A 45,194-nucleotide genomic window follows, 5' to 3' on the forward strand; every position below is an offset into this window, starting at 1 on the left:
ACCCCCGCGCGCCCGTCGGCCCCGGTGGCACCGCCGGCACCGTCGGCTGCGCGGCGCCCGGCTGCCGGGGGGCCCGCGCCGTACGACGACGACCCGGGTGCGCCCGAGCCGCCGCACGACCTCGCCGACGGCGACCCCTACGCGGGCATCCCGATCCCGCCGGCGGACGACCCGTACGACGACGCGCCCCCCGCGCGCGGGGGCGGCTCGGCACCGGGCGCGCGCCCCGGCGCGGGTGGCGCAGGTGCCCGCGGCGGTCCGGCCGGTGCCGGACCCGGCGAACCCGCCGAGCCGCCCGTCACGGCGCGCGTCGCCGCCGAGCGGGCGTACGCCGCGAGCCGCGGTGCGACCCGGAACGCCCCGGTCGAGGACTTCCCGTCGCCCGACGACCCCGACCTCGCGTCGTCCGGGCTCACGGGCGCGCCGCTCGTCGCCCAGCTCCTGGGCGGCACGATCATCGACGAGCAGACCGACGACCCGATGGGCTGATCCCGGCAGGCGGACGCGGGCGGGAGCTGCGCGACGACGCGAGGCCCCGTCACGCGTCGAAGTGCCTCCACCGTCCCTCCGAGACGACCTCCACCGAGCCGTCGACGACCACGACGGCCGTCTGCTCGTCGATCGCGTACGACGGGACCCCCAGGTCCGCCGCCCACCGCTCCGCGTGCGCCTGCGAGTTCTCCGGGAACGCGTCGAGGTGCGGGAAGAGCGAGAAGTCGACGACCCCGAGGCCCCGGTCGTCCTGCGCGCCGGCCCACTCGACGAAGGACCCGCCGACCCGGGGCGTCATCACCATGCTCCCGGCGCTCACGCCGACCCACACGGTGCCGGCCAGCGACGGCAGCAGGTCCGCGAGCCCCGACTCCCGCATCCAGTGGCACAGGTACGTCGCGTCGCCCCCGTCGACGAGGAGCACGTCGGCCTCGCGGACCCACGGCTCCCACCGGTCCCGGCCCACGGTCGGCAGCGCGGTGAGCTCGAGGACCCCGAGCGACGCCCACCCGAGCCCGGACAGGTGCGGGGAGCCCGGGTCGGCGGCGAGGAGCCCGCGCACGGTGCCGGGCCCGCACATCGGGTGGCCCCACTGGGCCGTCGGGACGCACAGTGCGTGGCACTCGTCGACCGGTCTGCCGAGCAGGTCGACGAGCGCCGCGTGGATGGTCGGGTTCGTCACGCCGCCCGACGTCAGGAGCATCTTCACGGTGCCTCACAGGGGTCGTGGGAGCGGGGGCCGCCTCAGTAGACCGGGGGGCGCGCGCGGACTCATCGACGCCCTGGGGGCCCGTCGGGAGGCCCGGCCGGCCGGCCCGGTCGGCGTGCTCCCGGCCCGGGGGTCGCCGGGCACGTAGGGTGGGTGTGTGTACGAGGGTGCGGTCCAGGACCTGATCGACGAGCTCGGGCGGCTGCCCGGCGTCGGTCCCAAGAGCGCGCAGCGGATCGCGTTCCACGTGCTCGCGGCCGACCCGGCCGACGTGCGGAGGCTCGTCGACGCGCTGACCGAGGTCAAGGCGCGCGTCCGGTTCTGCGAGGTCTGCGGGAACGTGTCGCAGGAGCCGCAGTGCCGCGTCTGCCGCGACCCGCGGCGCTCGCCGACCACGATCTGCGTCGTCGAGGAGCCCAAGGACGTCGTCGCGATCGAGCGCACGCGCGAGTTCCGCGGGAAGTACCACGTGCTCGGCGGCGCGATCAACCCGATCGCGGGCGTCGGCCCGGACGACCTGCGGATCAAGGACCTGCTCACGCGCCTGCAGGACGGCACGGTCACCGAGGTGATCCTCGCGATGGACCCGAACGTCGAGGGCGAGGCGACCGCCACGTACCTCGCACGGATGCTCGTGCCGATGGGCCTCACGGTGAGCCGGCTCGCGTCGGGCCTCCCGGTGGGCGGGGACCTCGAGTACGCGGACGAGGTGACCCTCGGCCGGGCGTTCGAGGGTCGACGACGGATCAGCGCGTAGGGGAGTGGCGACGATGGCGGACGAGACGACGCAGGGCCCGGCCGACGGCGGGGCCGTCGCCGGGGCGGACCTGCCCGGCGTGGACCTGAGCGGTGAGCCCGGGCGGGCGGCGGTGACCCCGCCCGCGGTCGAGGAGGACCTCGCGGACCTGCTCGGGGTCGCGCAGTCCGTCGCCGAGGAGACCCGGAGCTTCCTGACGACGATCACCGAGGTCGGCGCGGGCACGAACCCCGAGGCCGCGATCCCGCTGCTGCTGCTCGCGGTGTCGGACGTGCTCGCCGTCGGGGCGCGGCTCGGCGCGATCGTCGACGTCGTGCCGCCGGACCGCTACGAGCCGGACATCGGCCCCGACCCGGACGTCGACCCGTTGCGCGTCGCGCTCGCGAACGTGCTCGAGGGCATCGACGAGTACGCGGAGGTCGTGGACCCCGTGCTCGGCGCCGAGGTCACGGGGTCGACGCTGTCCGGCGAGCTCGTCGCGATGGCGGGTGCGCTGGTCCAGGGCCTGCGCCACCACGAGCAGGGCCAGGAGCTCGAGGCGCTGTGGTGGTGGCAGTTCTCGTACCTGTCGAGCTGGGGCGAGCGCGCGTCGAGCGTGCTGCGGGTGCTGCAGGTCGTGCTCGGGCACCTGCGGCTCGATGTCGAGGACGACGTGGCGGCCGAGGCGGAGTACGACGCGCTGCAGCCCTGACGGCGAGCAGCACCCGGACGTGCACGGGCCCGGCGCCCTCCGGGGGTGGGAGCGCCGGGCCCGCCGTCCGCGTGGCCCGCGGGCCACGCAGGTCCTCGCGGGACCCCGCGACCGTCAGGCCACGCGGGTCCCCCGGGCGAGGGTGCGCTGCGGGATCCGGAGCCGCCGCACGGCGAGCACGACGCCCGCGGCCCCGAGCAGCAGGTTCGCGGCGAGCCCCCACGGCCACACCGCGCTGTCGTCGACGTCGCGCTCGGCCACGGGCGAGACGTACGACGCGCCGCGCTCCTGACCCGTCCAGCAGTAGTCCTGCTCGGGCGCGGGCCCGGCGCGCAGCGTCCGGACGCCCTCCCGGATGCCGCCGAGCACGTCGAACCCGGTGAACGTGTCGTCCCGCTCCGCCGCGGGGGCCGCGTCCGCGACGACGACGAACGGGTTGATCGCGAGCAGCCACCACGTCCGCTCCGTGTGGCTCACGTACTGCGTCTGCGTCTCCCAGACGCACTCGGGGACCTGCGCGTCCTCCCAGTCGTAGGTGCTCGGCACGGTCCAGACGCGCACCTCCTGCGCCTGGTTCGACACCGCCGGGATCGTCAGCCCGAAGACGAGCAGGCTCAGCACGGTGAGCCCCGCGACGGCGAGGTACGTCAGCACCGCGGACCCCGCCGAGCGCGCGGTGAGCGCCGAGAAGCCGAGGCCGATGGCGCAGACGCCGGCGAGCAGCAGCGCGAGCACCACGAGGCAGACGACGACGCTCAGCACCGGGGTACCGCCCGCGGCGAGGCCGGCGACGAGGAACGGCACGCTCACGACGAGGAACGCGAGCGCCGCGGTCCACGACGCGAGCAGCTTGCCGAGCACGATCTCGGCGGGGGACAGAAGCGTGACCTGCAGGATCGCGAGGGTGCCGGCCGAGCGGTCGCCGTTGATCGCGGTCGCGCTGAGCGTCGGTGCGACGACGAGCCCGAGGAACAGCACGAAGAACACGACGAGCCCGAAGATCGCGGGCCCGAGCGGCTCCTGCTCGACGCCCGTCCCGGAGGACGTCGACGCCATCGCGGCCCAGCCGAGCGCGGTGATCGCGCCGACGACGAGGAACCACACCAGCAGCGCGACCTTCCACCGCGTCGAGCGCACGCGCTGGCGGAGCTCGAGCGTCGCGACGGTCCGCACGCCGTGCCCCGTGACGCGCCAGGTGCCCGGACCGGACGGGACGCCGGGCACGGTGGGGACGGGCGCGGGTGCGTCGGGGACGGCCGCGCCCCCGGTGGTGACGGTGCTCATCGTCGCTCCTCGTCCAACGTCAGGTAGGCCTGCTCGAGCGCCCCGCCGGCGGGTGCGAGGGACACCAGGGGGACGCCCGCGGCGACGGCGTCGCGCACGAGCCGGGCGGCGCCCTCGTCGCCGTCGACGTCGAGCAGCACGCTCCCCGGGTCGGGTGCGCCGGGCTCGGGCGGCTCGAAGCCCGTCGGCGGCTCGGCCGCGTCGTCGGGCGTCCACGCGGCGCCGACCGACGTGAGCCACGTGGTGAGCGCCGTGCGCGAGAGCGCGCGCACGCGCCACGGGCGCCGGCTGCCCGGTGCCGTGAGGACCTCGGGCGTCACGGTGCGTCCGCGCGAGAGGAACACGGCGTCGTCCACGAGCTCGTCGAGCTCCGAGAGCACGTGGCTCGACACCAGCACGGTCGTGCCGCGCTCCGCGAGCGAGCGCAGCAGGACCCGCAGGTCGACGCGGCTGCGCGGGTCGAGACCGCTCGCGGGCTCGTCGAGCAGGAGCACGTCGGGGGAGTGCACGAGCGCCCGCGCGAGCCCGAGGCGCTGCTTCTGCCCGCGGGACAGGACGCTCGCGGGCCGGTCGGCGTACTCGGTGAGGTGCACGGTCTCGAGCAGCTCGGCGGCGCGCGCGCGGGCGGGCACCGGGGGGATCCGGTACGCGGCGGCGAACGTCAGGAGCACCTCGCGCGCCGTGAGCGAGTCCCACGTGCCGAAGACGTCGGGCATCCACCCGGTGCGGGCGCGCGCCGCGACGCCGTCGGTCACGGGGTCGTGGCCGCCGACGCGCACGTGCCCCGCGTCCGGCACGAGGAGCCCGGCGAGCACGAGCAGCAGGGTCGTCTTGCCCGAGCCGTTGGGCCCGATGAGCGCCGTCACGCGCCCGGGCCGGGCCTCGAACGAGACGCCGTCGAGCGCGCGCACCGCACCGAACGCGCGGTGCACGCCGTGCACCACGACGCCCTGGTGCCCGGACGGTCCGCCCGTCCCGGGCCGTGCGGGCTGCGGCGCGGCGGGTGGGGGTGCGGCGTCTCCCGCGGTCAGCGACATGACCGTCACGCTAGGGCAGCGGCCGGGGGAGCCGGGGGCGGACGCTGTGCACATCCTGTGCGCGCCGCGGGGCGGTCCCGCGGGCGTCACCCGGACGGCCGCCACGCACCGGACCGCCGCGCGCCCGCCGCGCCCTCGTCCGCCCGGCGGTCCCGCGCACGACGCAGCCACCCGCCGCGCCCCGTCCGCCCGGCGGTCCCGCCATGCGAAACCCCGACGGTCCGTCCACCGGACCGATCTACACTCGCCCCGTCCTGTCCGGCAGCGGTGCGCCCGCCCGCACCCCGCCCCGCCGGGCGCCGCCGGCCCCCGCCGTCGACCGCCCCCGTCGACCTCCTCGGAGCACACCCCGTGGCCCTCATCGTGCAGAAGTACGGCGGCTCGTCCGTCGCCGACGCGACCAGCATCAAGCGCGTGGCGAAGCGGATCGCGGAGGCCAAGCGCGCCGGCAACGAGGTCGTCGTCGTGGTCTCCGCCATGGGGGACACGACCGACGAGCTCATCGACCTCGCGAACCAGATCACGCCGCTGCCGCCGTCGCGCGAGATGGACATCCTGCTGACCGCGGGCGAGCGCATCTCGATGTCGCTGCTCGCGATGGCGATCGCCAACCTGGGCGTCGAGGCGCAGTCGTTCACGGGGCAGCAGGCCGGGGTCATCACCGACACCGCGCACGGCAGGGCGCGCATCATCGACGTCACGCCGAGCCGCATCCGCGCGACGCTCGACGACGGGTCGGTCGCGATCGTCGCCGGGTTCCAGGGCGTCACGCAGCACACCAACGACGTCACGACGCTGGGTCGCGGCGGCTCGGACACGACTGCGGTCGCGCTCGCGGCGGCGCTCGGCGCGGACGTCTGCGAGATCTACACGGACGTCGACGGCGTGTTCAGCGCCGACCCGCGCATCGTGCCGACCGCCCGCAAGCTCGACCGGATCAGCTACGACGAGATGCTCGAGATGGCGGCGAGCGGCGCCAAGGTGCTCGTGCTGCGCTGCGTGGAGTACGCGCGCCGCTACGGGGTGCCCGTGCACGTGCGCTCGTCGTTCTCGGGCCACACCGGAACACTGGTGACGAACAGTCCCGCCGAGGGACCCGAAGGAGAAGGCCCCATGGAGCAGCCGATCATCGCGGGCGTCGCGCACGACCGCAGCGAGGCCAAGGTCACGGTCGTCGGCGTCCCCGACGTGCCGGGCAAGGCCGCGCGCATCTTCCACGTCGTCGCGGCCTCCGGCGCGAACATCGACATGATCGTGCAGAACGTCTCGGCCGCCGCGACGGGCCGCACGGACATCTCGTTCACGCTGCCGCAGTCGGACGGGGCTGCGGCGATCACGGCGCTGACCGAGCAGCAGGGCGAGATCGGCTTCGCGTCGCTGCAGTACGACGACGCGATCGGGAAGCTCTCGCTCATCGGGGCGGGCATGAAGTCGCACCCGGGCGTCTCCGCGAGGCTCTTCGAGGCGCTCTCGGACGCCGGCATCAACATCGAGATGATCTCGACCTCGGAGATCCGCATCTCCGTCGTCACGCGCGCGGAGAGCCTGGACGACGCGGTGCGCGCCGTCCACACCGCGTTCGAGCTGGACTCCACCGAGGACGAGGCCGTGGTCTACGGCGGGACGGGGCGTTGACCATGAGCGAGACCCAGGGGCACGGCCTGCGCGTCGGCGTCGTCGGCGCGACCGGGCAGGTCGGGGCCGTCATGCGGCGCCTGCTCGAGGAGCGCGACTTCCCGGTCGCCGAGATCCGCTTCTTCGCGTCGGCGCGCTCGGCCGGCACGACGCTGCCGTGGAAGGGCACCGACGTCGTCGTCGAGGACGCCGCGACGGCCGACCCGTCGGGGCTCGACATCGCGCTGTTCTCCGCCGGGGGCGCGACGTCCAAGGCGCAGGCGCCGCGCTTCGCCGCCGCGGGGGCCACGGTCATCGACAACTCGTCGGCGTGGCGCATGGACCCCGACGTGCCGCTCGTCGTCTCCGAGGTGAACCCGGCGGCGATCCGCGAGGCGCGCAAGGGCATCATCGCGAACCCGAACTGCACGACGATGGCGGCGATGCCCGTGCTGCGCGTGCTGCACGAGGAGGCGGGCCTGCAGCGGCTCGTCGTCTCGACGTACCAGGCGGTCTCGGGCAGCGGGCTCGCGGGCGCCGAGGAGCTCGACTCGCAGGTGCGCGCGGTGCAGGGCCAGGACACGGTGGCCCTCGTGCACGACGGCCGCGCGGTGACCTTCCCGGATCCGCAGAAGTACGTCGCGCCGATCGCGTTCAACGTGATCCCGCTCGCGGGCAACCTGGTCGACGACGGGTCGTACGAGACCGACGAGGAGCAGAAGCTCCGCAACGAGTCCCGCAAGATCCTCGGCCTGCCGGAGCTGCTCGTCTCGGGCACGTGCGTGCGCGTCCCGGTGTTCACGGGGCACTCGCTCTCGGTCAACGCCGAGTTCGCCCGCCCGCTCTCGCCCGAGCGCGCGCGGGAGCTGCTCGCGGACGCGCCCGGGGTGCAGCTCGCGGACGTCCCGACGCCGCAGCTCGCGGCCGGTGCGGACCCGTCGTTCGTCGGCCGCCTGCGCCAGGACCCGGGAGTGCCCGAGGGGCGCGGTCTGGCGCTGTTCCTCTCGAACGACAACCTCCGCAAGGGTGCCGCGCTCAATGCGGTGCAGGTCGCGGAGCTCGTCGCGGCGGGGCTGCGCACGGGCGTCTGACCGCCTGCACCCCCACTCTCCCGGAGGCCCGGTCCACGTGTGGACCGGGCCTTCGTGCGTCCGCGTCCGCCCGTCGGGGCAGACCCCTTGTGCCGGAAGATGGTCCTGTGGTTCATTAGTCCAGTAAAGAACCACTAGACCAGAGACGAGGGGGCGGACGCCGTGTTCGATGGCCGGGACCCCATCTACCTGCAGATCGCCGATCAGATCCGCAGCAGCATCCTCGACGGGACGCTGCAGGAGGAGGAGCAGGTCATGTCCACCACGCAGTACGCGACGACGTACCGCATCAACCCGGCGACCGCCGCGAAGGCGTTCGCCGAGCTGGTCGACGAGGGCGTTCTCTACAAGCGCCGCGGCGTCGGCATGTTCGTCGCCACGGGCGCCCGCAGCGCGCTCCAGGCCGACGGCCGCGAGCGCTTCTTCACCGAGGTCGTCGACCCCGTCGTCGACCAGGCCCACGTGCTCGGCATCGAGGTCGCGGACGTCGTCAAGCGCATCGAGGACCGCGCCGCCCGCCTCGGCTCCGACAGCGAGGCCGGCGACGTCGCCCACGGAGGTGCCCGGTGAACGGCTTCGGCGTCCAGGTCCGCGACGTCACCGTGCGCTACGGCGACGACACCGCCGTCGACCGCCTCACGGTCGACATCCCGGCCGGGGCCGTCACCGGGCTGCTCGGCCGCAACGGCTCCGGCAAGACGACGCTCCTGTCGACGCTCGCGGCGTTCCGTCGCCCCACGTCGGGCCAGGTGCTCGTCGACGGCGAGGACCCGTGGGAGAACGAGCGAGTCATGGCCGGCACGTGCCTGATCCGCGAGAGCGGCGACGTGCTCGCCGACGAGAAGCTCGCGGCGACGCTCGACTTCGTCGAGCAGGCCCGCCCGCACTTCTCCCGCGAGCTCGCCGAGCGGCTGCTCGACACCTTCGAGCTCGACCCGAAGGCCAAGCAGAGCAAGCTCTCGCGCGGCAAGAAGTCCGCGTTCGGCGCCGTCGTCGGTCTTGCGACCCGCGCCGAGCTCACGATGCTCGACGAGGTGTACCTCGGCATGGACGCCCCGTCGCGGTACGCGTTCTACGACGCGCTGCTCACCGACTACGTCGAGCACCCCCGGACGATCGTGCTCTCGAGCCACCTCATCGAGGAGATCGAGCGGCTGTTCGAGCACGTCGTCGTGATCGACCACGGCGCGCTGCTGCTGGCCGAGCCCGCCGACGAGCTCCGCACCCGGGGCCTGACCGCGACCGGACCGTCCGCCGCCGTCGAGCGGTTCGCCGTCGGGCGCACCGTGGTCGGGCGCCAGCAGCTCGGCCGCACCGCGCAGGTGACCCTCTTCGGGCCGCCGGCCGGCGACGACGACGCGCGCGCTCGTGAGCTGGGCGTCGAGCTCGGGCCCGTCGACCTGCAGGACCTGTTCGTGCACCTCACGGCCCGCACCGGTGCGGACGGCAGCGCCGCACCGGCCGACGACGACGCCACCGGGCACGGCGCGTCCCTGACCGGGACCGGCGCGACCGGCTCCGACCCGACCGTCACGGAGGTCCCGCGATGAGCACCACGACCCTCGCCCGCCCGGCCGTGCGCCGCCGGACCCCGGTGGCCCGGACGGTGCGGCACCTGCTCGCGATGCTGCTGTACCTCGCCGTGTGGTTCTGGGGCATCGCGGTCGTCGTGCTGACGCTCGCGATCGTGCTGGTCGACCGGTTCGGGGAGGTCACGACGAGCGTCGCGCAGTTCGCGCGTCAGGGCGGCATCTGGTTCCCGTTCTCGCTCACGGTCATCCTCGCGACGACGTACCTGCCCACGCACGTCGCGGCCGGGATGACGCGCCGGGCGTTCGCCACCGCCTCGCTCGTCGCGGGAGGCGTCACCGCAGCCGTGTACGCAGCGGTGCTGACGCTGCTCATCCAGGTGGAGCGCCTGGTCTACGAGCAGGCCGGCTGGACGCACTCGCTCACCGACGTCGGGCTCTCGGCGACGACGTCGGGCACCACGGTCGACCTCGGGCTGCTGTTCCTCGACTACGGGCTCATGTTCGGCAGCGGCGTCGTGTCCGGCCTGCTCGTCGGCATCGTCTACTACCGGGCCGGCGGGTGGTGGGGGACCCTCGCGCTCCCGCTGACGATCGGTCCCCTCTTCCTCGTCACCGCGCTCCTCGCGAGCGACGCCGGACCGTTCGACCTGGCCTGGGTCGTCGAGCGCCTCGGTCCCGGCGGCGACGACGTGCCCGCCCGCGTGGCGCTCTGCGTGCTGGTCCTCGCCGCGCAGGCGGTCGTGTTCCACCGCCTCACCCGGCGGGCCGCGCTCAACCCCGTCACGACCTGACGTCGCGAGCGGGCCGTCACGGCGGCCCGCCCGCACCCCCCACCTCCTCCGCACGGGACGGCGCGCCGCCGCACCCGCGGGTCCGCACACCCTCAGCACGTCCTGACGCACCGCCACGCACCACCCCGCACCGCAGGCACCCCGCCCGGTGCGCACCGCAGCACCACGCGAACCACCCCGAACCCCGGAGGGACGACATGACCGCCACACCCGTCATCCAGGTCGAGCACCTGCGCAAGTCGTACGGCTCGACGCTCGCCGTCGAGGACGTCAGCCTCACGGTCCACCGCGGCGAGATCGTCGGGATCCTCGGCCCGAACGGCGCCGGCAAGACGACGACCGTCGAGTGCCTCGCCGGGCTGCGCGACCGCGACTCCGGCCGCGTCGACGTCCTCGGCCTCGACCCCGCCCGGGACCGCGCGGTGCTCCGCGAGGTGCTCGGCATGCAGCTCCAGGAGAGCGAGCTCCCGGCCCGCATCACGGCCCGGGAGGCCGTCGAGCTCTACGCGTCGTTCTACGTGGACCCCGCGGACCCGCTCGAGCTGCTCGACGACCTCGGGCTCACCGACCGGCGCGACGCGCAGTTCCGGGCGCTCTCGGGCGGCCAGAAGCAGCGACTGTCGATCGCGCTCGCGCTCGTCGGCAACCCGCAGGTCGCGGTGCTCGACGAGCTTACGACGGGCCTCGACCCGCAGGCGCGGCGCGACACGTGGGACGTGGTCCGCAAGGTGCGCGACCGCGGCGTGACGATCCTGCTGGTCACGCACCTCATGGAGGAGGCCGAGCGGCTGTGCGACCGCATCGTCCTCATCGACGCCGGCCGGGTCGTCGCGACGGGCACCCCCGCCGAGCTCGCGGCGCAGTCGGCGGGGGAGCACGTGCTGCGGTTCCGGTCCCCGGAGCCGGGCGTCGCGGCGCTCCTCGCGGGCGTCCCGGACGTGCACTCCGTCGAGGGGCCCGACGACGGCCTCGCCTACGAGGTCCGCGGCGGCCCCGAGATCGTGCAGGACGTCATGGTCGCGCTGTCGGCCGCGGGCGTCCGCGCCCATGACGTGCGGCTCGAGCGCGGCACCCTCGAGGACGCGTTCCTCACCCTGACCGGCCAGGACCGGTCGCGCGACGCCGGCACCGGTCGTCGCTCCCGTTCCCTGCTGACCCGTTCGGAGGCCTGACATGACCGCCGCCCCGCTGACCCCGACCCCCGCGCCCGTCGCCGCGCCGCGCACCGCCACCAGCGCGCGCGTGCTGGCGCACGTGACCCGCACCGAGGCCCGCCTGTTCCTGCGCGAGCCGTCCGCCGCGTTCTTCGGGCTCGCGTTCCCCGCGGTGCTCCTCGTCGTCCTCGGCCTCTTCATGCCGTGGGCCGACCAGCCGTTCGACGAGAAGGACCCGGTCCTGTCGCAGATCACGGCCATCACCGGCTACACCCCGGTCGTGCTGGCGCTGGCGATCGCGACCGTCGGGTTCTCGACCTTCCCGACCCCCATCGCCACGTACCGCGGCAACGGCGTGCTGCGCCGGCTCGCCACGACGCCGCTGCCGAGCTCCCGCGTGCTCGCCGCGCAGGTGCTGGTCAACGTCGCGACGCTCGTCGTCGCCTCGGTCCTCGCCGTGGTCCTGGGCGTGGTGGTCCTCGGCATCTCGCTGCCGGCCGACCCGCTCGCGCTGGTCCTGGGCTTCGTGCTCGGTGCCACGTCGACCATGGCGGTCGGCTGCCTCATCGCGGCCCGGGCGCCGAACACCTCCTCGGCGAACGGCGTCGGGATGCTCCTGTACTTCGTGTCGCTGTTCTTCGCCGGTGTGTGGATGCCGCTCCCGCTCATGCCGGAGATCGTGCAGACGATCAGCCGATACACCCCCGTGGGGGCCGCGTCGCAGGCGATGGGTGCGGGCTGGTACGGCCAGCCGTTCCCGACGACGGAGCTGCTGGTCATGGCGGCGTGGACGCTCGTGGGGGTCCCGGTCGCCGCGAAGATCTTCCGCTGGTCCTGAGCGGCTCCCCGCGCGGAGCGCGGAGCGCCCCGTCCGGCGCTCACGACCCGTGCCAGGGCCCGCCGCACGACCCGCTGCACGACCCGCCGCACGACGCGCTCCACGACCCGCTCCACGACGCCCGGGCGATCCGTCGCCCGGGCGTCGTCGCGCGCCCGGGCGGACCCGCGCCGAGCACCCGCGAACGGCGAATCGTTTCACGGGGCTGTCGCCGGCGAAGGCCGGTGCCACTGTGGGCGCTGTTCGCGCGGGGCGCGTGGACCGTGCCGACGACGGCCCGGGCCGCACGGCCGCCGAGCGGACGGCCCCGGACGAGAGCCCGTGGCCGCAAGGATGTAGGAGCGCTCCCATCGACGTCGAGGGCGGGCGTGCAGGAGGCCTCCGCCGCCGCGGCGGGGGCGACACGGGCAGCACGCGCACGACCGGGACCGCAGCGACGCGGGGCCGGCGCGACGCGGGCCGCCCACCCTCCGGTCGCGCCAAGGACGGCACGGCCGGGTCGGCCCGGCGGCGGGGCCACCCGCGTTCCCGGCGCAGCGGGACCGCGTCCCGGGCGCCCTCACCGGCGCCCTCCGACGAGAGGAACTTCGCATGTCAGGACTCACCCGACGACGTGTCGCCTGGGCGGCCTCCGCCCTCGGCGCGTCGTCGCTCGTAGCCGTGTGCGGGATGCAACCCGCGCTGGCGTCACCCGCGCCCGCGGCCGCAGCACCCGCGGTCGCGCCCGCCGCGATCGAGGAGGGCGGCGAGTACCAGCAGCGCTTCCTCGAGATCTACGAGGACATCAAGGACCCGGCGAACGGCTACTTCAGCCCGCAGGGCATCCCGTACCACTCGGTCGAGACGTTCATCGTCGAGGCCCCGGACTACGGGCACGAGACCACGTCGGAGGCGTACAGCTTCTGGGTCTGGCTCGAGAGCGCCTACGGCGAGGCGACCGGCGACTGGAAGCCGCTCAACGACGCGTGGGCGACCATGGAGAAGTACATGATCCCGACCACCGCGGATCAGCCCACGAACTCGTTCTACAAGGCGTCGGCACCGGCGTCCTACGCGAGCGAGTTCAACCACCCGAGCAGCTACCCGTCGAACCTCGAGTCCGGGGTCTCGGTCGGCTCCGACCCGATCGCGTCCGAGCTGAAGTCGACGTACGGCACCGACGACGTCTACGGCATGCACTGGATCGCCGACACGGACAACGTCTACGGCTTCGGCGCCGCGCCGGGCGCAGGCTGCACCAACGGCCCCGGCCCGGGCACCTCGTACATCAACACGTTCCAGCGCGGTCCGCAGGAGTCGGTCTACGAGACCATCCCGCAGCCGTCGTGCGACGAGTTCGAGTTCGGCGGCCCCAACGGCTTCCTCGACCTGTTCACCAAGGACGCGTCGTACGCGAAGCAGTGGAAGTACACGAACGCCCCCGACGCCGACGCGCGCGCCATCGACGCGATGTACTGGGCCAACAAGTGGGCCACCGAGCAGGGCAAGGCCGCCGACATCTCGGCCAGCCTCGGCAAGGCGTCCAAGATGGGCGACTACCTGCGGTACTCGCTGTTCGACAAGTACTTCAAGAAGATCGGCTGCACCTCGAAGAGCTGCGCCGCGGGCTCCGGCAAGGACAGCGCGCACTACCTGCTCTCCTGGTACTACGCCTGGGGCGGCGCGACGGACGCCAACGCCGGCTGGGCGTGGCGCATCGGCTCGAGCCACAGCCACTTCGGCTACCAGAACCCCATGGCGGCCTGGGCCCTGTCGACCGACGCGGCGCTCAAGCCCAAGGGCGCGACGGCCGTGTCCGACTGGTCCAAGAGCCTCGAGCGCCAGCTCGAGTTCTACACGTGGCTCCAGTCGGCCGACGGCGGCATCGCCGGTGGCGCGACGAACAGCTGGGACGGCGCGTACGCCACGCCCCCGGCCGGCACGTCGACGTTCTACGGCATGGGCTACACCGAGGCGCCCGTCTACAACGACCCGCCGTCGAACAACTGGTTCGGCATGCAGGTGTGGTCGATGGAGCGCATCGCGCAGCTCTACAACGCGTCCGGCAACGCGAAGGCCAAGGCGCTGCTCGACAAGTGGGTGCCGTGGGCGCTCGCGAACACCCAGGCGAACGGCGCCGACTGGGCCGTCCCCTCGACCCTCAAGTGGACGGGTCAGCCGGACACGTGGAACCCGGCGAGCCCCGGCTCGAACGCGGGCCTGCGCGTCGAGGTCGCGAGCCAGGGCCAGGACGTCGGCGTCGCCGGCGCGCTCGCCCGCACGCTCATGTACTACGCGGCGAAGTCGGGCAGCACCGAGGCCCAGGCGGCGGCGAAGGGCCTGCTCGACTCGATCTGGTCGAACAACCGTGACGCGATCGGCGTCTCGACGACGGAGACGCGCGAGGACTTCAAGCGCCTCGACGACGTCATGACCTCGACCACGGGCGACGGCATCTACGTGCCGAACGGCTGGACCGGGACGATGCCGAACGGCGACGCCATCAAGCCGGGCGTGAGCTTCCTCGACATCCGCAGCTTCCTCAAGGACGACCCGGCGTGGCCCAAGGTCAAGGCGTACCTCGACGGCGGACCGGCCCCGACGTTCAACTACCACCGCTTCTGGGCGCAGACCGCGGTCGCGACGGCCCTGGCCGACTACGACCGTCTCTTCGGCGACGGCGGCACCGTGCCGCCCGTCGACACCGAGAAGCCGACGGTCCCGACGGCCCTGACCTCGACGGCCAAGACGGCCACGAGCGTCACCCTGGGCTGGACGGCCTCGACGGACAACGTCCGCGTGACGGGGTACGACGTGTACCGCGGCACCACGAAGGTCGGCTCGGCGACGGGCACGACCTACACCGACACGGGCCTCACGGCCGCCACGGCGTACTCGTACACCGTGCGGTCGAAGGACGCGGCGGGCAACGTCTCCGACCCCTCGACGGCGCTGAGCGTCACGACGAACGAGGGTGGCGGCACGGTCGACACGACACCGCCGTCCACACCGCTCGGCCTGGTCTCGCCGAGCAAGACCACCACGTCGGTCGCCCTGACGTGGCAGCCGTCGACGGACGACGTGGCCGTGATCGGGTACGACGTGTACCGCGGCACGACCCGGGTCGGCTCGACCACGACGACGTCCTACAGCGACACCGGGCTCACGGCGAGCACGGCGTACTCGTACACCGTGCGGGCCAAGGACGCCGCCGGGAACCTCTCGACGCCGTCCGCGGCGCTGAGCGTCACGACGAGCCCCGAGGTCACCACGGGCGCCTGCAAGGTCGTGTACACGACCAGCGACTGGAACTCCGGCTTCACGGCGTCGGTCAAGGTCACCAACACCGGCGCGGCGCTCACGAGCTGGCGGCTCGGCTTCTCGTTCGCGGGCGGCCAGAGCGTCCAGCAGGGCTGGAGCGCCGTGTGGTCGCAGAGCGGCACGGCCGTCACCGCGGCCAACGCCCCGTGGAACGGCAACCTCGCCGCGGGCGGGACGATCGACATCGGGTTCAACGGGTCGCACAACGGCTCGAACCCGAAGCCGACCGCGTTCACGCTCAACGGGGCTCCCTGCACCGTGGGCTGACGCCCGCAGCACGGAGCACCACGCACGCCCCGCAGGGTCGGTCCGCTCGTCCGGACCGGCCCTGCGGCCGTGTGCGCACGCGGCGCGGCAGCACGAGCGGGCAGCGGGCCGGTACCGGCTCACGCCAGGCGAGCCGCCCGGAGGGTGAGGTACTCGCGCTCGCGCAGGTTGGTCGCGGCGGCGGCGGCGTGCCGGTAGGCGTCGACGGCGTCGCGCGGCCGGCCGTCGAGCTCGAGCAGGTGGGCCCGGACCGCGTGCAGCCGGTGCCCGCGCTCGAGCCGCCCGGCCACACCGTCGAGCGCGGCGAGACCGCGTGCGGGTCCGTGCACCATCGCGACGGCCACGGCCCGGTGCAGCGCCACGACGGGGCTCCCGGTCAGCGCGAGCAGGCGGTCGTACAGCGCGAGGACCTGCGGCCAGTCGGTCGCCGCCGAGCTGGGCGCCTGGTCGTGCAGCGCCGCGATGCAGGCCTGGAGCGTGTGCTCGCCCGGACGCCCGGCGCGGAGCGCGTCCGTGGCGAGGCGGACGCCCTCGACGACGAGGGCCCGGTCCCACGACGAGCGGTCCTGCTCGGCGAGCGGCACGAGCTCCCCGTGCGGCCCGGACCTCGCGGGCCGGCGGGCCTCGGTGAGCAGCAGCAGCGCCAGCAGACCGGTGACCTCGGCGTCCTCGGGCACCGCCGCGTGCAGCAGCCGGGTCAGCCGGATGGCCTCGCCGGTGACGTCGACGCGCAGCAGCTCGGGCCCGGCGCTCGTTGCGTAGCCTTCGTTGAAGAGCAGGTAGAGGACGTGCCGGACGAGCGCGAGGCGCCGCGGGACGTCGTGGGGCGCGGGCATGGCGAACGGGACGTCCGACGCCCGGAGCGTCGCCTTGGCACGGCTGATGCGCTGCGCCATGGTCGCCTCCGGCACGAGGAAGGCGGCGGCGATCTCGCGCGTCGTCAGGCCGCCGACGGCGCGCAGCGTGAGCGGGACCGCCGCCGACGCGGTCAGCGCCGGGTGGCAGCACAGCAGCATGACCGTGAGCGTGTCGTCGTGCTGCTCGACGTCGTCCGGCGGGCGCTGCTCGCGCGCCGCGGCGGCCTCCTCGCGACGTCGGCGGGCCGTCACCTCGCGGTGCTCGTCGGCGAGCCGCCGCACCGCGACCCGGACGAGCCAGCCGACCGGGTTATCCGGGACGCCGTCGCGCGGCCACTGCTGCGCCGCCGCGAGCAGCGCCTCCTGCACGGCGTCCTCCGCGGCCGCGAAGTCCGCGTGCCGCCGCGCGACCGCCCCGAGGGCCTGCGGCGCGCACCGGCGCAGCAGGCCCTCGACGTCGGCCGTCACGGTCGTGGCGCCGGTCGGGCCGTCACTCGGCCGAGGGCGCGCTCATGACCTCGCGCACCTCGATCCGCTGCTGGAGCGGCCTGCCGCCCTGCGCCGGTGCCGCCGACGCCGCCGCGGCGATCTCGATCGCCCGGTCGAGGGACTCGACGTCGACGAGCCAGTAGCCCGCCAGGAGCTCCTTGCCCTCGGGGTACGGGCCGTCGACGACGACGGGCGCCCCGACGCCGTCGCTCACGACGAACTTCGCCTGGTCGGGCGACGCCAGCCCCTGGCCGTCGACGAGCTCGCCGCGCTCGACGAGCTCCGCGTGGAGCGCGGCCTGGAACGCGAAGTGCGCCTGGAGCTCCTCGGCGGTCCAGCGGTCCATCGGCTCGGTCGCGGACTCGACGCCGCCGTAGTCCATCATGATCATGTAGCGCACGGTGCGTTCCCTTCGTCGTGACGGCCCCCGGTGGTGCCGTTCGACAGGGTGTCGCATCCGGCCCGCGGTTCTCGACATGGTCCTGCGGTACGCCGGGGACGCGCACCTCGGCCGGCGCAGGCCGGTCAGGGGCCGGCGCCGATCACCGCGCCCGCCCGGTGCGGTGCGGCGCGGGGTCCGGCCGGTCGTCGCCGTCGCCGCCGCCGTCTGCGGCGGACGTGGCGGCCGTCGCGTGCAGGCCGTGGTCGATGAAGTCGAGGATCCACGCGAAGCTGTCGTCCACGGCCGTGTCGTAGCGGAAGCCGGTGGACACCTCGAGCGTGACGAAGCCGTGGAGGACGCTGCGCAGCATCCGCAGCGCGTGGACCTCCTGCTCCGGCGGCAGGTCGTACCCGCGCAGCACCGCCGCCAGCGCGCTCAGGGCGCGGCGGCTCGCGGCGACGAACGGGTCGTCGGGCCCGGTGGGACGCGCGCCGTTGATCGCGGCGTAGCGGCCGGGATGCTCCTTGACGTAGGTGCGCATCGCCTGCGCGGCCGCGGCGAGCGCCTCGCCGCCGGCCCGGCCCTGGATCGCGTCGCCCATCGCGTCGCCCAGCTCGTCGGAGGCCAGGACGGCGATGCGGTGGGCGAGGTCGGCCTGCCCGCCGACGTGCTTGTAGAGGGAGGGGGTCTTCACGCCGAGCCGCTCGGCGACCAGTCCCATGCTGAGCTGGGTGAAGCCGACCTCGTCGGCCAGGGCGGCGCCGGCCTCGGTGACGGCCGCGGGCACGAGCCCGGCCCTAGGCACGGGCGAGCGTCCGGGTGAGGAAGGGCAGGACGAGGGCGAGGAGCTCGTCGGGGGTCTGGGCGTGCGGGTAGTGCCCGGCGCCGTCGATCACGGCGAGCTGGCCGAGCCCCGAGGGCAAGTCGGCGAGGATGCGCTCGCCCTCGGCGCGGGGGTCGGCCCAGTCGGGGTCGAGGCTGCCCTCCACGACGAGGACGGGGCACGTCACGTCGGGCAGCCGTGCGCCGGCGTCCGCGGGGCTGGACTTCGCCATCGCCTGCAGCACCTTCATCCGGGCGGGCTGGCTCATCGAGGCGCGGATGCGGGCGCTCTCGTCGGGCCAGTCGGCGGGCGTGGTCGGGTAGGCGAGCTCGAGGTACGCCATCCACGACGGCACGCTCCCCAGGAGGAGGGTCCGGGCCAGGAGGGTCCCCGAGGTGCGGTATCGCTTGGTCCGCAGCAGCCCGCGGAGGTCGGTGGTCTGCGCGCGGGTGAAGGGGGCGAGCTCGACGACGCCCGCGATCAGGTCGGGCGCGTCGGCGGCGGCGATGGTCGCGGCGCCGCCGCTGATCGACTGGCCGACGAGGACGGCCCGGTCGCCCGAGGTGCCGACGAGGTGGCGTACCAGGGCGAGCAGGTCGCCGGCGATGTCGGTGCGGCTGTAGCCCGCCCACCCGTGGCTGGAGTCGCCGCAGCCGCGGATGTCGAGGTTGGCCACCCGGTAGCCGGCGGCGGCGAGCGCGGGGACCAGGAACCGGTAGGAGTGGCGGCTGTCGCCCATGCCGTGGGCGAGGACGACGAGGGGCCCCTCGCCGACGACGTCGTAGACGAGGGTGCCCTCGTCCAGGCTCAGGCTGTGGGTTGCGGGAGCGGTCATGTCGTCCTCCAGGTGGCTAACGGCTATAGCCATAAGCTAATGGCGTTAGCGACAGGAGTCAACACCCGCGCCCGGAGCTCTCCTGAGCGGGGCGGTCGACCCTGGCGGGCCCTCAGCGCGGGAGCGTCCCGTACCCCCGGGCGAGGCGGAACGTGAACCAGACCGTCTTGCCGGTGGCGGTCGGGTCGACACCCCACGCGGTGGCGGAGCTGTCGACGACGTGGAGGCCGCGGCCCGAGGTCGCGGTCGGGTGCGCCTCGCGCAGCACGGGGAGCTCGGGGCTCTGGTCGGTGACGGCGACGCTGAACGTGCCGTCGCGGTAGGCGGTGCGGACCACGACGTGACCGTCCGCCGGGCCGTGCACCACGGCGTTGGTGAGAACCTCGCTGGCGAGGAGCTCGATCACCAGGCTCTCGTCGGGCGTGGCCCAGCAGCAGGCGGCGTTGCTGGCGACCCGCCGGCGCACGTACGTGACGAGCCACGGCCCGGCCTGCGCCCCGAGGTCGAGGCCGAACCCGTCCGGGCTCGGCTGCGGCGCCGGCAGGAGCGGCGCGGTGCGCTGCGCCGGGAGGGCGCGGTCGTTGGGCACGCCGTGGGCGGGGGGCGCCGCGTGGGACGCGCGACCCGCGGGAGAGTGGGTGCGCCTGGTCGGGCGGCCGGACGCGGGGTGCACCCCGGTGCGGGTCAGCGTGTGCACGTGCTCGAGCATCTCGATCATGAGTCCCCCCGGACTTCCGCGGCGACCGGAGCCCGGGCGCCGCCACTTTGATTGACAGTTCATCTATCGGCGGGGGGTGTGGCGGCTGTAGGAGTTCTGGACGTGCGTCCGGCACGCGCCGCCGCACGCGGCGACGATGCGCCCGAGGCTCGCCCCGGGCGCATCCGCGGACCGGCGGCGAACCCCGGTCTACGGCGCCGGGACCTGCGTGGACCTGGCGTGCTCGAGCGCCCACGCGAGGGCGTGGTCCGCGACCTCCTCCCAACCGGGCTCGGCGCAGATCCAGTGCGAGCGGCCGGGGAACTCGTGGTACTCCGTGACGGCGGGGGACCTGGCGTAGTGCCTCGCGTTGGACCTGTTCACCGCCGGCGGCATGATGTGGTCCTTCTCGCCGCCGATGAACAGCAGGGGCGCCCGGTCGGCGTCGTAGTCCACCCAGGTCTCCTGCCTGCCCGGCCGGAAGTTCGCGATGAGGCCGTACGCCCAGACCCAGTTGCCCGGCGCGGGGATGGCGAACTCGCGCCAGACCGCGTCGGAGTCCTCGCGTGACAGCGTGTTCGCGAACGCGTAGTGGAACTCCTCCGGGGTGAACCCGACGGCCCGGTGGAAGTTCGCGGGGTTCTTCAGCGCCGGGAACAGCGACCTGGCCTGCGACAACGGGGTCACGCGAACGCCCTCCGTCGGCGCGGAGTCCACCACGACGGCCGCGGAGCCCAGACCGCGGGCGAGGAGCAGCTGGGTGAGCGTGCCACCGAAGGAGTGGCCCATGAGGATCGGGGGCTCGGGCAGCGCCTCGATCTGCGCGGCGAGGTGGTCGAGCGTCTCGGGCACCGTGAGCCGGGCGATCACGTCGGGGTTTCCGCGCAGCGCCTCGACCTCGACCTCGAAGCCGGGGTAGGCGGGCGCCAGGACGGTGTGGCCGGCGGCCTCGAAACGGTCCTTCCAGCCGCGCCAGCTGCGCGGGGTCATCCACAGGCCGTGCACGAGCACGATGGTCGTCATCGTCGCTTCCTCTCCCGGGGCGGTGCGGGTGTGACCGGCGGAGCGTGCGTCGGGCCCGTGTCCCGCCGGGCCCGACGGGTCCACACTGGTGTCGCGGGGGACGCCGGACGTGCGCAGGGCGGTGAGGGACCTGCTCCTGGCAGCCACAGACAAGCCGGACCGCGGCACCCCTCCCGTGACGCACGACGATGACCTCGGCCGAGCGACGCGCGTGCGGCCACGGCGGAAGGGGCGGGCGCATGGTGGTGCTGCTGGACACCCGGGCTGTCGCGTCCGCCGAGCGGCTGCCGGCGATCTCGGCGGCGCTCGAGGGCACCACCGCGCCGTGCGAGGTCCGCTACGACGACCCCCCGGAGCGTGTCTTCACGCGCATCGAGGCGTGGCGGCTGGGCGACCTCGACGTGTGGCGCAACGAGGCCTCGGGGATGCGGATGCTCCGCCAGGGCCGCCACCTCCGGGCCGACCCGGACGGCCGGGTCGCCATCGCCGTCCAGGAGGCCGGTCAGTCGCTGATCCGCTACGACGACGCCGACCCCGACGTCCGCGCGGGGACCGGAGGTCTGATCTGCGTCGACCTCACGAAGCCGTACGACTACGCGTGGCGGGGACTCGGCTCGGCGTTCTGCATCTCCGTCCCGGCGGACCAGGTCGGGCTGCCGGCACACGTCGTCCGCACCGCCTCCCGCCAGCTCAGGACCAGCCCGCTGTACGGGCTGTTCCAGCGGCACCTGCTCGGCCTGGCGCAGAGCACCGACGCCGTCGCGGGCGACCCGGCCGCCGCCGGGGTGGCCAGCGCGTCGGTCGAGCTGCTGCGCGCCCTGCTCGCGTCCGCCGCGCACGACGTCAGGTACGAACGGAGCACGACGGCGGCGACGCTCCTCGTCCAGGTGCGCGCGTACGTCCAGCAGCACCTGCGCGACGCGGACCTGACCCCCGCCACGGTCGCACGGGCCCACAACGTCTCCGAGCGGCACCTGTTCCGGATCTGTGCGGCAGCGGACTTCAGCCTGGAGCAGTGGATCATCGGCCGGCGCCTGGTCGGCGCCCACGACGAGCTCGCCCGAGCCTCGGAGGTCCTGGTCCCGATCTCCTCGATCGCCCGGCGGTGGGGGTTCCGGGACCCCGCGCACTTCACGCGCCGGTTCAAGGCGACCTACGGGCTCACCCCCCGCGACTGGCGCCGGGTCGCGCTCTCGGAGCCGGCCGCGGACGCCTGACCGGCGCCGCGGGGGTCGGCGGAGGCACGTTCGTCCGGGAGCGGCGGGAGCGGCGGGTGCGCGCCGGGTGGGGCAGCCCCCACCCGGGACGTGGGGGACCGCAGGCTGGGGCCGCGCGCACGCCGGGGCCTAGCGTCGTCCCCATGACCTCCGACGTCCCCGCGCCGACCCCGGCGCCGGCCCCACCGAGCAGCAGCGGCGTGCCCGCGGACCCGGCCTCCGAGCCGTCCGCGGCGGCCGGGCCTCCCACCGCCCCGACACCCGCACCGAGCCCCGGCGGTGCGCCCGCGGAGCCCGCCGCACACGAGGCGCCCGCCGCACACGCGGCGCCCGCCGCACCCGCCGCACACGCGGAGCCCGCCGCACCCGCCGCACCCGCGGCGCAGGGGGTGCCCGCGTACGCACGTCCGGCCCCCGCGGTGGCGGACGTGACACCGACGGCCGTGCTCACCGCCCCCGCACCGACCACCCCCGCGCCGAACGCCGGCACGCCGACCGCCAGCACGCCCGCGGCGTCCGACCGGGCCGCCACGTCCCTCGCCGCTCCGCCTGCCCCGGGCGTCCCCGCGGCAGCCCCGCCCCCCGCCCCGAACCCGTTCCCCGCCGTGAGCGTCGACGACGACCTGCGCGTCGTCGCCCCCGCGCTCACCGGCGGCCGCGCGCTGCTGCGTGCCCCGGTCAGCGCCGCGACGTGGCGCGCGGTGTCGCAGGCGACCGTCGGCGTGTGGCTCCTGCTCGCCGCGTCGATCGCGCTGGTCCTGGCCATCGGGTTCTCCGTCGCGTTCGCGGTGCTCGTGGTCGGCATCCCGCTGCTCGTGCTCACGCTGCTCGTCGCCCGGCCGCTCGCCGCGCTCGAGCGCAGCCGGCTGCGCGCCCAGCTCGGGGTGGACATCCCGGCACCCGAGTACCGCCGGGCCGCCGACGCCCGCCTGTGGCGTCGCGCCTGGGGCGTGCTCACGGACATCCGGAGCTGGGCGCACCTGGCGTACACGCTCCTGGGCCTCGGCGTCACCGGCCTGCAGGCCCTGATGATCTGGATGCTCGGCGGGTTCGCGCTCGCGGCGGTCGCCTTCCCGCTCTACGTGGCGTCCACGGACGTCCCCGTCAGCCGGGTCCCGTTCCTCGTCCTCGCCGGCCTGGTGGGCACCTGGGTGTGGCCGCTCGGGCTGCAGGCCCTCACGCTGCTGCACGTGCGTCTCGCGCGGGGCCTGCTCGGGCTGCCCCGGAGCGCCGCCGCGGTGCAGGCCGCGCGGGTCGCGGCCCAGGCGGCGCAGGACCGGGCGTCGCAGGCCGAGGTGCGGGCCGTGCAGCTGCGGGAGACCCGCACGCGCGCCGTCGGTACCGCCGAGGACGACCGTCGCCGCATCGAGCGCGACCTGCACGACGGCGCCCAGCAGCGCCTCGTCGCGCTCGGGGTCGAGCTCGGCGTCGCCAAGCGCGCCGCCGCGCAGGACCCGGTGGCCGCCGCCGCGGCGCTCGACCACGCGCACCGCGAGGTCAAGGAGACGCTCGCCGAGCTGCGGGACCTCGTGCGGGGCATCCACCCGGCCGTGCTGACCGACCGCGGGCTGGACGCCGCGCTCTCGGCGCTCGCCGCGCGGTGCACCGTCCCGGTCACGGTCGACGTGCCCGACCCGGCGTCGCTCGCCGCCGCCGGCCCGAGCGCGCAGGCGGCCGCGTACTTCGTGACCGCCGAGGCCCTGACCAACGTCGCCCGGCACTCGGGCGCCCGCACCGCGACCGTCCGCGCCACGGTGCACGACTCCGTGCTCCGCCTCGACGTCGTCGACGACGGCCGCGGTGGCGCGACCGCCCGGCCCGGCAGCGGGCTCGACGGCCTGCGCAGCCGCGTCGAGGTGCTCGACGGCACCCTGACGCTCGACAGCCCCGTCGGCGGCGGCACCCGACTCACCGTGGAGGTGCCGTGCGCATCGTGATCGCCGAGGACTCCGTCCTCCTGCTCGACGGCCTGACCCGGCTGCTCGAGGCCGAGGGCCACCAGGTCACCGGCCACAAGACCGCCGACGAGCTCGTCGCCGCGATGAGCCGCGCCGACGCCCTGCCGGACCTGCTCGTGACCGATGTCCGGATGCCGCCGTCGCACACCGACGAGGGGCTGCGCGCCGCGGTCCACCTGCGCAGCATCCACAAGCGGCTCCCGGTGCTCGTGCTCTCGCAGTACGTCGAGCAGCGCTACGCCGCCGAGCTGTTCGCCGGGGACGTGCGCGCTCTCGGCTACGTGCTGAAGGACCGCGTCGCCGACGTCGACGAGTTCCTCGACGTCGTCGGCCGGGTCGCCGGTGGCGGCACCGTGATCGACCCCGAGGTCGTCGCGCAGCTGCTCGCCCGCGGCCGGCGCGCCGGGCTCGACGCCCTCACGGCGCGCGAGCGCGACGTCCTGGGCCTCATGGCGGAGGGCCGCTCGAACGCGGCCATCGCCGAACGTCTCGTGATCGGCCTCGGCGCCGTGGAGAAGCACGTCACGTCCATCCTGACCAAGCTCGACCTCGCCCCCGACGGTGACGACCACCGCCGCGTGCTCGCGGTCCTGCGCTGGCTCGAGCACGCACCCACCGGAGGAGACCGACCATGACCACGCACCACGAGCCGATCGCGGACACCGCGGTCCTCACCCCCGAGGTCCCCGGTGCCCCGCGCACGCCCGGCGCACCGCCGCCCGGTGGCGGGCAGCCGCCCACGGCGCTGCCGCCCGCACCGTCCCCGCGCGGGCCGGGCGCCCGGGCGCTCACGTGGGCCGGGGGGATCGTCGGCGGAGGGCTGCTGGTCCTCGCGGGCTTCCAGGGCGCCGACGCGCTCGCGCAGAGCACCGCCACCGCGCAGCAGGACTTCGCGCCGGCCGCGGTCGTCGAGCTCGTCGCCGACGGCCCGGTCGAGGTCACGGTCGGTACCGGGGACGTCGAGGTCGTGGCGCGCAGCCGCTCGGGGTTCGTCGACCCCGTCTTCGGCGGGCAGCTGCGGGGCGACCGCCTCGTGGTGGAGCACCGGTGCGCGGGCCCGTGGTTCGGGAGCTGCACCGCGGGCCTCGACGTGCGGGTCCCCGAGGAGACCGAGGTGGTCGTGCGGTCCTCGTCCGGGAGCATCGTGGCGTCCGGGATCGCCGGCGACGTCGACCTGCGCTCGGGTGACGGGAGCGTCACGGTCGACGGCATCGACGGGACCGTGCTCGCGGTCTCCGGCTCCGGCGGTGTCGAGGTGCACGACGCGACGGGCGCCGTCGAGGCCCGCTCGTCGGACGGGCACGTGCGGGTCGTCGACGCGGGCGGCGACGTCCTCGCGGGCTCCGGGTCCGGTGGCATCGAGGTCGCGGGCGTGCGGGGGACGGTCGACGCGCGCACCAGCGACGGGTCGGTCGACGTGAGCGACACCGACGGCGGGGTGATGGCCCGCTCCGGCAGCGGTCGCGTCGCGGTCGCGGACGCCGGTGGCCGGGTCGAGGCGCAGAGCTCGGACGGGTCCGTCGAGGTGCTCCGCGCGGACGGCGACGCGCTCGCGGTCTCCGGCAGCGGCCAAGTCACGGTCGTCGGCGCGAAGGGCAGGGTCGAGGCCCGCTCGTCCGACGGTCAGGTCGACGTGACCGACGTCACCGGTGACGCCACGGCCGTCTCCGGCAGCGGCTCGGTCACGGTCGCGGCGGTCCGGGGGAACGTCGAGGCGTCCTCGAGCGACGGCTCCGTGACGGTGCACGGCACGGGCACCCCGGTCCGGCTCGAGATCTCCACCGCCGACGGCCGCCAGGTGGTCGAGGCCGCGACCGACCCGTCGGCGTCGCGCTCAGTGTCGATCCGCTCGGGCAGCGGCACCGTGTCCTACCTCGGGCCGCGCTGACGCGCAGGACCGCGCGGCCGCGCACCGCGGCACGACAGAGGCCCCCGACCAGCATCTGCTGGTCGGGGGCCTCTGCTCTCACCCGGTCGGGGTGGCGGGATTCGAACCCACGACCTCTTCGTCCCGAACGAAGCGCGCTACCAAGCTGCGCCACACCCCGGTTGAGCCTGCTCAGGATAGCGGAGTCGGGGGCGCAGGTCGAAACGGCCCGGGCGGCCCGCCCGTGCCCGCTCCGGCCGCCGCCGCACGGCCGCGCCCGGCGACGGTCCGGGGCCGCCCGGGCAACGCGCCGCCACCCACAGGGCGCTCACAGGGTGCCCCCTTACTCCGACTACGCGCTCCGCGGAACCCCCGCGACGCGCGGTGCATGAGGGTTGCCTCATCCGCTACGCGTCTGACACCGTGTTTCGTCGCGGCGGCTCCGGTCGTCGCTCGTTGTCGTCGACAGAGTCGTCGCCGTCCTGGACCTGAGGGGGCACAGTGGACATCACCCGTCGCACGGCGCTCGCGGTCCTGGGCGCCGGGGCCGGTGCGGTCGGCCTCGCGACGAGCGCGCACGGGCACGAGGGGGCGGCGGCGCAGCCGTCGCCCGCGGCCGGTTCCTGGTCGTCGACCGCGGTCGAGGCGACGACGCTCGCGTGGTTCGACGCCGGCTTCACCACCGAGACCCTCGCCGAGGTGCCGCGCGTCCTCGAGGTGCGGGGGCTCACGCCGGCGACACCGGAGCTCGCGGGCGTCCTCGTCTTCGACCCCCGGCTCCTCGCCCGGCGCGGCGACGTGATGCTGTCGAGCGCCGGCCGCGTGTGGACGGTCCCGGTCGCCGAGCACCGCACCGCCGACGGCGCGACGGAGCTGCGGTTCGCGCTGACGAACGCGCCCGGAGCCGAGCCGCACGACGCGCCGACGCTCGTGTCGCTGCCCCTCGTGCCGCGCGCACTGTACCCGGCGGAGAACGTCGCGGACGCCGTCCCGCTCACCCTCACCCTCACGGGCGGCGCGGGCGAGTACCGGTGGGCCGACGTGTCGACGACAGCACCGAGCGCACCCTGGGGCGCCGAGCTGGCCGCCGCGTGGACGTCGTGCGGCGTCGGCGCAGCCGGTGCGGCACGCAGCTACCGGTTCCCCGTGGGCGTCCGCGTCGCCGGCGTCGGGCCCGGTCCCGTCCCGGCGGGCACCCGGCTCACCGTCGACCTCGACGCCCGGCTCGTGGCCGCGGTGGCCGCGTCGGAGCTGCGCCTCGACGGCGCCGCGCTCGACCGCTCGGGCGCCGAGGTCACCTCGACGCGCGAGGGCGGCCTGCTGCGGACGGTCGTACGGCTGCGCGACGAGGTCCCGGCGGGCGCGGTGCTCGACGTCGCGCTCGACGTGACGCCGTCCGGCTCGACCCACGACGTCGCGGGTCTGCACTACGCGACCGTGACGCTTGCCGGCGTCGACGACGCGGCGCGACCGCAGCGCGCCACCGGCCGGTGCTCCCTGAGCGACCTCACGTCCTCGGGCACCCCGAACGCCGAGTCCGCCACCTGCGGCACGACCTGAGGGGACGGACGATGGCGGACTTCTGGGTCCAGGAGGCGCAGACCTGGGTCAACGGCACCTACGGCGCGGTCGAGGGCTACACCCCGGTCGAGGCCGACGGCGTGACGGGCTGGCGCACGGTCTTCGCGCTGACGCGCGGGCTCCAGGTCGAGCTCGGGATCACCGCGCTCTCGGACAACTTCGGGGCGACCACGACCGCGCGGTTCGTCGCTCAGGTCGGCACGCTGGCCCCGCAGAGCCCCGCGTCGAACGTCGTGCGGATCCTGCGGTGCGCGCTGTGGTGCAAGGGCTACCAGGGCGGCGACGTGCGGGACGGGGTGTTCGACGACGCGCTCGCGCTCGCGGTCGTCCGCGCCCTGCAGGACCTGGGGCTGCCCGGCACGACCCCCGCGGTCGACGTCAAGGTCATGAAGAGCCTGCTCAGCATGGACGCGTACCTCACCGTGCCGGGCGGGCGCGAGGAGGTCCGGGCGTTCCAGCAGTGGCTCAACGGGCGCTACCTGACCCGGCTCGACTTCGCGGTCGTCCCGTGCGACGGCCGCTACGCGCGCGACGTCCAGCGTGCGCTGATGCTCGGCGTGCAGTACGAGATCGGGATGGCCGACGGCGTCGCGAACGGCAACTTCGGCCCCGGCACGCAGGCGGGCCTGCGCGGGCCCGCGTACGTCGAGCCGGGCAGCGCCGACGACCGTGCGGCGTTCGTGCGGCTCTTCCAGGGCGCGCTGCTCTGCAACGGCTACGACACCCCGCTCGACGGCACGTTCGCCGCGGGGACGTCACGGGCCGTCGCGGCGTTCCAGGACTTCGTGCAGCTGACTCCGACCGGTGTCGGGGACTTCGCCACGTGGGCCTCGCTCCTCGTGAGCTCGGGCGACCCGGACCGCCCTGGCGCGGCGGCGGACACCTCGACCCCGCTCACTCCCGCCACGGCGGCCGCTGTCCACGACGCCGGCTACCGGACCGTCGGGCGGTACATGAGCGTCGCGGCGAAGCGCTACCGGCGCGCGGAGCTCGACGACGTGCTGGCCGCGGGGCTCACGACGTTCCCGATCTACCAGGAGTTCGGCAACGAGGCGAAGTACTTCACCGACGAGATCGGCTACGGCCACGGTCTGGCGGCCGCCCGCCGCGCCCGCCAGCTCGGGTTCCGGCCCGGCGCGGTGATCCACTTCGCGGTCGACTACGACGCGACGAACGACGACATCGACGCGCGCGTGATCCGCTACTTCGAGGGCGTCAACCGCGGGATCGGCGCCGCGCGCGCGGGGGAGTACCGCGTCGGCGTGTACGGCTCGCGGAACGTGTGCGCGCGGGTGTGCGCCGGCGAGCTCGCCGTCAGCGCGTTCGTCGCGGGCATGTCCCGGGGCTGGAGCGGCAACCTCGGCTTCCCGCTGCCGCCGCAGTGGGCGTACGACCAGGTCCAGACCCTCACGGTGGGTGCCGGGGCGGGCGTCGTGACGATCGACAAGGTCATCCGCTCCCCGCGCGCCGAGCCGGTCGGCGCCGACGGGATCGTCGAGACCCCGCGCGGCAGCGACGACGCGGGTTTCCACCCGATGTTCTGGTCGCTGACCCAGCTCCGCTTCGAGGCCGAGGTCGCGCTCCGCGGGGCGTCCGACGAGGCCCGCGCCCAGGCCGACGACCTCGTGCTGCACCACGCGCAGACGGGGCGGTACGCGACCGCCGCGTGGGCCGCGTCGACGCCGCTCGCGGAGACGCGGCTCCCGGACCCCGCAGCAGCCGAGCTCGCGGCCGCGCGCACCCGGTTCCTGGCGACCCCACCGCCCGCCGCGAACCCCGCGGACTACGACGGCGACCTCGCGCACCTCGCCGCGAGCGCGCGCGCGTGGTCGATCGCGGGCTTCGCCGAGGACCCCGCGGCCGTGGGCCGGGGCGACCTCGGCAGCTGGGCCCTCGACCTCGTCGCCCTCTGGACCGAGTACGCCGCGGCGCGCGAGTCCGGCCGTGAGCCGCGCGGAGGTGCCCAGGCCTGGCTCACCGACCGCATCGGCACCGGGACGGGCGCGCTCACCCGCGCCGACCTCGTCGCGGACGTCGACGCGTACCTCGTCTCGCGGGCCCGGGAGGCGGACCCGTCGCGGGGTGTCGCCGACGCCGTGCGCGAGGTCCTCGTGCGGTCCGCGCAGGACCCGACGTGGCGCTTCGCGCAGTTCGTCGACGCGCGCTTCGGCGGCCGGCACGTGACCGCCCGCAGCGCCGTCGCGGCGCTCGTCGACCCCCGGACCCCGTGGCGCGAGGGTCCGGTCGCGCAGTTCTCGGGCACCCGGCGGCCCGGCGAGCGCAGCGCCGCGGTCACGAGCCGCCGCGAGCTCGGCGGCGAGGCCCGGGCGGTCGCGCAGGCGTTCGTGACCGTGCTGTGGCGGCTCGCGGGGCGCCCGCAGAGCTGAGCCGTGCCGGGCCGCGCCCGGGCGGGTTCCCGAGCGTCCGGGAGACAGGCGCGCCGCGCACCACGCGGCGCCGGCGCCGGGTCCGCCGCGGAGGGGCCGCCGCGGAGGGGGCGTCAGCGCGCGACGAGCGTCAGCAGCGTCGCCTCGGGGCGGCACGCGAAGCGGACAGGGGCGTACGGCGAGGTCCCCAGTCCCGCGGAGACGTGCAGCCAGGTGGAGCCGTCGCCGCCCGAGCGGTCCGGTCGCGCGCCCGGCCAGCCGTGCAGGCCCTTCGCGCGGCCACGGTCGAGGTCGCAGTTGGTCACGAGAGCGCCGTAGAACGGCACCGCGAGCTGCCCACCGTGCGTGTGCCCGGCGATCACGAGGTCCGCGTCGTCGGCGTGCATCGCGTCGAGCACCCGGCGGTACGGGGCGTGCGTGACGCCGAGGTGCAGGTCGACGGGGGTGTCCCCGGTACGCGCGTCGTCCGTGCCGCCGGCCTCGGGGACGCGGTCGCGGTCGAGGTGGGCGTCGTCGACCCCGACGAGCGAGATCCGCCGCCCGGCCACGTCGAGCACGTCACGCCGGTTCGTCAGGTCCTTCCACCCGGCCCCGCGGAACCGTGCGGCGAGCTCGCGCCAGGGCAGCTCCGACGGGGTGCGCCGGCGCGTGCCGCGTGAGTCCGGCAGGAGATAGCGCGCAGGGTTCTTCGGGACCGGGGCCACGTAGTCGTTCGAGCCCATCACGAACGCCCCGGGCTTCGCGAGGTGCGGCTCGAGGGCGTGCAGCAGCGGTCCCATCGCGCCGAGGTGCGCCCAGTTGTCCCCCGTGTCGATCACGAGGTCGGGGTCGAGCGATGCGAGGTCGCGCACCCAGTCGACCTTGCGGCGCTGCCCGGGCACGAGGTGCAGGTCTGCGAGGTGCAGCACCCGCAGCGGCGCCTCGCCCGCGGGCAGGACCGGGACGGTCACCTCGCGCAGGGTGTACCAGCGCACCTCGACGAGCGACGCCCAGGCGAGCGCGCCCACGCCACCGAGCGCGAGCCCGCCGAGGGCCCGCGCCGTGCCGGACGCCATCAGGGCTGACCGGGGTTGGGCTGCCCGTTGCCGCCGCCGTTGCCCGGCCGGCCGGGCTGGTTGCCGCCCTGGTTCCCGCCCTGGTTCCCGCCGCCCTGGGGCGCCTGCCCGCTCGACACCGTGAGCGTGATCGTCGCGCCGGACGCCGCCTCACCGCTCGGTGACTGGCCCGCGACGCGTCCTGCGGCCTGCGAGGAGGGGACCGGCGCGCCGTCGACGCTCACCCGGAAGCCTGCCGACTCCAGGCGCCGCGTGGCCTCACCGACGTCCCAGCCCACGACGCTCGGCACGCCGATCCGCTTGCCGTACAGCTCGTCGTTGGACGCGCCCGTGAAGCCGGGGACCTCGATGCCCTCGAGCGTCCGCACCATGTACCGCTTCCAGGTCGGGGCGGCGACGGTCGAGCCGAACATGTACCGGACGTAGTCGCCGTTCACGGTGATGTCCTGGACGGGGATGAACCCTTTGCTGTACCCGACCCACACGGCGGCCGCGCGCAGCCGCGTGTAGCCCACGAACCACGTGTTCTCGTTGCGGCTCGTCGTGCCGGTCTTCCCGGCGGACGGGAACGGCGGCTCGCCGACGCTCTTGGCGGTGCCGCTCCAGACGTTGCTCAGCGCGAAGTTCACGGCGTTCGCGATGCGCTCGTCGAGCACCCGGCGGCAGCTCGCGGCGGGGACGGGGAGCTCCGCACCGTTCGCGTCCTGCACGCTCGTGATCGCGATCGGTGCGCAGTAGGTGCCGCCCGAGGCGAAGGTGGCGAACGCGGACGCCATCGTGAGCGGCGCGACGGAGTCGGTGCCGAGGACGTTCGCGGGCACGACGGTGGGGTCGCCGCCCGTCCCGGTGTGCACGCCGAGCTCCTTCGCGGACTGCATGATCCCGCAGAGGTCGACGTCCTTGGCCATCGCGATGTAGCCGGAGTTGACCGAGTTCTTCGTCGCGTCGAGGACCGACATCACGTGCCGCGAGTTGTTCTCGGCGTTGCCGAACTTGTACGTCGGCGGGGTCGAGCCGCGGAAGTTCACGCACGACGAGTTGAACTCGGTCATCGGGTACTCGAGCGGCTGCGCGTTGACCGACTCGTTGAGGCTGTGCCCCTCCTTGAGCCACTGCACGAGCGTGAAGGGCTTGAACGTCGAGCCGGGCGCGAAACCGGCGGAACCGCCGTAGGCCTGGTCGGTGTTGTAGTTGACGGCCGTCTGGCGCGCCCCCTCCTCGGCGCCGCCCGCGGGGGAGTAGACCCGGTTCTGGGCCATCGCCTTGATCTGGCCCGTGCCCGGCTCCACGACGGAGATGGCGGAGGCGACGCCCGACGGGTCGTCCACCGGGATGCCGGCCTTGACCTCCTCGTCGGCGATCGCCTGCTCGCGGGGGTCGAGCGTCGTGCGGATGGTCAGGCCCCCGCGGTAGAGCAGCTCCTTGCGCTCCGGCTCGGTCGCGCCGAACGCCGGGTCGTTGATGATGACCTTGGTGACGTAGTCGCAGAAGTAGCCGGCGCCGGCGACGACGTCGCTCGCCGCCGCGCACGTGAGCTTGGTGGGCTGCACGCGGAGCGTCGACTCGATCGGCGTCGCGATGCCCGCGTCGTGCTCCTCCTGCGTGATGAGCTTCTGGTCGAGCATGAGCCCCAGGACGGTCGCGCGGCGGTTCGTCGCGGCGCCCGGGTTCTTGACCGGGTCCCACTTGGTCGGCGCCTGCGTGATCCCGGCGATCGTCGCGGCCTCGAGGTAGTTCAGCTCGGCTGCGGGCTTGCTGAAGTAGTACTGCGAGGCCGTCTCGACGCCGTAGATCGCGATGCCGAACTGCGCGATGTTCAGGTAGTTCTCGAGGATCTGGTCCTTCGGCATGCTCTTCTCGAGGGCGATGGCCAGCTTCGCCTCGCGGAGCTTGCGGCTGATGCCCTCGGCGCCCTCCGCGGTCCGGGCCGCCTCGAGGGCCGCGCGGTCGTCCTCACGCTTGGCCTTCTCGATGAGCACGTTCTTCACGTACTGCTGCGTGAGGGTCGACGCGCCCTCCTTCTGGTCGCTCAGGAGCGTCTTGACCGTCGCGCGCGCCATGCCCGTCGGGTCGATGCCGCCGTGCTCGTAGAACCGCTTGTCCTCGACGGCCAGCACCGCCTGGCGCATGATCGGCGAGACCTGGTCGCGCCCGACCACGATGCGGTTCTCGTCGTAGAAGGTCGCGAGCACCGAGCCGTCCGCGGCGTACATGGTCGACTTCTCCGAGAGCGGGCGCTGCTCGCCGAGCTCGGACGGCAGGTCGTCGAACGCGGTCACGGTGAGGTCGGTCGCGCCGTTGGTGACGGCGACCGCCGGCAGGATGAGCCCGGCGGCCAGCAGGCCCCCGACGCCGGCCATGAGGACGAACGCGAGGAGCAGCGCGAGCGCCTGGAACGCGTTGACCTGACGGCCGCGCACAGAGGTAGCCATGATCCGTAGGGTACGTGAGGCCGCCGGCGCCGGGACGTAACGACCGTCACGCCCGCCCCCGTCTCCACGTCACCTGCACACCACCTCCGCCGCTTCTCCAGCGCGTACCGGGCGTACCGGACCCTCGGCGTGAGGCCGGGACGCCGGCCAATAGCCCTGGACGGGGCAAATCGGGTGAAAACGGCAGAAGATGACCCGATCGGAGGACTGTGGGGCGGTGCCACCAGGCACTACGTTCCCCGCAGGGCGCTCAAGCGCTACGGGGCGCCGGATCGACCGGCGGAGGTCGACGAGAGGTATCTGCGTGGCGACGATGCTGCAGGACGCGCACTGGGTGGCTGGGGCCGCGTGCGGCGTCGGCAAGGTGTCCCCGGACGCGCTGTTCGTCGAGGGGGCCGCCCAGCGGGAGGCGAGGTCGGTGTGCACCGGGTGCCCGGTGCGGCTCGAGTGCCTCGCGGACGCGCTCGACAACCGGATGGACTTCGGCGTCTGGGGCGGCATGACCGAGCGCGAGCGGCGGGCGCTGCTGCGGCGGCGGCCCGAGGTCCGGTCGTGGCGCGCGGAGCTCGTCGGCACCGGGGAGCCGGTCGGGGCCGCCCGCTAGGGTGTGGCCCATGGCCACCACGTGGGAGTACGCGACCATCCCCCTGATCATCCACGCCACGAAGGCGATCCTCGACCAGTGGGGCGCCGACGGCTGGGAGCTCGTCCAGGTGATCCAGGGGCCCGACGCGGGCCTCGTGGCGTACCTCAAGCGACCCACGGGCGCGTGATGGGGGCCACCGAGCGGCTCGCCGAGCTCGGCCTCGAGCTCCCGCCGGTCGCGGCGCCCGTCGCGTCGTACACGCCGGCCGTCCGGACGGGGCAGTACGTCTACACGTCCGGGCAGCTGCCCTTCGTCGACGGCGCTCTGCCCCGGACCGGCAAGGTGGGCACGGGCGAGGGTCTCGTGGACCCGGCCGACGCCGCGCAGCTCGCGCGCACGGCGGCGCTCAACGCGCTCGCCGCGGTCGCCTCGGTCGCCGGGGGCCTCGACAACGTCGCGCGGATCGTGAAGGTCGTGGGCTTCGTCGCGAGCGACCCGGCGTTCACCGGGCAGCCTGCGGTGATCAACGGCGCGAGCGACCTGCTCCGGGACGTCCTCGGGGACGCAGGCGTGCACGCGCGCTCCGCGGTGGGCGTGGCGGTCCTGCCGCTCGACTCGCCCGTCGAGGTCGAGGTCGTCGCCGAGATCGCCTGACCGCGCCGAACCCGCACCGACGAGGGCCCCGACCGCACGTGCGGTCGGGGCCCTCGTCGCTGCGTGGGACGTGCGGGTCAGCGCGCGCGGCGCTCCAGGCGGTCCACGTCGAGGAGCACGACCGCGCGGCCCTCGCGGCGCACCCAGCCGCGCGCGGCGAAGTCGGCCAGCGCCTTGTTGACGGTCTCGCGGGAGGCGCCCACGAGCTGGGCGAGCTCCTCCTGCGTCAGGTCGTGCGCGACGCGGATGCCCTCGTCCACCGTCTCGCCGAACCGCGTCGCGAGGTCCAGCAGCGCCTTGGCGACCCGGCCGGGCACGTCGGAGAACACCAGGTCGGCGAGCGCCTCGTTGGTACGCCGGAGCCGGTGCGCGAGAGCCTTGAGCAGGTGCATCGCGACGGTCGGGTTCGCCTCGAGCCACGCGATGAGCGCCGAGTGGGCGAGCTCGAGCAGCCGCGCGTCGGCGACGACCGTGGCGGTCGCGGTGCGCGGGCCCGGGTCGAACAGCGACAGCTCGCCGAACATCTCGCCCGGCCCCTGCACGGACAGCAGGTTCTCCCGGCCGTCGCTCGAGCGCCGACCGAGCTTGATCTTCCCCGACGTGATCACGAAGAGCCGGTCACCGCGCTCGCCCTCGTGGAAGAGCACGTCACCCCGGCTGACCTCGATCGGGGACATCGACGCGATCAGTGCACGGGCCGCCTCGGGGTCCATGTTCACGAACAACGGGGCCGACAGTACGACGTCGTCCTCCACGCTGGACCTCCACCCGCTCCGCCGGACACTGCTGCCAGGGGACAGTCTGCCGCATCAGCCCCGGTCAGGGCGGACGAGGGTCCGGGCGGGCGGCGTGGCGGGCTCCTCGGCGAGGTGCTCGACGAAGCGGTCGGTCGCCGCCGCGAACGCCGAGTCCACCTCCGCCTGGTACCGCGCGAGCCGGCCGTCGAGGTCGCGCAGCGCCTCGAGCTGGTGCACCTCGGCCATCGGTAGCCCGGCGCGCAGCGAGCGGAGCAGCTCGACGTGGCGGGGCACGTCGGTGTCGGGGCCGGCCGGCAGGAGGGTCTCGCCGTCGACGCCGAGCGGCTCGGGGACCGTGATGACCGCGATCGCGACGTCGAGGCGGGCCCGGACGAGCCGGCGCCAGTGCGCCACGCGGCGCCGCTCGGCGTTGAGGGCCGCACGGTGGTCGCTCAGCCGGTCGGCCAGGGAGGTCTCGACCACCACCGACATGCGTCCGCTCCCGTCTCCTGCGCCGCCACGTGCCGGCGGTTCACCCGGTAGTTCGACGCGGGAGGGGCCGGACTTGAGGTCCACGGCCGTCCGGGCAGGTCACGATCACCCGGCGGGCCCAACGAGGACCACGCGGACGCCCCGCCCCGTAGGCTGCCCGTGTGACGACGCGCCGGTGGAACACCGAGACCCACCTGGCGCGCGTGCGCCGGGCCCGGCGCGTCAACCGGGTGCTCGCGCTGCGGTACCCGGACGCGCACTGCGAGCTCGACTTCACGACGCCGCTCGAGCTGCTGGTCGCGACCGTGCTGTCCGCGCAGACCACGGACGTGCGCGTCAACCAGGTCACCCCCGAGCTGTTCTCGCGGTACCCGGACGCCGCGGCGTACGCGTCGGCGAACCGCGAGGACCTCCAGGACGTGCTGCGCCCGACCGGGTTCTTCCGCGCCAAGGCCGACGCGGTCATCGGCATCGGGCAGGCGCTCGTCGAACGGTTCGGCGGCGAGGTCCCGGGCCGGCTCGAGGACCTGGTGACGCTCCCGGGCGTCGGCCGCAAGACGGCGAACGTCGTGCTCGGCAACGCGTTCGGCGTCCCGGGGATCACGGTCGACACGCACGTCGGCCGGCTCGCCCGGCGCCTGGGCTGGACGGAGTCGGAGGACCCCGTCAAGGTCGAGCAGGAGCTCGGCGAGCTCGTCGAGAAGCGCGAGTGGACCATGGCGTCGCACCGGCTGATCTTCCACGGGCGGCGCACGTGCTTCGCGCGCAACCCCGCGTGCGGGGCGTGCCCGGTCGCGCTCGACTGCCCGTCGTACGGGGTGGGCGAGACCGACCCGGAGCGCGCCGAGGCGATGCTCAAGGGCTGACGCCACCCCGGGTCGGGCAGCGACGCCGGGTCGGGCGGGTGCGCCGGGTCGGGCCGGTGCGCCGGGTCAGACGGGTGCGACCTCGCGGAGCCAGCGCAGCAGCAGCTCGTTGACCCGCTCGGGGGCCTCCTCGGCGAGGAAGTGCCCGGTCCCGGGGATGAGCTCGAACCGGTACCCGGCGCCGAGCCCGCGGGCGACCCGGCCCGTCGCGGCGGCGTAGGGCGCCGAGCGGCAGCCGTCCGCGCCGCCGTGCAGCTGCAGGACCGGCACCGCCTCGGCGGCGCGCATGGCCGCGAGGTGGCGCTGGCCGTCCATCCGGGGGCCCGAGCGCACGAGCCACCGCACCTGCTCCATCGCCGAGTGCGCCGCGAACGGCACGGACGCGGCGCGCCGGTAGGTCGTCGCGACCTCCGGCGTGATCCACGCCGTGCCGCCCGACCACTCCCGCAGGAGGCGGACCACGAGGTCCGTGCGGGTCAGCGCCCGCTCGGGCAGGAGCGGGAGCTGGAAGAACGCGAGGTGGCGGGCCGCGCGCAGCCGGAGCGCGGCGCCGCGCTGCGAACGGGCCTGGAGGGGGTGCGGGGCGGACAGCGCCGCGACCGCGAGCGTCACGTCGGGCTGGTAGGCGGGCATGGCCCACGCCACCTCGCCGCCCGTGCCGCTGCCGACGACGACCGCGCGCTGCGAGCCGAGCGAGCGCACGAGCCCCGCGACGTCCCGGACGAGGGTCGGCACGTCGTAGCCGAGCGGCGGCTTGTCGGAGCCGCCCGACCCGCGCAGGTCCATCGCGGCGACCCGGTACCCCGCCTCCGCGAGCGCAGGGACCTGGTGGCGCCACGCCCACCAGAACTGCGGGAAACCGTGCAGGAGGACCACGAGCGGGGCGTCGTTGTCGTCCGGCCCGGCGAGCGCGACATGGAATCGGGCGCCGTTCGCGGCGACGTGCTGGTGCCGCCACGGTCCGTCGATGAGCAGGGTGGAGGAGTCGACGGTCACCCCGGGGAACCTACCGCCTGACGGGGTCCGCAGGGGTCGACGTCATCCGTCCGGGGTGAGCGGGCGGGCACCCGGCCGTGCACGGGCGGGCAGGGTGCGCCGTCAGGCGTCGGACGGGAGCGCGGCGTCCTCGAGCGGCTCGGCGCCGGCCTCGAGGGACGCGGCCGCCCGGCGGTCCTTGGGCGGGTCGAATCGGTAGCCGACGTTGCGGACCGTGCCGATGAGCTGCTCGTGCTCGGGCCCGAGCTTGGCGCGCAGCCGCCGGACGTGGACGTCGACCGTCCGGGTGCCCCCGTAGTAGTCGTACCCCCAGACCTCCTGCAGCAGCTGCGCACGCGTGAACACGCGGCCCGGGTGCTGCACGAGGTACTTGAGGAGCTCGAACTCCTTGTAGGTGAGGTCGAGCGGGCGGCCGCGCAGCCGCGCGGTGTACCCGCCGGCGTCGATCGTGAGCTCGCCGGACGAGATCTCCTGCGGCGCGTCGTCGTACCCCGCGGTCGCCGCGCGCTCCATGACGAGGCGGAACCGGGCCTCGACCTCGGCCGGGCCCGCGTGCTCCAGGATGATGTCGTCCGCGCCCCACTCGGCGGTGACGACCGTGAGGCCGCCCTCGGTGAGGACCAGCACGAGCGGGACCGTGAGCCCGGTGGCGCGCAGCAGCCGGCACGTCGTACGTGCGTTGACGAGGTCGCGGCGCGCGTCGAGCACGAGGATGTCGGCGTCGGGCGCGTCGACGAGCGCCGACGGCTCGACCGGGAGGACCCGCACCCGGTGCGAGAGCAGGCCGAGTGCCGGGAGCACCTGTGCCGAGCCCCCGGAGGACGGTGTGAGGAGCAGCAGATCTGCCACCGGCGGACCTCCTAGCCTGGGAGTGGCCTTCACGGTACAGGCTCGACGCCGTCCTCGACGCGGCTGTCCGGGTGGGCCTGTCTGCGACAATCGTCGCCGTGCCCCGCTCCTCGACCCCGTCCGTGCCCGTGAGCCGACCCAGCCCGGCCCCGTCCGTGGCGGGTGCGGCGACGGTCCCCGGACGGGTGCGGTAGGTCCCGGTGCAGGTCTCGACTCGTGCGGTCGCCACGGCCGCGCTCGCGGCGCTCGTCGCCGTCGCCGGCTACGTGAGCGACCCGACGGTCCTCGACGTGCCGTACGCGCAGTACGCGCTGCCCGCGGTCGTGGCGTTGCTCACGCTCGCCTTCGCGTTCGGCTGGCCCGTCCTGGCCCAGCTCCCGAGCAGGCTCGGCACGTCGGTCGTCATCGCGCTGTGCGGGGTCGGTGCCGTGGCGATGGTCCAGCGGACCGTCGACGAGCCGTACCTGCGCGGGCTGCCGATCGTGTTCGCCTTCTCGGTGCTGCTCGCGTTCGTCAACGAGCTCGCGCGGCGCGGGGGGCGCGAGCGGCTCGTCGAGTCGGTCACGGGCACCGTCGCCGGGACGCTCATCGCCGTCACCGGCGCGGGCTGGGTCGCGACGCAGCACACGCCCGGCGGGGCGAGCCTGCTCGTCGCCGGGGCGCTCGCGCTCGCGGCGGGCTCCGCGGCGTCCGCCCTGCCGTTCCACGGCTGGACCGGCGCGGGCGTCACGACCGGCGCCGCCGCTGCGGCGGGTGCCGTCGGCGGGCTCGTGCTGCCGTCGATCGACCCGGTGGCCGGTGCGCTGCTCGGCGTCGGGGTCGGGGTGCTCGTGAGCTCGCTCCAGGAGCTGTTCGACCGGCTGCCCGCGCTCTCCCGCCGGCCCGCGGCGGTCGCGGCGCTCGTCGTGCCCGTGCCGGTCACGGGGATCCTCGTGTACGTCGTCGGGCGCGTGCTCGTCGGCTGAGCGGCCCGCGCGTCAGTAGACGAGCGCCTGCGCACCCTCGGCGAGCGACTCCTCGACGAACACCGCCGCCCCGGCGATCCGCACGCCGGGCAGCACGTCGTCGGGCCCGATGCCCCGGCGGGCCGCGCACTGCGTGCAGACCGTGACCCGGCCGCCCTCGAGCACCGCCTCGATCAGGTCCGGTGCCGCGGCCGCGTGCTCGAGCACGAGGTCGGCCGCCCGCCCGGGGACGCCGAACCAGGCGGACTCGCCGGTCAGCCACAGGCTCACGTCCACGCCGGCCGCGACGCCGGCGGCGGCGACGGTCAGGGCCTGGTTCGCGGCCTCGGGCCGGTCGGTGCCGGATGTCGACTTGATCACGAGCGAGCGCCTGGGGGTCGTCACGGGAAGAGCGTAGGGGTGGGGGTCGTTAGGATCGGGGGATGCACACGCTCGAAGCAGTGTTCATCGGTCTCCTGGTCGCTTCCGCGCTGACCATCGGCTGGTTCTCGGTGTACGTGGTGTACCGGCTGTTCAAGGGCCAGCGCTGACCACCGGGTCCTGAGGCCGGGCTGCTGCGGGCGCGTCCCGCACGGTCCGACAGAGGAAGGCAGCCATGGCATTCACCCTGCCCGAGGGACTCGCTCCCGAGGTGTACCCGCTCGCGTGGCTCGTCGGGCGCTGGTCCGGCGAGGGCGTCGTCGGGTACCCCGGCATCGACGAGGCTCCCTTCACGCAGGTGGTCGAGTTCACCCACGACGGCGGCCCGTACCTCGCGTACACGTCGACCATCCGCCTCGTGGAGGTCCCCGACGACGCGGCCGCTCTCGTCGCGGACGGCGTGACGCCCGACGGCCCCGCGCACGACGACGTGCCGCCCGGCCCGGTCGACGGACCCGGGCCCGTGTGGGCGACCGAGTCCGGCTACTGGCGCGTACCGCCGGAGCGGACCTCGGACCTGACGGACGAGCAGCAGCCCGTCGAGGTGCTGCTCTCCGACCCGTCCGGGCACGTCGCGCTCTACGTCGGCGCGGTCGGCAAGGGGCGCATCGACCTCGCCAGCGACCTCATCGCGCGGACGGCCACCGGTGCCGAGGTCAGCGCGGGCAAGCGGCTCTACGGGCTCGTCGAGGGCGACCTCATGTGGGCCCACGACATCGCGGCGTTCGGCCACCCGATGCAGTCGTACGCGTCGGCGCGGCTCGCCCGGGACGGGTCCTGATGACGACGGGCACCGGGCCGGAGCTCGGGCAGGCCGTCGCGGGCACCCCGGACACGCCGCTCGCCGGGGGCGCCGGGACGCTGACCGGTGCCCCGGGAGCCGTCGGGCACGGGAGCACCGAGGGTGACGCGACGGCCGTCGTCGCCCCGCCCCGGCACACCTCGCCGCTGCTGCGCCGCCGCGGGGCCGTCGCCGGCGCCGGGCCCGACGCGGGCGTCGCGTGGCACTACGGGGACCCGACCGCCGAGCAGCGCGCGCTCACGCGCGGGGGAGCGGTCGTCGACCAGTCCCACCTCGGGGTCGTGCGCGTCGCCGGCCCGGACCGGCTCACGTGGCTGCACTCGATCACGTCCCAGCACCTCACCGACCTGGCGCCGCGGACCTCGACCGAGCTGCTCGTGCTGAGCCCGCAGGGGCACGTCGAGCACGCCGCGGGCGTCGTCGACGACGGCGAGGCGACCTGGCTGATCACCGAGGGCGCGCACGCCCCGACGCTCGCCGCGTGGCTGGACCGCATGCGCTTCACGCTGCGCGTCGAGGTGGCCGACGTGACGGACGACTGGGCCGCGATCGGGGAGCCGGTCTCCGCCGAGGGCGCCGACGGCGAGCCGATCACGTGGCGCGACCCCTGGCCGCACACCGCAGCCGGTGGCACCCGCTACGGGCCCGACGACGCGCAGCACCCCGGGCTCGACCGCGCCTGGCGCCTCGTGCTCGTGCCGCGCGCCGAGCTCGCCGAGGCCGTCGCCGCACGCGAGGCCGCCGGGTGGCCGCTCGTGGGCACGTGGGCCAGCGAGGCCGTGCGCGTCGAGGCGTGGCGCCCGCGGCTCGGACGCGAGGTCGACCACCGGTCGATCCCGCACGAGCTCGACTGGCTGCGCACCGCTGTGCACCTCGTCAAGGGCTGCTACCGCGGCCAGGAGACCGTCGCGCGCGTGCACAACCTCGGCCGGCCGCCGCGCCGGCTCGTCATGCTGCACCTCGACGGGTCCGGTCACCTGCTGCCCGAGCCGGGGGCGGAGGTCCGCGAGCTCGGGGACCTCGCGAGCGGGGGCCAGGCCGGGCGCGCGGTGGGTCACGTGACGAGCGTCGCGCGGCACCACGAGCTCGGGCCCGTCGCGCTCGCGGTGCTCAAGCGCTCGACGCCCGTCGACGCCGAGCTCGTCGTCGACTGCGACGGCGGTGCGGTCGCCGCCGGCCAGGAGGTCGTCGTCGCGGGCGAGGGGGTCTCGGCCGACCGGCCCGCCGCCCGGGGGCCCCTCACGCGCGGCCTGGGGCAGCGTCCGAGCCTGTGACCGTCCGGGCGGTGGTGCGCGCGTGAGCGAGGCGGCCGCGCCCGACGAGCCGGGGTTCCGCCGCGCCGCCCGCGTGCTCGTCTCGGCGCGCGTCCGCCAGGGCCGGGCCCGCGTGCGGACCTCGTTCGTGCCGACGCTCCAGGCCGCGGTCGCGGCGGGCCTGTCGTGGGCGCTCGCCTACTCCGTGCTCGGCCACGAGTTCCCGTTCTTCGCCCCCGTCTGCGCGTGGGTCGCGCTCGGGTTCAGCGCGGACCGGCAGGTGCGGCGCGTCGCCGAGCTCGCCGTGGGCGTCGCGATCGGCGTCGGGCTCGGTGACCTCGTCGTGCACGTCATCGGGAGCGGCCCCTGGCAGGTCGCGCTCGTGCTGCTCGTCTCGGCGATGCTCGCCCGGTTCATCGACCGCGGGGCCGTCCTCACGACGCAGGCCGGGGTGCAGGCGATCGTCATCGTGGGCCTGCCGGCCCTGTCCGCCTCCGGCAGCAGCCCCGTCGGGCGGTGGACCGACGCGCTCGTCGGCGGCCTGGTCGCGCTCGCGGTCGCGGCGCTCAGCCCCGACGACCCACGGCGCCGCCCGCGCGCGCAGGCCCGGCAGGCGGTGCTCGAGCTCGCCGGGATGCTGGACGTCCTGGCCCGCGGGCTGCGGACCGGCTCGGCGCACGACGTCGAGGACGCCCTGATCCGCGGCCGGGCGTCCCAGCCGGCGCTGGACGACTGGCGCGAGGGCGCGGCGAACGCCCGCAACCTCGCACGCGTCTCGCCCGCCGGGCGGCGGCACCGCGACGAGCTCGGTGCCCTCGGCGCCTCGGCGGTCTACGTCGACCGCGCGATGCGCAACGCGCGCGTGCTGGCGCGGCGCGCGCTGTCGGTCGTCGAGGCCGACCACGACCGGGGCCTCGGCGGGGTCGGGGGGACGCTCGAGTCGCTCGCCCGCGCCACCGAGTCGCTCGCGGCGGCGCTCGCTGTCGGGGGCGCCACGCTCCCGACCCGGCGGGAGCTGGTCGCGGTCGCCGAGCGGCTGGACCCGTTCCGCCTGGCGCCCGACGACTGGCAGGTGCAGAGCCTCGTGCTGCTGCTCCGCTCGCTCACCGTCGACCTGCTCGAGGCGGCGGGCACGCCAGGCGCCGAGGCGCGCGAGGTGCTCCCGGAGCTGTGACGGCGCGCGGCCGCACGGGACCGGGGTGGCGTCGACCTGCGCGGCAGCGCCCGGGGCGCGGCGGCCACGTAGGCTCACCCCGTGATCGGAGCCGTGCAGACCCTCGTCTATGTCGCGTTCTACGTCGTGATCTTCCTGCTCGCGGTGTGGGCGCTGGTCGACGTGCTGCGACGCCCCGCGCAGGCGTTCCTCAGCGCGGGGAAGCGGACCAAGAAGTTCTGGGGGCTCGTCCTCGGGGTCGCGGCGCTGCTGGCGTTCGTCGCGCTGCCGTACCCGATCGGCTTCGGGTACCTCAGCTTCCTCGCGCTCGGCAGTGCGGTGGCGGCCGTCGTCTACCTCGTCGACGTCAAGCCCGCGGTGTCGCCGTACTCGGGCGGGCGTGGAGGCGGGCGCGGTCCGTCGGGTCCGCGCGGCGGCTGGTGAGAGCGGCGCCCGGGAGAGCGGCGCCCGGCAGGGCGCTGCGGGTGAGGGCGCTGCGGGTGAGGGCGCTCACCGCGTCGGCGACCCCCGGGGCCGCGCGACCGGTATCCGCCGCGCGCCCGGCCCCCGGCGCGGGGGAGCGCTGGTGAGGGCCGTGGTCCAACGGGTCACGAGCGCGTCCGTCACGGTCGACGGCCGGGTCGTGGGCCGGATCGACCGTCCGGGGCTCGTCGCGCTCGTCGGCGTGACACCCGGCGACGGCCCCGCGCAGGTCGAGCTGATCGCCCGCAAGATCGCGGACCTGCGGATCCTGCGCGACGAGCAGTCCGTGCTCGACGCGGGCGCGCCCGTGCTCGTCGTCAGCCAGTTCACGCTCTACGCCGACACCCGCAAGGGCCGGCGGCCGACGTGGAACGCCGCCGCCCCCGGCCACGTCGCCGAGCCGCTCGTCGACGCGGTCGTCACGGCGCTGCGGGCGCGGGGCATCGAGGTCGCGACCGGGGTGTTCGGGGCGGACATGGCCGTCGAGCTCGTCAACGACGGGCCCGTGACGATCCTGCTGGAGTCGGTGCCCGAGCCCGCGTGAGGCTGCCCGGCGTCCTCACGCCCTCAGACGAACAGGCACGTGATGACGAAGCGGATGTCCTTCGAGAACGTGTACGTGCTGTCGCCCTCGTTCGCCTCACCGAGGTCGCTCACGAAGTAGTCCTTGCCGTTCTTGATGACGACGAACGCCACGGGCGACGGTCGCGTGTAGCTGCGCAGGCCGGGGCCGTAGGTGACCTTCGAGCACGAGTACACCCCGCCGTACTCCCACGTCGCCGGGTCCTTCGGGTTCGACCCGGTCCCGGCCGACGCCGGGGCGAGGGTCGTGAGGACCGCGGTCCCGGCGAGGACGGCGGCGGCGACGGTCGAGGTGATCCTGCGCACGAGCACTCCTGGTGAGTCAGCCGGCCACCCGGTGCGGCCGGACCAGCGGGCGCCACGGTAGGGACGGTGGACGGGCCCGCGGAAGGCGTTTGCTCCGGGTATGCCCGACGGTGCCGCTTCATGCCGCGCCGGTATCTTGCGCCGGTCGGGTGACACGGGTCGCCTGACCGCCGGAGTCCTCGCAGCGCGGTGCGAGGGTGGTCGCCGCGCACGGCCCCACCGTCCACCCGGCGGTCTCACCGGCGGACGAGGGGCACCGGCTCGGGGTGAGGCGGTGCGCACCCCGCGGCCGAGCGCGCGCAGGGGGAACGCATGCACCAGCCAGTCATCCGCACGGCGGTCGTCGTCGTCGGTCCGTTCGTCGACGACGCAGGCGAGCCGTGGAGGGGCGAGGTCACGGTGACCTCGTCGACCCCGCGCGTCTGGGCCGCCACCGGAGCGGTCGTCGCACCCCGGCCGGTGCCCGTCGTCCTCGCCGCCGACGGGACAGCGACGCTCGACCTGCCCGTCACCGACCAGCCCGGGTTCACCGACGGGGCCGGGCGCGCGCTCACAGGATGGACCTACACGGTCGACGTCGTGCTCGACGGCGCGCCCTACGCGCGCCACACGTTCGCCCTCCCGTCGCGGGTCTCCGCCGACGGGCCGGTGCGGCTCGTCGTGCTGCCCGACGGCGGCAGCGTCGCTGCGCCTGCCGGTGCCGCGGCGGCTCCCGGTGCCACGACGCCCGGGCCGGCTCCCGTGGCGGACCCGCGACCGGAGTGGCCCGCGCTGACCGGGACGTCGACGACCCGCCCCGCACCGGCACCCGCCCGCGAGCGCGCGCTGTCGCGGCGTGAGACGTTCCGCGCGGGTGCGGTCGCGCTCGGCGCCGCGGCGCTGACCGGGTG

43 protein-coding genes, 1 tRNA gene and 2 pseudogenes are annotated in these 45,194 nt (G+C 75.1%); 28 read left to right on the plus strand and 18 right to left on the minus strand.

All coding sequences use genetic code 11. The annotated features are described in order from the left end of the window. Nucleotides 1–489: pseudogene (locus tag ACWFNE_RS20955) on the plus strand (DNA polymerase III subunit gamma and tau); the annotation flags it as partial. Nucleotides 490–538: 49 nt separating this feature from the next. Here the strand turns inward: ACWFNE_RS20955 and ACWFNE_RS20960 are convergent. Next, nucleotides 539–1,201: a Type 1 glutamine amidotransferase-like domain-containing protein gene (locus tag ACWFNE_RS20960; RefSeq protein ID WP_452124364.1), complete on the minus strand. Its 663-nt coding sequence runs from the start codon at nucleotides 1,199–1,201 to the stop codon at nucleotides 539–541. Nucleotides 1,202–1,358: 157 nt separating this feature from the next. Here ACWFNE_RS20960 and recR point away from each other — a divergent pair, with 157 nt between their 5' ends. Then, nucleotides 1,359–1,958 carry a recombination mediator RecR gene (recR, locus tag ACWFNE_RS20965; protein WP_452124365.1) on the plus strand — a complete coding sequence of 200 codons (600 nt, stop codon included), beginning with the start codon at nucleotides 1,359–1,361 and terminating at the stop codon, nucleotides 1,956–1,958. 13 nt (nucleotides 1,959–1,971) lie between these two features. Further along, a complete protein-coding gene (locus ACWFNE_RS20970) occupies nucleotides 1,972–2,649 on the plus strand; it encodes a DUF5063 domain-containing protein (protein ID WP_452124366.1) in 678 nt (225 codons plus the stop codon). A 114-nt stretch (nucleotides 2,650–2,763) separates the two neighbouring features. On the opposite strand, the gene ACWFNE_RS20975 is transcribed toward ACWFNE_RS20970, so the two are convergent. Both ACWFNE_RS20975 and ACWFNE_RS20980 read right to left on the minus strand, forming a co-directional pair. Continuing rightward, the gene (locus ACWFNE_RS20975) at nucleotides 2,764–3,933 is read right to left on the minus strand and encodes an ABC transporter permease (protein WP_452124367.1); all 1,170 of its coding nucleotides are present in this window, start codon (nucleotides 3,931–3,933) and stop codon (nucleotides 2,764–2,766) included. Beyond that, nucleotides 3,930–4,970 carry an ABC transporter ATP-binding protein gene (locus ACWFNE_RS20980; RefSeq protein WP_452124368.1) on the minus strand — a complete coding sequence of 347 codons (1,041 nt, stop codon included), beginning with the start codon at nucleotides 4,968–4,970 and terminating at the stop codon, nucleotides 3,930–3,932. The genes ACWFNE_RS20975 and ACWFNE_RS20980 overlap by 4 nt, the downstream gene beginning before the upstream one ends. A gap of 351 nt (nucleotides 4,971–5,321) precedes the next feature. On the opposite strand from ACWFNE_RS20980, the gene ACWFNE_RS20985 reads away from it, so the two are divergent. The 8 genes from ACWFNE_RS20985 to ACWFNE_RS21020 all read left to right on the plus strand — a co-directional run bounded on the left by ACWFNE_RS20985 (nucleotide 5,322) and on the right by ACWFNE_RS21020 (nucleotide 15,557). Then, a complete protein-coding gene (locus ACWFNE_RS20985) occupies nucleotides 5,322–6,605 on the plus strand; it encodes an aspartate kinase (protein WP_452124369.1) in 1,284 nt (427 codons plus the stop codon). 2 nt (nucleotides 6,606–6,607) lie between these two features. Next, nucleotides 6,608–7,675 (plus strand): aspartate-semialdehyde dehydrogenase, encoded by a 1,068-nt coding sequence (locus ACWFNE_RS20990; protein WP_452124370.1) that lies wholly within the window; start codon nucleotides 6,608–6,610, stop codon nucleotides 7,673–7,675. 162 nt (nucleotides 7,676–7,837) lie between these two features. Then, nucleotides 7,838–8,245: a GntR family transcriptional regulator gene (locus ACWFNE_RS20995; protein WP_452124371.1), complete on the plus strand. Its 408-nt coding sequence runs from the start codon at nucleotides 7,838–7,840 to the stop codon at nucleotides 8,243–8,245. Continuing rightward, nucleotides 8,242–9,225 carry an ATP-binding cassette domain-containing protein gene (locus ACWFNE_RS21000; protein ID WP_452124372.1) on the plus strand — a complete coding sequence of 328 codons (984 nt, stop codon included), beginning with the start codon at nucleotides 8,242–8,244 and terminating at the stop codon, nucleotides 9,223–9,225. The genes ACWFNE_RS20995 and ACWFNE_RS21000 overlap by 4 nt, the downstream gene beginning before the upstream one ends. Beyond that, nucleotides 9,222–9,998: a hypothetical protein gene (locus ACWFNE_RS21005; RefSeq protein WP_452124373.1), complete on the plus strand. Its 777-nt coding sequence runs from the start codon at nucleotides 9,222–9,224 to the stop codon at nucleotides 9,996–9,998. The genes ACWFNE_RS21000 and ACWFNE_RS21005 overlap by 4 nt, the downstream gene beginning before the upstream one ends. 197 nt (nucleotides 9,999–10,195) lie before the next feature. Continuing rightward, nucleotides 10,196–11,170 carry an ABC transporter ATP-binding protein gene (locus ACWFNE_RS21010; protein WP_452124374.1) on the plus strand — a complete coding sequence of 325 codons (975 nt, stop codon included), beginning with the start codon at nucleotides 10,196–10,198 and terminating at the stop codon, nucleotides 11,168–11,170. 1 nt (nucleotide 11,171) lies between these two features. Beyond that, on the plus strand, nucleotides 11,172–11,990 hold the full coding sequence (locus ACWFNE_RS21015) for an ABC transporter permease (protein ID WP_452124375.1): 819 nt from the start codon (nucleotides 11,172–11,174) through the stop codon (nucleotides 11,988–11,990). Between the two features lie 591 nt (nucleotides 11,991–12,581). Beyond that, a complete protein-coding gene (locus ACWFNE_RS21020) occupies nucleotides 12,582–15,557 on the plus strand; it encodes a glycoside hydrolase family 48 protein (protein WP_452124376.1) in 2,976 nt (991 codons plus the stop codon). A gap of 119 nt (nucleotides 15,558–15,676) precedes the next feature. Here the strand turns inward: ACWFNE_RS21020 and ACWFNE_RS21025 are convergent, their stop codons facing one another. The 6 genes from ACWFNE_RS21025 to ACWFNE_RS21050 all read right to left on the minus strand — a co-directional run bounded on the left by ACWFNE_RS21025 (nucleotide 15,677) and on the right by ACWFNE_RS21050 (nucleotide 20,663). Next, nucleotides 15,677–16,882 carry an RNA polymerase sigma factor gene (locus tag ACWFNE_RS21025; protein ID WP_452124377.1) on the minus strand — a complete coding sequence of 402 codons (1,206 nt, stop codon included), beginning with the start codon at nucleotides 16,880–16,882 and terminating at the stop codon, nucleotides 15,677–15,679. A 22-nt stretch (nucleotides 16,883–16,904) separates the two neighbouring features. Beyond that, complete coding sequence (locus tag ACWFNE_RS21030; protein ID WP_452124378.1) at nucleotides 16,905–17,294, minus strand: YciI family protein; 390 nt, start codon at nucleotides 17,292–17,294, stop codon at nucleotides 16,905–16,907. A 151-nt stretch (nucleotides 17,295–17,445) separates the two neighbouring features. Then, a complete protein-coding gene (locus ACWFNE_RS21035; protein WP_452124379.1) occupies nucleotides 17,446–18,072 on the minus strand; it encodes a TetR/AcrR family transcriptional regulator in 627 nt (208 codons plus the stop codon). Between the two features lie 10 nt (nucleotides 18,073–18,082). Further along, nucleotides 18,083–18,943 (minus strand): alpha/beta fold hydrolase, encoded by an 861-nt coding sequence (locus ACWFNE_RS21040; protein ID WP_452124380.1) that lies wholly within the window; start codon nucleotides 18,941–18,943, stop codon nucleotides 18,083–18,085. Between the two features lie 112 nt (nucleotides 18,944–19,055). Beyond that, a complete protein-coding gene (locus tag ACWFNE_RS21045; RefSeq protein ID WP_452124381.1) occupies nucleotides 19,056–19,661 on the minus strand; it encodes an ATP-binding protein in 606 nt (201 codons plus the stop codon). Nucleotides 19,662–19,850: 189 nt separating this feature from the next. Beyond that, on the minus strand, nucleotides 19,851–20,663 hold the full coding sequence (locus tag ACWFNE_RS21050; RefSeq protein ID WP_452124382.1) for an alpha/beta hydrolase: 813 nt from the start codon (nucleotides 20,661–20,663) through the stop codon (nucleotides 19,851–19,853). Between the two features lie 239 nt (nucleotides 20,664–20,902). Here ACWFNE_RS21050 and ACWFNE_RS21055 point away from each other — a divergent pair, with 239 nt between their 5' ends. The 4 genes from ACWFNE_RS21055 (at nucleotide 20,903) to ACWFNE_RS21070 (ending at nucleotide 25,726) form a co-directional block, all read left to right on the plus strand. Further along, nucleotides 20,903–21,880: a helix-turn-helix domain-containing protein gene (locus tag ACWFNE_RS21055; protein ID WP_452124383.1), complete on the plus strand. Its 978-nt coding sequence runs from the start codon at nucleotides 20,903–20,905 to the stop codon at nucleotides 21,878–21,880. Nucleotides 21,881–22,023: 143 nt separating this feature from the next. After that, on the plus strand, nucleotides 22,024–23,817 hold the full coding sequence (locus tag ACWFNE_RS21060) for a sensor histidine kinase (protein ID WP_452124384.1): 1,794 nt from the start codon (nucleotides 22,024–22,026) through the stop codon (nucleotides 23,815–23,817). Further along, complete coding sequence (locus tag ACWFNE_RS21065; RefSeq protein ID WP_452124385.1) at nucleotides 23,805–24,473, plus strand: response regulator; 669 nt, start codon at nucleotides 23,805–23,807, stop codon at nucleotides 24,471–24,473. Before ACWFNE_RS21060 ends, ACWFNE_RS21065 begins: the two co-directional genes overlap by 13 nt. Then, entirely contained in the window at nucleotides 24,470–25,726 is a 1,257-nt protein-coding gene (locus ACWFNE_RS21070) for a hypothetical protein (protein WP_452124386.1), read from the plus strand. Before ACWFNE_RS21065 ends, ACWFNE_RS21070 begins: the two co-directional genes overlap by 4 nt. Before the next feature lie 86 nt (nucleotides 25,727–25,812). On the opposite strand, the gene ACWFNE_RS21075 is transcribed toward ACWFNE_RS21070, so the two are convergent. Further along, a tRNA-Pro gene (locus ACWFNE_RS21075) sits at nucleotides 25,813–25,886 on the minus strand. Nucleotides 25,887–26,206: 320 nt separating this feature from the next. Between ACWFNE_RS21075 and ACWFNE_RS21080 the strand changes: the two genes are divergently transcribed. Then, nucleotides 26,207–27,265 (plus strand): hypothetical protein, encoded by a 1,059-nt coding sequence (locus ACWFNE_RS21080; protein ID WP_452124387.1) that lies wholly within the window; start codon nucleotides 26,207–26,209, stop codon nucleotides 27,263–27,265. An 11-nt stretch (nucleotides 27,266–27,276) separates the two neighbouring features. Then, complete coding sequence (locus ACWFNE_RS21085; RefSeq protein WP_452124388.1) at nucleotides 27,277–29,673, plus strand: glycoside hydrolase domain-containing protein; 2,397 nt, start codon at nucleotides 27,277–27,279, stop codon at nucleotides 29,671–29,673. Nucleotides 29,674–29,786: 113 nt separating this feature from the next. Here the strand turns inward: ACWFNE_RS21085 and ACWFNE_RS21090 are convergent, their stop codons facing one another. After that, nucleotides 29,787–30,728 (minus strand): metallophosphoesterase, encoded by a 942-nt coding sequence (locus ACWFNE_RS21090; RefSeq protein WP_452124389.1) that lies wholly within the window; start codon nucleotides 30,726–30,728, stop codon nucleotides 29,787–29,789. Continuing rightward, entirely contained in the window at nucleotides 30,728–33,160 is a 2,433-nt protein-coding gene (locus ACWFNE_RS21095; protein WP_452124390.1) for a transglycosylase domain-containing protein, read from the minus strand. Before ACWFNE_RS21095 ends, ACWFNE_RS21090 begins: the two co-directional genes overlap by 1 nt. A gap of 313 nt (nucleotides 33,161–33,473) precedes the next feature. Here ACWFNE_RS21095 and ACWFNE_RS21100 point away from each other — a divergent pair, with 313 nt between their 5' ends. Genes ACWFNE_RS21100 through ACWFNE_RS21110 form a run of 3 tightly spaced genes read left to right on the plus strand, consistent with a single transcriptional unit; the run spans nucleotide 33,474 to nucleotide 34,400 of the window. Beyond that, nucleotides 33,474–33,764 carry a WhiB family transcriptional regulator gene (locus ACWFNE_RS21100; protein ID WP_412868120.1) on the plus strand — a complete coding sequence of 97 codons (291 nt, stop codon included), beginning with the start codon at nucleotides 33,474–33,476 and terminating at the stop codon, nucleotides 33,762–33,764. A 10-nt stretch (nucleotides 33,765–33,774) separates the two neighbouring features. Continuing rightward, nucleotides 33,775–33,933 carry a hypothetical protein gene (locus tag ACWFNE_RS21105; RefSeq protein WP_452124391.1) on the plus strand — a complete coding sequence of 53 codons (159 nt, stop codon included), beginning with the start codon at nucleotides 33,775–33,777 and terminating at the stop codon, nucleotides 33,931–33,933. Further along, the gene (locus ACWFNE_RS21110) at nucleotides 33,933–34,400 is read left to right on the plus strand and encodes a RidA family protein (RefSeq protein WP_452124392.1); all 468 of its coding nucleotides are present in this window, start codon (nucleotides 33,933–33,935) and stop codon (nucleotides 34,398–34,400) included. The genes ACWFNE_RS21105 and ACWFNE_RS21110 overlap by 1 nt, the downstream gene beginning before the upstream one ends. Before the next feature lie 77 nt (nucleotides 34,401–34,477). Here the strand turns inward: ACWFNE_RS21110 and ACWFNE_RS21115 are convergent, their stop codons facing one another. Both ACWFNE_RS21115 and ACWFNE_RS21120 read right to left on the minus strand, forming a co-directional pair. After that, the gene (locus ACWFNE_RS21115; protein WP_309485051.1) at nucleotides 34,478–35,155 is read right to left on the minus strand and encodes a Crp/Fnr family transcriptional regulator; all 678 of its coding nucleotides are present in this window, start codon (nucleotides 35,153–35,155) and stop codon (nucleotides 34,478–34,480) included. Nucleotides 35,156–35,209: 54 nt separating this feature from the next. Then, nucleotides 35,210–35,629 carry a hypothetical protein gene (locus ACWFNE_RS21120; protein ID WP_452124393.1) on the minus strand — a complete coding sequence of 140 codons (420 nt, stop codon included), beginning with the start codon at nucleotides 35,627–35,629 and terminating at the stop codon, nucleotides 35,210–35,212. A 161-nt stretch (nucleotides 35,630–35,790) separates the two neighbouring features. Between ACWFNE_RS21120 and nth the strand changes: the two genes are divergently transcribed. Continuing rightward, entirely contained in the window at nucleotides 35,791–36,495 is a 705-nt protein-coding gene (nth, locus tag ACWFNE_RS21125) for an endonuclease III (RefSeq protein WP_452124394.1), read from the plus strand. A gap of 66 nt (nucleotides 36,496–36,561) precedes the next feature. On the opposite strand, the gene ACWFNE_RS21130 is transcribed toward nth, so the two are convergent. Both ACWFNE_RS21130 and ACWFNE_RS21135 read right to left on the minus strand, forming a co-directional pair. Then, nucleotides 36,562–37,491 (minus strand): alpha/beta fold hydrolase, encoded by a 930-nt coding sequence (locus ACWFNE_RS21130; protein WP_452124395.1) that lies wholly within the window; start codon nucleotides 37,489–37,491, stop codon nucleotides 36,562–36,564. 102 nt (nucleotides 37,492–37,593) lie between these two features. Then, nucleotides 37,594–38,340, minus strand: a complete 747-nt coding sequence (locus tag ACWFNE_RS21135; RefSeq protein WP_452124396.1) for a winged helix-turn-helix transcriptional regulator — start codon at nucleotides 38,338–38,340, stop codon at nucleotides 37,594–37,596. A 200-nt stretch (nucleotides 38,341–38,540) separates the two neighbouring features. Between ACWFNE_RS21135 and ACWFNE_RS21140 the strand changes: the two genes are divergently transcribed. Continuing rightward, a complete protein-coding gene (locus ACWFNE_RS21140) occupies nucleotides 38,541–39,305 on the plus strand; it encodes a hypothetical protein (RefSeq protein ID WP_452124397.1) in 765 nt (254 codons plus the stop codon). Nucleotides 39,306–39,317: 12 nt separating this feature from the next. On the opposite strand, the gene ACWFNE_RS21145 is transcribed toward ACWFNE_RS21140, so the two are convergent. Beyond that, entirely contained in the window at nucleotides 39,318–39,689 is a 372-nt protein-coding gene (locus ACWFNE_RS21145; protein ID WP_183295247.1) for a DsrE family protein, read from the minus strand. 211 nt (nucleotides 39,690–39,900) lie between these two features. Between ACWFNE_RS21145 and ACWFNE_RS21150 the strand changes: the two genes are divergently transcribed. From ACWFNE_RS21150 to dtd, 5 genes are all read left to right on the plus strand, one after another. Then, on the plus strand, nucleotides 39,901–40,506 hold the full coding sequence (locus ACWFNE_RS21150; protein ID WP_452124398.1) for an FABP family protein: 606 nt from the start codon (nucleotides 39,901–39,903) through the stop codon (nucleotides 40,504–40,506). Beyond that, nucleotides 40,506–41,801 (plus strand): CAF17-like 4Fe-4S cluster assembly/insertion protein YgfZ, encoded by a 1,296-nt coding sequence (gene ygfZ / locus ACWFNE_RS21155; RefSeq protein WP_452124399.1) that lies wholly within the window; start codon nucleotides 40,506–40,508, stop codon nucleotides 41,799–41,801. The genes ACWFNE_RS21150 and ygfZ overlap by 1 nt, the downstream gene beginning before the upstream one ends. 22 nt (nucleotides 41,802–41,823) lie before the next feature. Further along, entirely contained in the window at nucleotides 41,824–42,954 is a 1,131-nt protein-coding gene (locus ACWFNE_RS21160) for an FUSC family protein (protein WP_452124400.1), read from the plus strand. Nucleotides 42,955–43,035: 81 nt separating this feature from the next. Beyond that, complete coding sequence (locus ACWFNE_RS21165; protein ID WP_452124401.1) at nucleotides 43,036–43,377, plus strand: DUF2516 family protein; 342 nt, start codon at nucleotides 43,036–43,038, stop codon at nucleotides 43,375–43,377. Between the two features lie 142 nt (nucleotides 43,378–43,519). Beyond that, the gene (gene dtd, locus ACWFNE_RS21170; RefSeq protein WP_452124402.1) at nucleotides 43,520–43,960 is read left to right on the plus strand and encodes a D-aminoacyl-tRNA deacylase; all 441 of its coding nucleotides are present in this window, start codon (nucleotides 43,520–43,522) and stop codon (nucleotides 43,958–43,960) included. A gap of 23 nt (nucleotides 43,961–43,983) precedes the next feature. Here dtd and ACWFNE_RS21175 read toward each other — a convergent pair whose 3' ends face one another. Beyond that, on the minus strand, nucleotides 43,984–44,304 hold the full coding sequence (locus ACWFNE_RS21175; protein WP_452124403.1) for a hypothetical protein: 321 nt from the start codon (nucleotides 44,302–44,304) through the stop codon (nucleotides 43,984–43,986). 312 nt (nucleotides 44,305–44,616) lie between these two features. On the opposite strand from ACWFNE_RS21175, the pseudogene ACWFNE_RS21180 reads away from it, so the two are divergent. After that, nucleotides 44,617–45,194 (plus strand): annotated as a pseudogene (locus ACWFNE_RS21180) (hypothetical protein); the annotation flags it as partial.

Source organism: Cellulomonas sp. NPDC055163, assembly GCF_053607065.1.

Coding starts and splice junctions, on each gene's coding strand:
- ACWFNE_RS20970 (WP_452124366.1), top strand. CDS start 1,972: ATGGCGGACGAGACGACGCAGGGCCCGGCCGACGGCGGGGCCGTCGCC.
- ACWFNE_RS20975 (WP_452124367.1), bottom strand. CDS start 3,933: ATGAGCACCGTCACCACCGGGGGCGCGGCCGTCCCCGACGCACCCGCG.
- ACWFNE_RS20980 (WP_452124368.1), bottom strand. CDS start 4,970: ATGTCGCTGACCGCGGGAGACGCCGCACCCCCACCCGCCGCGCCGCAG.
- ACWFNE_RS20990 (WP_452124370.1), top strand. CDS start 6,608: ATGAGCGAGACCCAGGGGCACGGCCTGCGCGTCGGCGTCGTCGGCGCG.
- ACWFNE_RS21005 (WP_452124373.1), top strand. CDS start 9,222: ATGAGCACCACGACCCTCGCCCGCCCGGCCGTGCGCCGCCGGACCCCG.
- ACWFNE_RS21010 (WP_452124374.1), top strand. CDS start 10,196: ATGACCGCCACACCCGTCATCCAGGTCGAGCACCTGCGCAAGTCGTAC.
- ACWFNE_RS21015 (WP_452124375.1), top strand. CDS start 11,172: ATGACCGCCGCCCCGCTGACCCCGACCCCCGCGCCCGTCGCCGCGCCG.
- ACWFNE_RS21020 (WP_452124376.1), top strand. CDS start 12,582: ATGTCAGGACTCACCCGACGACGTGTCGCCTGGGCGGCCTCCGCCCTC.
- ACWFNE_RS21030 (WP_452124378.1), bottom strand. CDS start 17,294: ATGATCATGATGGACTACGGCGGCGTCGAGTCCGCGACCGAGCCGATG.
- ACWFNE_RS21040 (WP_452124380.1), bottom strand. CDS start 18,943: ATGACCGCTCCCGCAACCCACAGCCTGAGCCTGGACGAGGGCACCCTC.
- ACWFNE_RS21045 (WP_452124381.1), bottom strand. CDS start 19,661: ATGATCGAGATGCTCGAGCACGTGCACACGCTGACCCGCACCGGGGTG.
- ACWFNE_RS21050 (WP_452124382.1), bottom strand. CDS start 20,663: ATGACGACCATCGTGCTCGTGCACGGCCTGTGGATGACCCCGCGCAGC.
- ACWFNE_RS21055 (WP_452124383.1), top strand. CDS start 20,903: ATGGTGGTGCTGCTGGACACCCGGGCTGTCGCGTCCGCCGAGCGGCTG.
- ACWFNE_RS21060 (WP_452124384.1), top strand. CDS start 22,024: ATGACCTCCGACGTCCCCGCGCCGACCCCGGCGCCGGCCCCACCGAGC.
- ACWFNE_RS21070 (WP_452124386.1), top strand. CDS start 24,470: ATGACCACGCACCACGAGCCGATCGCGGACACCGCGGTCCTCACCCCC.
- ACWFNE_RS21085 (WP_452124388.1), top strand. CDS start 27,277: ATGGCGGACTTCTGGGTCCAGGAGGCGCAGACCTGGGTCAACGGCACC.
- ACWFNE_RS21090 (WP_452124389.1), bottom strand. CDS start 30,728: ATGGCGTCCGGCACGGCGCGGGCCCTCGGCGGGCTCGCGCTCGGTGGC.
- ACWFNE_RS21095 (WP_452124390.1), bottom strand. CDS start 33,160: ATGGCTACCTCTGTGCGCGGCCGTCAGGTCAACGCGTTCCAGGCGCTC.
- ACWFNE_RS21100 (WP_412868120.1), top strand. CDS start 33,474: ATGCTGCAGGACGCGCACTGGGTGGCTGGGGCCGCGTGCGGCGTCGGC.
- ACWFNE_RS21105 (WP_452124391.1), top strand. CDS start 33,775: ATGGCCACCACGTGGGAGTACGCGACCATCCCCCTGATCATCCACGCC.
- ACWFNE_RS21110 (WP_452124392.1), top strand. CDS start 33,933: ATGGGGGCCACCGAGCGGCTCGCCGAGCTCGGCCTCGAGCTCCCGCCG.
- ACWFNE_RS21120 (WP_452124393.1), bottom strand. CDS start 35,629: ATGTCGGTGGTGGTCGAGACCTCCCTGGCCGACCGGCTGAGCGACCAC.
- ACWFNE_RS21150 (WP_452124398.1), top strand. CDS start 39,901: ATGGCATTCACCCTGCCCGAGGGACTCGCTCCCGAGGTGTACCCGCTC.
- ygfZ (WP_452124399.1), top strand. CDS start 40,506: ATGACGACGGGCACCGGGCCGGAGCTCGGGCAGGCCGTCGCGGGCACC.